General features: G+C 41.0%; 49 protein-coding genes (1 of these 49 only partly in view). 19 read left to right on the forward strand and 30 right to left on the reverse strand.

Annotation, left to right across the window (positions count from 1 at the left end; translation table 11 throughout):
* Both BP74_RS13680 and BP74_RS13685 read left to right on the forward strand, forming a co-directional pair.
* Window positions 1–270, forward strand: a 270-nt coding sequence (locus BP74_RS13680; protein ID WP_496374911.1) for a hypothetical protein, incomplete at its 5' end; no start/stop codon positions are given.
* Window positions 271–1065: 795 nt separating this feature from the next.
* Window positions 1066–2814: a glycoside hydrolase family 13 protein gene (locus BP74_RS13685; RefSeq protein ID WP_496374912.1), complete on the forward strand. Its 1749-nt coding sequence runs from the start codon at window positions 1066–1068 to the stop codon at window positions 2812–2814.
* 124 nt (window positions 2815–2938) lie between these two features.
* On the opposite strand, the gene BP74_RS13690 is transcribed toward BP74_RS13685, so the two are convergent.
* Window positions 2939–3271 carry a four-helix bundle copper-binding protein gene (locus BP74_RS13690; protein WP_496374913.1) on the reverse strand — a complete coding sequence of 111 codons (333 nt, stop codon included), beginning with the start codon at window positions 3269–3271 and terminating at the stop codon, window positions 2939–2941.
* 89 nt (window positions 3272–3360) lie between these two features.
* Here BP74_RS13690 and BP74_RS13695 point away from each other — a divergent pair, with 89 nt between their 5' ends.
* Complete coding sequence (locus BP74_RS13695; RefSeq protein ID WP_496374914.1) at window positions 3361–4404, forward strand: 2Fe-2S iron-sulfur cluster-binding protein; 1044 nt, start codon at window positions 3361–3363, stop codon at window positions 4402–4404.
* Here the strand turns inward: BP74_RS13695 and BP74_RS13700 are convergent.
* From BP74_RS13700 to BP74_RS13720, 5 genes are all read right to left on the reverse strand, one after another.
* Window positions 4401–4808, reverse strand: coding sequence for a VOC family protein (locus BP74_RS13700; protein WP_496374915.1), 408 nt, complete (start codon window positions 4806–4808; stop codon window positions 4401–4403). The genes BP74_RS13695 and BP74_RS13700 overlap by 4 nt on opposite strands.
* 53 nt (window positions 4809–4861) lie before the next feature.
* The gene (locus BP74_RS13705; protein ID WP_496374916.1) at window positions 4862–5707 is read right to left on the reverse strand and encodes a type 1 glutamine amidotransferase; all 846 of its coding nucleotides are present in this window, start codon (window positions 5705–5707) and stop codon (window positions 4862–4864) included.
* 134 nt (window positions 5708–5841) lie between these two features.
* Window positions 5842–6516: an SGNH/GDSL hydrolase family protein gene (locus tag BP74_RS13710; RefSeq protein ID WP_496374917.1), complete on the reverse strand. Its 675-nt coding sequence runs from the start codon at window positions 6514–6516 to the stop codon at window positions 5842–5844.
* A 2-nt stretch (window positions 6517–6518) separates the two neighbouring features.
* Window positions 6519–8162, reverse strand: a complete 1644-nt coding sequence (locus BP74_RS13715) for an amidohydrolase (protein WP_496374918.1) — start codon at window positions 8160–8162, stop codon at window positions 6519–6521.
* A gap of 69 nt (window positions 8163–8231) precedes the next feature.
* Window positions 8232–9878 (reverse strand): amidase, encoded by a 1647-nt coding sequence (locus BP74_RS13720; protein WP_496374919.1) that lies wholly within the window; start codon window positions 9876–9878, stop codon window positions 8232–8234.
* Window positions 9879–9941: 63 nt separating this feature from the next.
* On the opposite strand from BP74_RS13720, the gene BP74_RS13725 reads away from it, so the two are divergent.
* Entirely contained in the window at window positions 9942–10979 is a 1038-nt protein-coding gene (locus BP74_RS13725; protein WP_496374920.1) for a proline iminopeptidase-family hydrolase, read from the forward strand.
* On the opposite strand, the gene BP74_RS13730 is transcribed toward BP74_RS13725, so the two are convergent.
* From BP74_RS13730 to BP74_RS13740, 3 genes are all read right to left on the reverse strand, one after another.
* Window positions 10976–11236 carry a hypothetical protein gene (locus tag BP74_RS13730; RefSeq protein ID WP_496374921.1) on the reverse strand — a complete coding sequence of 87 codons (261 nt, stop codon included), beginning with the start codon at window positions 11234–11236 and terminating at the stop codon, window positions 10976–10978. The genes BP74_RS13725 and BP74_RS13730 overlap by 4 nt on opposite strands.
* A gap of 131 nt (window positions 11237–11367) precedes the next feature.
* A complete protein-coding gene (locus BP74_RS13735) occupies window positions 11368–12477 on the reverse strand; it encodes a carboxylate-amine ligase (protein WP_496374922.1) in 1110 nt (369 codons plus the stop codon).
* Window positions 12478–12546: 69 nt separating this feature from the next.
* On the reverse strand, window positions 12547–13500 hold the full coding sequence (locus BP74_RS13740; RefSeq protein WP_496374923.1) for an ATP-grasp domain-containing protein: 954 nt from the start codon (window positions 13498–13500) through the stop codon (window positions 12547–12549).
* Between the two features lie 127 nt (window positions 13501–13627).
* Between BP74_RS13740 and BP74_RS13745 the strand changes: the two genes are divergently transcribed.
* The gene (locus BP74_RS13745; protein WP_496374924.1) at window positions 13628–14440 is read left to right on the forward strand and encodes an alpha/beta hydrolase; all 813 of its coding nucleotides are present in this window, start codon (window positions 13628–13630) and stop codon (window positions 14438–14440) included.
* A 61-nt stretch (window positions 14441–14501) separates the two neighbouring features.
* Here the strand turns inward: BP74_RS13745 and BP74_RS13750 are convergent, their stop codons facing one another.
* Complete coding sequence (locus BP74_RS13750; RefSeq protein WP_496374925.1) at window positions 14502–17774, reverse strand: TonB-dependent receptor; 3273 nt, start codon at window positions 17772–17774, stop codon at window positions 14502–14504.
* A gap of 178 nt (window positions 17775–17952) precedes the next feature.
* Between BP74_RS13750 and BP74_RS13755 the strand changes: the two genes are divergently transcribed.
* The gene (locus BP74_RS13755; protein WP_496374926.1) at window positions 17953–19149 is read left to right on the forward strand and encodes a bifunctional 3,4-dihydroxy-2-butanone-4-phosphate synthase/GTP cyclohydrolase II; all 1197 of its coding nucleotides are present in this window, start codon (window positions 17953–17955) and stop codon (window positions 19147–19149) included.
* Window positions 19150–19180: 31 nt separating this feature from the next.
* Here the strand turns inward: BP74_RS13755 and BP74_RS13760 are convergent, their stop codons facing one another.
* A complete protein-coding gene (locus BP74_RS13760; RefSeq protein ID WP_496374927.1) occupies window positions 19181–23935 on the reverse strand; it encodes a translocation/assembly module TamB domain-containing protein in 4755 nt (1584 codons plus the stop codon).
* 324 nt (window positions 23936–24259) lie between these two features.
* On the opposite strand from BP74_RS13760, the gene mdh reads away from it, so the two are divergent.
* A complete protein-coding gene (gene mdh / locus BP74_RS13765; protein WP_496374928.1) occupies window positions 24260–25189 on the forward strand; it encodes a malate dehydrogenase in 930 nt (309 codons plus the stop codon).
* Between the two features lie 117 nt (window positions 25190–25306).
* On the opposite strand, the gene BP74_RS13770 is transcribed toward mdh, so the two are convergent.
* Complete coding sequence (locus BP74_RS13770) at window positions 25307–27904, reverse strand: S8 family serine peptidase (RefSeq protein ID WP_496374929.1); 2598 nt, start codon at window positions 27902–27904, stop codon at window positions 25307–25309.
* 185 nt (window positions 27905–28089) lie between these two features.
* On the opposite strand from BP74_RS13770, the gene BP74_RS13775 reads away from it, so the two are divergent.
* Window positions 28090–28908: a M57 family metalloprotease gene (locus BP74_RS13775; RefSeq protein ID WP_496374930.1), complete on the forward strand. Its 819-nt coding sequence runs from the start codon at window positions 28090–28092 to the stop codon at window positions 28906–28908.
* A gap of 45 nt (window positions 28909–28953) precedes the next feature.
* Entirely contained in the window at window positions 28954–29775 is an 822-nt protein-coding gene (locus BP74_RS13780) for a M57 family metalloprotease (protein ID WP_496374931.1), read from the forward strand.
* Between the two features lie 70 nt (window positions 29776–29845).
* On the opposite strand, the gene BP74_RS13785 is transcribed toward BP74_RS13780, so the two are convergent.
* Window positions 29846–30796, reverse strand: a complete 951-nt coding sequence (locus BP74_RS13785) for a class I SAM-dependent methyltransferase (RefSeq protein ID WP_496374932.1) — start codon at window positions 30794–30796, stop codon at window positions 29846–29848.
* 56 nt (window positions 30797–30852) lie between these two features.
* Here BP74_RS13785 and BP74_RS13790 point away from each other — a divergent pair, with 56 nt between their 5' ends.
* Window positions 30853–32229 (forward strand): exonuclease domain-containing protein, encoded by a 1377-nt coding sequence (locus BP74_RS13790; protein WP_496374933.1) that lies wholly within the window; start codon window positions 30853–30855, stop codon window positions 32227–32229.
* Between the two features lie 140 nt (window positions 32230–32369).
* Window positions 32370–33245, forward strand: coding sequence for a M57 family metalloprotease (locus BP74_RS13795; protein ID WP_496374934.1), 876 nt, complete (start codon window positions 32370–32372; stop codon window positions 33243–33245).
* A 47-nt stretch (window positions 33246–33292) separates the two neighbouring features.
* Here the strand turns inward: BP74_RS13795 and BP74_RS13800 are convergent, their stop codons facing one another.
* Window positions 33293–33727, reverse strand: a complete 435-nt coding sequence (locus BP74_RS13800; RefSeq protein ID WP_496374935.1) for an acyl-CoA thioesterase — start codon at window positions 33725–33727, stop codon at window positions 33293–33295.
* Window positions 33728–33730: 3 nt separating this feature from the next.
* Window positions 33731–34924, reverse strand: coding sequence for an MDR family MFS transporter (locus BP74_RS13805; protein WP_496374936.1), 1194 nt, complete (start codon window positions 34922–34924; stop codon window positions 33731–33733).
* Between the two features lie 71 nt (window positions 34925–34995).
* Between BP74_RS13805 and bamJ the strand changes: the two genes are divergently transcribed.
* Window positions 34996–35694 (forward strand): BamJ family beta-barrel-assembly machinery protein, encoded by a 699-nt coding sequence (bamJ, locus tag BP74_RS13810; protein WP_496374937.1) that lies wholly within the window; start codon window positions 34996–34998, stop codon window positions 35692–35694.
* A 246-nt stretch (window positions 35695–35940) separates the two neighbouring features.
* Here the strand turns inward: bamJ and BP74_RS13815 are convergent, their stop codons facing one another.
* From BP74_RS13815 to BP74_RS13830, 4 genes are all read right to left on the reverse strand, one after another.
* Window positions 35941–37437, reverse strand: a complete 1497-nt coding sequence (locus tag BP74_RS13815) for a T9SS type A sorting domain-containing protein (protein ID WP_496374938.1) — start codon at window positions 37435–37437, stop codon at window positions 35941–35943.
* A gap of 311 nt (window positions 37438–37748) precedes the next feature.
* Window positions 37749–38930, reverse strand: coding sequence for a T9SS type A sorting domain-containing protein (locus BP74_RS13820; RefSeq protein ID WP_496374939.1), 1182 nt, complete (start codon window positions 38928–38930; stop codon window positions 37749–37751).
* Between the two features lie 123 nt (window positions 38931–39053).
* The gene (gene cmk, locus BP74_RS13825; protein ID WP_496374940.1) at window positions 39054–39743 is read right to left on the reverse strand and encodes a (d)CMP kinase; all 690 of its coding nucleotides are present in this window, start codon (window positions 39741–39743) and stop codon (window positions 39054–39056) included.
* Between the two features lie 173 nt (window positions 39744–39916).
* Entirely contained in the window at window positions 39917–42445 is a 2529-nt protein-coding gene (locus BP74_RS13830) for an ATP-dependent Clp protease ATP-binding subunit (protein WP_496374941.1), read from the reverse strand.
* An 84-nt stretch (window positions 42446–42529) separates the two neighbouring features.
* On the opposite strand from BP74_RS13830, the gene BP74_RS13835 reads away from it, so the two are divergent.
* From BP74_RS13835 to BP74_RS13845, 3 genes are read left to right on the forward strand one after another with little or no spacing between them, the layout of a single operon-like run.
* Complete coding sequence (locus tag BP74_RS13835) at window positions 42530–42916, forward strand: STAS domain-containing protein (protein WP_496374942.1); 387 nt, start codon at window positions 42530–42532, stop codon at window positions 42914–42916.
* Between the two features lie 48 nt (window positions 42917–42964).
* Entirely contained in the window at window positions 42965–43843 is an 879-nt protein-coding gene (locus BP74_RS13840; RefSeq protein ID WP_496374943.1) for a fructosamine kinase family protein, read from the forward strand.
* Window positions 43844–43878: 35 nt separating this feature from the next.
* Window positions 43879–44784: a ribonuclease Z gene (locus tag BP74_RS13845; protein ID WP_496374944.1), complete on the forward strand. Its 906-nt coding sequence runs from the start codon at window positions 43879–43881 to the stop codon at window positions 44782–44784.
* A 19-nt stretch (window positions 44785–44803) separates the two neighbouring features.
* Here BP74_RS13845 and BP74_RS13850 read toward each other — a convergent pair whose 3' ends face one another.
* The 5 genes from BP74_RS13850 to BP74_RS13870 form a co-directional block, all read right to left on the reverse strand.
* The gene (locus tag BP74_RS13850; RefSeq protein WP_496374945.1) at window positions 44804–45943 is read right to left on the reverse strand and encodes an alpha/beta hydrolase; all 1140 of its coding nucleotides are present in this window, start codon (window positions 45941–45943) and stop codon (window positions 44804–44806) included.
* A gap of 4 nt (window positions 45944–45947) precedes the next feature.
* The gene (gene dapA, locus BP74_RS13855; RefSeq protein ID WP_496374946.1) at window positions 45948–46835 is read right to left on the reverse strand and encodes a 4-hydroxy-tetrahydrodipicolinate synthase; all 888 of its coding nucleotides are present in this window, start codon (window positions 46833–46835) and stop codon (window positions 45948–45950) included.
* 26 nt (window positions 46836–46861) lie between these two features.
* Entirely contained in the window at window positions 46862–47872 is a 1011-nt protein-coding gene (locus tag BP74_RS13860; RefSeq protein ID WP_496374947.1) for an acetyl-CoA carboxylase carboxyltransferase subunit alpha, read from the reverse strand.
* Window positions 47873–47995: 123 nt separating this feature from the next.
* The gene (locus tag BP74_RS13865) at window positions 47996–48496 is read right to left on the reverse strand and encodes a TlpA family protein disulfide reductase (protein WP_496374948.1); all 501 of its coding nucleotides are present in this window, start codon (window positions 48494–48496) and stop codon (window positions 47996–47998) included.
* 45 nt (window positions 48497–48541) lie between these two features.
* Window positions 48542–51130, reverse strand: a complete 2589-nt coding sequence (locus BP74_RS13870) for a BamA/TamA family outer membrane protein (RefSeq protein ID WP_496374949.1) — start codon at window positions 51128–51130, stop codon at window positions 48542–48544.
* A gap of 147 nt (window positions 51131–51277) precedes the next feature.
* On the opposite strand from BP74_RS13870, the gene efp reads away from it, so the two are divergent.
* The 3 genes from efp (at window position 51278) to accC (ending at window position 53991) form a co-directional block, all read left to right on the forward strand.
* Window positions 51278–51844, forward strand: a complete 567-nt coding sequence (gene efp, locus BP74_RS13875) for an elongation factor P (RefSeq protein ID WP_496374950.1) — start codon at window positions 51278–51280, stop codon at window positions 51842–51844.
* Window positions 51845–52086: 242 nt separating this feature from the next.
* Window positions 52087–52581 carry an acetyl-CoA carboxylase biotin carboxyl carrier protein gene (gene accB / locus BP74_RS13880; protein ID WP_496374951.1) on the forward strand — a complete coding sequence of 165 codons (495 nt, stop codon included), beginning with the start codon at window positions 52087–52089 and terminating at the stop codon, window positions 52579–52581.
* A gap of 72 nt (window positions 52582–52653) precedes the next feature.
* Window positions 52654–53991, forward strand: coding sequence for an acetyl-CoA carboxylase biotin carboxylase subunit (gene accC, locus BP74_RS13885; RefSeq protein WP_496374952.1), 1338 nt, complete (start codon window positions 52654–52656; stop codon window positions 53989–53991).
* A gap of 52 nt (window positions 53992–54043) precedes the next feature.
* Here the strand turns inward: accC and BP74_RS13890 are convergent, their stop codons facing one another.
* From BP74_RS13890 to BP74_RS13900, 3 genes are all read right to left on the reverse strand, one after another.
* Window positions 54044–54571 carry a DUF1542 domain-containing protein gene (locus BP74_RS13890; protein ID WP_496374953.1) on the reverse strand — a complete coding sequence of 176 codons (528 nt, stop codon included), beginning with the start codon at window positions 54569–54571 and terminating at the stop codon, window positions 54044–54046.
* Window positions 54572–54774: 203 nt separating this feature from the next.
* A complete protein-coding gene (locus BP74_RS13895) occupies window positions 54775–54984 on the reverse strand; it encodes a hypothetical protein (RefSeq protein WP_496374954.1) in 210 nt (69 codons plus the stop codon).
* Complete coding sequence (locus BP74_RS13900) at window positions 54981–55418, reverse strand: MarR family winged helix-turn-helix transcriptional regulator (RefSeq protein ID WP_496374955.1); 438 nt, start codon at window positions 55416–55418, stop codon at window positions 54981–54983. Before BP74_RS13900 ends, BP74_RS13895 begins: the two co-directional genes overlap by 4 nt.
* A gap of 102 nt (window positions 55419–55520) precedes the next feature.
* Here BP74_RS13900 and BP74_RS13905 point away from each other — a divergent pair, with 102 nt between their 5' ends.
* Window positions 55521–56351 carry a sterol desaturase family protein gene (locus tag BP74_RS13905; protein ID WP_496374956.1) on the forward strand — a complete coding sequence of 277 codons (831 nt, stop codon included), beginning with the start codon at window positions 55521–55523 and terminating at the stop codon, window positions 56349–56351.
* Window positions 56352–56358: 7 nt separating this feature from the next.
* Here BP74_RS13905 and BP74_RS13910 read toward each other — a convergent pair whose 3' ends face one another.
* The 3 genes in view from BP74_RS13910 to BP74_RS13920 are tightly spaced (at most 55 nt apart) and all read right to left on the reverse strand, a layout consistent with a single transcriptional unit that may run on beyond the window.
* Window positions 56359–56964: a hypothetical protein gene (locus BP74_RS13910; protein WP_496374957.1), complete on the reverse strand. Its 606-nt coding sequence runs from the start codon at window positions 56962–56964 to the stop codon at window positions 56359–56361.
* A 6-nt stretch (window positions 56965–56970) separates the two neighbouring features.
* Window positions 56971–57468, reverse strand: a complete 498-nt coding sequence (locus BP74_RS13915) for a pyridoxamine 5'-phosphate oxidase family protein (protein ID WP_496374958.1) — start codon at window positions 57466–57468, stop codon at window positions 56971–56973.
* Window positions 57469–57523: 55 nt separating this feature from the next.
* Window positions 57524–57671 carry the 3' end of an App1 family protein phosphatidate phosphatase gene (locus tag BP74_RS13920; RefSeq protein WP_496374959.1) on the reverse strand. Its footprint extends 920 nt past the window's final position, so 148 of the gene's 1068 nt are visible here — the last part of the coding sequence; its start codon lies off the right edge, out of view; its stop codon occupies window positions 57524–57526.

Here is a 57671-nt window from a genome sequence, read left to right on the forward strand (position 1 = left end):
CAAAAGCGTACTTCCTTAACCAATGAGCAGTTTACCCTTTTGCTCTCTTCCTTTGAACAGGAGCTGGCAGGAAGGCTGAAAGAGCCAAAGCCCGAAAAGGTAAAGAAGCTAAAGAACAAGCTAGAGATAACAGTGAAAGCACCCCTGAGCGCAGAAGACACCGAGTACTTACAATATTACATGGATGATTATGACTGGACCATCAGGTTTCAGGGAGATTTTCCAGCTGATTACCAGGTACCATTCTTTCTCCTTAAGCATGCTGCTTAAGGAAGTTTGTAGTTTGTAATTTGTAGTTTGTAGTTCTTTAGGTCAAACAGAACTATTATTTGCGGTTATTCTAAAGATCAAACAATTGCTTTAGGTTGGATAGTATCATTGCTTGCACAACTGATGGTACCCTTAACCCACAAGGCGTACCTATGGCACGCTATGGAATCTTATTCATTTTGGCTACCGACAAGATGTCCCGATGGCACATAGTTTAGGACATACCATTTCATTTGAATACCAATTATAAGAGGATTAAAATATTCCGATTTAATCAATTTATAGGCGCACAGGGCATAAAACAGCTTTGCCTCTTCATGTTCCATAGGAACATTTTATGGGTAGAAAATAACAATGAAAATGCAACAGCGTGCCGTAGGTACGCCTTGTGGGTTGATTTATAGTTTTTTGTTTCTGGTCCGTTAGGTGTGAAGTGAACTATTAGGTGCAGGCATGCTTTATTGGTCTTCATCTTTGCGGTCCTTTGCGAACATCTTGGCGTTCTTTGCGTTACTGGGTATCGCAAAGTCCGCAGAGAGAGAAGCCACGCAAAGAATACGCAAAGAGCTCGTGGTTAACCACAATAATTGATTTCTTGTTTAGGTTGAAGGTGTGTTATTATTGCTATGGCCTCATAGGTTTTTACCACAGATGCTTTGTTTAACGGTTTTTTTATTCATAAATAGGAATGCATAAACCATAGCCTGTCCCTGTCAACTTTTCAACTTATTAAAGCGTCAACTTTGTAAATTTACTTTAGACTTATTCCTCATCATACTGCTAAATAAAGGTCTTATGAGATCAATTCTGAATGGCTTGTTTACAATCGTTATACTTACTATTTTTTGTACATCAGGCATAGCCCAGGGAAATAACAGTGCTCAACAGGATGAAAGAAAATGGTGGAAGGAAGCCATCGTATACCAGGTATATCCACGAAGTTTTATGGATAGCGATGGAGATGGGATAGGAGATCTCAAAGGCATCATTTCAAAGCTTGATTATATCAAAAGCCTGGGGGTAAATGCGGTGTGGCTGAATCCTATTTATAGTTCTCCCAATGATGATAATGGCTACGATGTCAGTGATTACAGAAACATCATGAAAGACTTTGGAACAATGGCAGATTTTGATGCCCTGTTAAAAGGAATGCATGACAGGGGTATAAAATTGGTAATGGACCTTGTAGTGAATCACAGCAGTGATGAACATGAATGGTTTAAACAAAGCCGGAGTTCCAGGAGCAATCCTTACCGTAATTATTACCATTGGTGGAATGCCGAAAACGGAAAGCCACCCTACCGGTATAGCCTGTTCGATATCAATCATGATGCATGGATGTATGATTCGCTGACCAACGCCTATTACCTGCATTATTTTTCAAGAAAACAGCCAGACCTGAATTGGGAAAATCCTAAACTGCGCAGCGAGGTATACGATATCATGAAGTTTTGGGCAGACAAAGGGATTGATGGTTTCCGGCTGGATGCTTTCCAGTTTGCTGCCAAGGACACCACTTTCCCAACATTTCCCAAAGGATTTGAAAAGAATTTTATTCTCTATTATGCCATGCAGGGCAATCTTCATGGCTATCTGCAGGAGATGAACAAAGAAGTATTAAGCAAGTATGATGTGATGAGCGTGGCGGAAGGAGCGGGCAATTCTTTCGAAGATGCACATAACCTTGTTGATGCTGATCGTCATGAATTGAATATGGCCTATGCTTTTGAAGGTGTGGACATAGCTAAGCCGGAGGGATATAGCCTGTTGCATTTCAAAGAAGTTTTCAGCCGGTGGGATAGTGCCTTTTCCAGTGGCGGATGGCTGTCCATTTTCCTGGCCAATCATGACCAGGCAAGACTTGTAAGCCGCTTTGGTAATGATGATCCAAAATTCAGAGAAGCTTCTGCCAAAATGCTGGCAACATTTATAATGACCATGAGAGGAACTCCCTATTATTACAATGGTGATGAGTTGGGAATGACCAACGCAGGTTTTTCTTCCATCAATGATTACCGGGATATGCCTGCATTGAATGAGTACAAGCACCAGAAAAATATTGGTGGTGACATAAATAAGTTTATGAAGTTCACTAAAGCTACCAGCCGTGATAATAGCCGTACTCCATTTCAGTGGGACAATACAAAGAATGCAGGATTTAGCAAGGGAACGCCCTGGATAAAAGTAAATCCCAATTATACCAGCATCAATGCGGCAGCACAGGAAAAAGATCCCAATAGCTGCCTGAATTATTTTAGAAGCTTATTGAAACTGCGCACCTCCCATATTCCTGTGCTCGTTTATGGAAAATATACCTTGCTGGATAAAAACAATCCCCATGTTTATACTTATATAAGGGAAAATGCGGGAGAAAAATTATTGGTACTCCTGAACTTTTCTGCTTCCAATGCCCAGGCTGTAATACCTCGTTTGCCAGTGACCCCTGCATTGTTATTGTCAAATTATAAGCAGCCTGCGCAGTTTGACAAGGATCTTACAAAGATCATATTGAAAGCTTACGAGGGGGTTATTTATAAATTATGATCCGCGATTAAGTTAGGCAATTTTGTGGAGTAGGATGCATTTTTAAAGAAGACATAGCAGGTATTGAGGTTAACTGATAAACTAATTTCGAGTAATACCTGCTATTGATTGTATTGGGGTTTTTCTAGTTCATTTTTCTGCATTCCTCTGCACATTTTTTGCAGGCTTCAGCACATTCCTTGCAATGTTCTGTATGGTGTTTACTACATTCTGCTGCACATTTATCACATAGATCTGCGCATATCCCGCACATGTCTTTTGCTTTTTCACTTCCCAGGCTCATTAACTGGGCCGCTGCATAACAGGCTGCGGCACATTCCATATCCAGTTGAATGCAGCCGGCCATCATTTTGACGTCCTGTTCCTGTGTGCAGGATGAAGCGCAATGGTTGCAGATAGCTGCGCACCGAAGACAGGCTTCAATACATGTTTTATAAGTATGGTACCCCTGCATCATTGATTTATTTTGTAGGTAATATGTATCAAGAACCTTACCATTTAGACAGCTTTGTATGTATAAATGAAAAACACTAATCTTGTGATGAGGTGAAAGCAACCGGAACAATACAATTGATCATTGAAGAGATCATTGCTGTCGGCAAGGGTGTAAAGTTTTTTTATTTCACAAGGGAGAGTAGCAAGGCCATCCAATATAAACCCGGGCAATACCTGACATTTATTTTAAGTGAAGATCAATCAGAAATAAGAAGATCCTATTCTTTGTGCTCAACGCCTGGGATAGATGAACGTTTATGCATTGGAGTGAAAAGAATAGATAATGGAACATTTTCCCGTTATCTCTATGATGAGGTGAAGGTTGGTGACAAATTATGGACTGTAGGACCTGGTGGTGTATTTGTATTGCCTGGTGATGTCCATAAATTCAGGCAAATATATTTTTTTGCTGCCGGAAGCGGCATCGTTCCCATTTATTCATTGTTGAAAGCCTGCCTGTACCATTACACTGAACTTCAAATTATTCTTATCTATAGCAATAGTTCACCTGCAACTGCCATGTTCCTGCAGGAATTAAAACAGTTGCAAATAGAATTTCCGGGGCGATTGCTAATCGAGTTCCTGTTCAGCAATTCTCAAAACCTGCTGAGGGCAAGGCTTCACCCGGACCTGCTAAGAAGTATTGTACATGAACATTCCAAAGGGAATGAACCCGGTTCTCTTTATTATATATGTGGACCTGAAGCGTACATGCGCCTGTGCATTTTTACTTTACGGGCAATGGATGTTCCTGCAGACCTGATAAAAAAGGAAATATTTCATACCTATAAGACCGTTAGAAAAATTGACCCACCGGATAAGGCAACTTATGAAGTAACAATTGTTGCAGGTCCTGTGATACATAAGATCAGGGAGGAATACCCGTTTAGCATTTTGCAGTCAGCCCGCAAGGCTGGATTGTCATTACCATATAGTTGTGATGCTGGCCGATGTGGTAATTGCCTGGCTAAGTGTACAAGCGGTAAAGTGTGGATGTCTTACAATGAAGTATTGACGGACAGGGAACTATCAGAAGGGTTTATACTCACCTGCACAGGGCATGCTATAGGCGGTGATGTTTCCATAATCATTTAGACTAAGTTACCAGGAGGTAATGGCTCTATAAGATCCCATAGGTTACCGTATAGATCTTCAAATACTAACACTGTCCCGTAAGGCTCTGTGAGCGGTCCCCTGTGGATCTTTATATTTTGTTTCACCAGGTTCTCAAAGTCTCTTTGAATATTGTCTGTGTACAGAAAAAGAAAGACACGTCCTCCTGTTTGATTCCCGATCCTGCTTTTCTGTTCCTCGTTGCCAGCTTTGGCTAACAACAAGCTGCAGCCGGTTGAACCTGTTGGTTTTACCACCACCCATCTTTTTGTTTCACTGAGTGGAGTGTCTTCAACCAGGATAAAGTTTAGTTTCCGGGTGAAAAATTCAATGGCTTCATCATAATCATTTACCAGCAAAGAGAGTTGGGCAATTGATTGTTGCATGGTATGAAGATACTTTGAGACAAAATAGGAGAGGAAAATTCGTTGATAGCAGATCAGCTTTCTACTAATTGCTGCTGAAGATGCCTGGCTGCTTCATTAAAAAAGTTTGGCAGCAGGTGTGCGTAGGTCCACATAATCTTTTCAGGATCATTTAAATGTTCAACCATGCTTTGCCATTTTTCAAAACCATAGTTTTCTACTTCCGTTTTCTTTTTTTCTTCTGTTTGCAGGTACATGCTCATGCCTTCTGCATCCGCCTCCGGATGAAACTGGGTTCCTACCATATATTCATTAAAACGTACACCCATGATAGCCTGTGCATATGGTACATGCGGGCGGTATTTTTCAATGCAGAGTATTTCAGCACCGATCATTTTCAGTTTGTTGAAATCGGGTAGGGTAACCTGCCAGTCGCGGCTGTCTACTACATAGAATGGATCGTTCAACCCTGCAAACACCGGATCTTTTTGCCCTTCCAGGGTAACATGCACCGGGAATACGCCAAAAGCAGTTGATTTTCTTTTGCTGATGTCGCCTATACCATGATAGCGACTAACCAGCTGGAAGGAATGACAGATAAAGAAGACGAATTTTTTATTGGAATTTCCGGGCTCGTTGTTCCACGCTTCCACCTGGTCCAGCCAATTGAAATAGCCCGTGTCCCATGCCAGACCTTCACTTTCAAGTGGACTTCCGGGGCCGCCACTTGAAATATATATATCATAAGAAAGATCAGGAAACTCCTGTTTAAGGCGCACTTCAAACTCATCACAAATAATATCATTATTGCTTTGCTGACCCCATTGTTTAATGATCTCTCTTAAACACCTCATCCCCTGGTTGGGCTGGCCCTCATATAAGTCTAAAATGGCGATCCTCAATGTGCTTCCTTTTTTCATGGGCGGCAAACTTAGTCATTTGAGTCTAAAGGAAGTGCAAATCCTTTGCCACAGGGCTTATGGCCTTACCTGTTAATAAGAAAAGGTCCTTATCTATAGAGAACAAGGACCTTTTAAACTATTGGGAGTACAATCTACCTGATAAAACCTTTCTGTAGGGCATCAAGCATTTTACCTGCAACAAAACTATTGCCTGTCGCATTCAAATGAACACCATCAGTAGTAAGAATACCCCTGTCCTTGTTTTCGGGATTATTGGTTTTCAGGTAGTCCATAAAATCTTTTCTAAGGTCAACAAGCGTACAGTTGTTTTTAGCTGCCAGGTTCCTGATGATGTTGGAATACCTGTTCAGGTCACCGTCCATCTCATTGCTGCAATCTGACCTTTCACCAATGGCTGCAGGTGTGGTAAGAAGTACAGTAATATTGCGTTCTTTGAACTTTTTAATGAGCGCAGTATAGAATTTTTCAAACTTATCAGGATCAGTGCCAGTCTGTGCCAGCTTTTTATGCCACACATCATTTACTCCTACCCAGATCACTACCGCATCTGGTTTTTTCGAAAGCACATCATCTTCCAGCCTCAGGTAGAGATCATACACTTTGTTACCGCCTATTCCCGCACCTATCAAATCATAATTCTTATCAAGGTTCTTTTCTTTGAATAACTGTCCCAGTTTGGTTATATAACCTTCAGGTTGCACACCCATTTCGGTGATCGAATCTCCGAAGAATACGATCTTCTTTTTTGTTTGCATGGTAAAGCTGCAGATAATAGCGGTAAGGGTAAATAATAGAGCGAATTTCATTTTCATGGTTTCTGATTTTTAGAATAAACGGTCTCACCACCAACAATGGTAGTAAGCACTGAAGTTGTTAATACATCGCTGGCATTTATACGCATAAGGTCTTTATCAAGGAAAATAAGGTCTGCCCATTTTCCTTTTTCCAAAGAACCTTTTTCTTTTTCTTCAAAATTGGCTTTTGCCGCCCATATGGTCATGCCTTTAATGGCCTGCTGTCGGGTTAAGGCATTTTCCATTTGAAAGCCTCCTTTTGGAAATTGATTGGCATCTATACGAAAAACAGCGGCATAAAAAGTTTTAAAAGGAGAGATGTCTTCAACGGGAAAATCGGTTCCCAATGGTATCCATCCATTTTCATTCAACAATTGCCTGAAAGCGTAGGCACCTTTCACCCGGTCATTACCCAGCCGATCTGCCGCCCAATACATATCAGAGGTGGCATGCGTAGGCTGAACCGATGGAATGATAGTGTATTGACCAAATAGATGAAAGTCGGCCTGGTTTATCACCTGAGCATGTTCGATACGCCAGCGGCGATCATTCTTTCCCTTAAGGTATTTGGCATAAATATTCAAAATGGTCCTGTTGCCTGAATCTCCAATGGCATGTGTGCACATTTGAAATCCATGCTGCGAGATGATGTTGGCTACTGAATCAAAATGTTGCTGGCTGCTTAGCAGGAAGCCTGACCAACCTGGTTTATCAGTATATGGTTGTAACAGGGCGGCTCCTCTTGAACCCAGTGCTCCGTCTGCATATACCTTGAAAGCGCTTACATTCAGGCGGCCGGTTTTGATTCTCCCGTTTTTAAAAAGGAAATTATAATTAGCCGGGTCATCACTCAACATGGCATAGATGCGCATTTTCAATTCCCTGGCTTTTTGCAGGCTGTCAATCAATAAGGCAGCCCGGTAATCAATGCCACAATCATCTATGGTGGTCAATCCCACAGCAAAGCAATTGCGCTGTGCCGCCATCAAGGCTGTCCTGATTTGCTCAATGGATGGTGATGGTATCCTTGAAGACACCAGGTCAACAGCATTATCAACTAATATACCGGTTAATTCACCGTTCTTTACTTCTACCTGCCCACCTGAAAGGGTTTGACCAGGAGTGATGCCAGCCATTTCCAAAGCCTTTTTATTGACAATAGCTGCATGGCCATCAATCCTGCTTAAAATAACAGGCCTGTCAGGAAATAAAAGGTCCAGCTTTTCCCGGGTAGGAAATTCTTTCACCTTCCAATCGTTCTGATCCCAGCCACGGCCAATTATCCAGCCTTCTTTGTGCTCCTGTGCAAAAGCCTGTAATTTATTCAGTATCTCTTCCCAACTGGATGTGCCTACAAGGTTTGCTGTTTGAAGCCCTAAGCCATAGTTGAAAAAATGGGCATGTGCATCTATGAACCCCGGGTAGATGAATGTTCCACCTGCATCCTTTTTTTCGCGGGCATTGTATTTCTTTAATAGTTGCCGGGTGGAACCGGTTTCTACAACTTTTCCTTTATCAATAGCAATGGCGGATTGAATGGAAAAGTTTTTATCTACTGTATAAATTGTCGCATTGCAGATCAGAAGATCTACTTTTTTCTTTTGTGCGGATGATGCATGAAAGCTAAAAACTAACAGGATGAAGAAGCCATATTTCATACGCTAAAATAAGGTGGATTTAAGCTATCGTTTTTTTATGTCACATGGGGTAAAAAATACCGCCAGTTGTTACAGGAATTTTTTGGGATGTTTTTTATTATGTTCAGTTTTATCCTGGTAGGCTTTGGCAGCTTCTAAAATAGATGCCTCGTCGTAGAGTTTGCCAACGAGGGTAATGCTGAGAGGTAAACCTTTTTGGTTAAATCCCATGGGCATGCAGACAACAGGATTGCCGGTAAGATTGGTTATGGACAACTGGTTCCCTGCAAAACTGGGTACGATAAGCACATCATACGGCTGCATGAATGCCTGCATTTTATTGCAAAGAATTGAGCGGTACCGGTTGGCATTGATGTATTCCACTGCGGGTATCAGTCGTGCAGACCGAAAGGAGTTAGGCCAGAAGTCCTTATCCTGCCTTTCAATGAGCTCGTCCCTGTTGGTGCGGGTCAATTCATCAAAGGCAGCAGCTGATTCTGCATTTAATATAATGCTTACCAGGTTTGCAGGATAGATGGTTGAATCAGGAAAGGTTACTGCCTGCAGGTTCACACCCATATTTTTAAATATGTCCAGGACTTTCCACTCAGGCGCATCCTTTGGCAATTTCTTAAAGTAGTTTTCTGCATAGGCCACTTTTAATTTTCTAACATCTCTTAAAGCATTGTAATTAAATGCATGATCGACGGCACTGGCATCTTTTCCATCTGTGCCTTTCATATAGTAATAGACGATGGCATCATCCTCCGCACTTCTGCAAATCGGGCCTGCCTTATCAAGGCTCCAGCAGAGCACCATGGCACCACTTCTGCTAACGGTGCCAAATGTAGGCCGAAGTCCTGTGGCCCCACAGCGGGTAGATGGTGATACAATGGAACCCAATGTTTCGGTGCCTATGGTAAATGGCAGTAAGCCAGCAGCAACAGATGCGGCAGAACCAGCCGATGAACCGCTGGATCCCTGTGCCAAATTCCAGGGATTTTTGGTTTCACCGCCAAACCATTTGTTGTTATAGGCAAGGGCTCCCAGAGAAAGCTTAGCACACAGCACGGCGCCGGCTTCTTTCAGTTTTGTATAAACATAAGAGTCTTCATCTATCACCTGGTCCTTATACGGTGTAGAGCCCCAGGTAGTTTTATATCCTTTCACTGCAAACAGGTCCTTGATACCATAGGGTATGCCGTGAAGTGGTCCCCTGTAGTTACCGCTTTGTATTTCTGCATCCGCCTGTCTTGCCTGCTTCATCGCAAGGTCCTTAGTTAAGGTGATCACACTTTGTAAGGTGTCACCCCATTTTTCCAGGCGGGCAATAAAGAATTGTGTAAGTTCAACAGAACTGATCTTCCTGTTTTTTATAAGTGATGCCAATTGAGAGATAGAATAGTAGGCAAGGTCATTTCTGTTGGCAGGAAGTGCAGTATTGGCAGGAATGTTCCAGTTGATCTTTTGTTGGGTAGCTGTTACTTTAAAGCCTGCAGGTGCCGGGTTAAACGCAAAAGGAAAAGGCAGGTCATTCTTCGGCAGGTCTTTATGCATCTCAGTATAAATGCTTTTGTAATAGGCAATATTCTCCAGCATGGAGTCTGCTTCAGCACCAGTGAACTCCAGGTCATATAAAGAACCGGTCTTTTGTAATAACAGAATCGAATCCGGCTTACTTTGGGAAAATACAGAGCTACTGCAAAGTAGTGTAACCAGTGCAATGAAATATTTCATGAGTTGTTTTGAGGTATTTAAAGTAAGGCAAAAAAAGCTATCTTTTGTGTCTAAACTGTTCCAATGATAAGGTCGATTTTCATTTTTACAATACTTATACTTTTAGCTTCCTGTGATATGAAGGTAAAGGTGGACGATGGCAGTGAACAAAAGATCACGGTAGATAAATATTTCAATTACGGTGATACGGGAGTGTTAGCCGCCGGCATACATATGATCCCTGTGACCACCCCGGTGGGAAATTTTAAAGTATGGACGAAGCGCATAGGCAATAATCCCCGCATTATGATCCTGTTATTACATGGAGGACCTGCCATGACACATGAATACATGGAGTGCTTTGAAAGCTTCTTTCCTAAAGAGGGTTTTGAATTTTATGAATATGATCAATTAGGTTCTTACTATTCCGACCAGCCCACAGACAGCAGTTTGTGGACCATACCGAGGTTTGTTGAAGAAGTGGAGCAGGTGCGAAAAGCAATAGGAGCGGATCAAAAGAATTTTTATGTGCTGGGCAATTCATGGGGAGGCATACTGGCAATGGAGTATGCTTTAAAATACCAGTCCAATATGAAGGGCCTCATCGTTTCGAATATGGTTGCCAGTGCTCCTGAGTATGGAAAGTATGCGGATGAAATACTCGCTCCCCAAATAAAGCCTGGAGTTTTGACGGAGATCCGTGATTTGGAAAGAAGAAAAGACTTTGATAATCCCCGTTATATGGAATTATTGATTCCTAATTTTTACCATGAGCATTTATGCCGCCTGCAGGAATGGCCTGATCCTTTGCAGCGCTCATTAAAACATGTAAATCCTGTAATCTATACTATGATGCAGGGCCCATCGGAATTTGGCATAAGCGGCAGGCTTGCCCAATGGGATATAAAGGCACAATTGAAAAATATTACAGTTCCCACCTTAATGATCGGTGCTAAATATGACACAATGGACCCTAAGGCTATGGAAGAACAAAGCAAGATGGTAAAGAACGGCAGTTATTTGTATTGTCCCAATGGTAGTCATTTGGCTATGTGGGATGACCAAAAGGTCTATATGGATGGTGTGATCAAATGGATCAAAAAGATAGATGCCGGGAACTAAACTTCCGGTATTTGGATATGTTGTGACACAGCTGCCAGGATCTCCTTCATCAGGGGGCTTGTTTCATTGGAGGATGCATGTTGAAAAATGAAATGGTTGGCCGAAGTGGAAATGATCTTATTGCCTGGGAGCATCTGCAATAATTCCTCATCAAAATTTAATGTGTACTCTGTAAAAAATGGTGTTGTTCTGACGGTTACAATGGCATTGCGCATTGTGTTATTATAACTAAAGTATATATTAAATACCCTGGCCATACCCGATTTGCCGAGATTGATGGAAGAGAAAATTAGTTTCTTTGAAAGAGTAGTTATACACGTCCGGTCATATCTAAGTTACAAAAAGCAATTAGTATTTAAAACTTTATTTCGTGTAATAATATAATATTTTAAATTCCATAAAGGAATTGTGAGTTGATATATTCTGTTACGCGCTCAAGGCTTTTTGTTTGTTCATAAATGGCCAATTGCCTGTCAGCACCGGTTCCATTCTCCAGCATTTTATGAACATAGGATATCTTATCCCTTGATCCAAGGTGGTCCACTACATCATCTACAAAGTCAAGTAATTCATAAATGAGCACCCGTGTATTGATCTCTTCTTCTTTTCCAAAATCGATAAGGTAACCATCAATACCATAGCGGCTGGCTCTCCATTTATTTTCATTGATCAGCGCCCTGGAATATTGAATGAAATTCATATTCTGGGAACGAAGCTTATAGATCTTGGCACAAATAGCCTGGAAAAGGGCAGCAATCGCAATGGTCTCATTGACTGTCATGGGCACATCGCAGATGCGGAATTCTACTGTATTGAAGAAAGGGTGAACCCTGAGGTCCCACCAGATCTTTTTTGCGTTGTCGATACAGTTTGTCTTCATCAGCAGCTTCACATAATTGTCATAGGCTTCAATACTTTCAAAAGGCTCGGGAATACCAGTACGGGGAAATTTATCAAACACCTTGGTGCGAAAGGATTTATAACCAGTCAAACGTCCTTCCCAGAAAGGAGAGTTGGTACTCAGGGCATATATATGCGGAAGGAAGTAGCGGGTGGAGTTGGCAATATGGTTGGCCATTTCGCGGGTTTCCATACCTACATGTACGTGCAAACCGAAAATCAGGTTGCTTCGTGCCGCTTCCTGCAATTCATTGACTATTTCATTATACCTGATATGGTCTGTTATCAACTGGCTTTCCCAGTGACTGAAAGGATGGGTGCCTGAGGCTCCAATCTGGAAGCCAAGTGTCCCTGCTATTTCAGATATGGTTTTTCGTAGAGTGGATACATCCTGGAAAGCTTCATCAACATCACGGCAGATATCTGTGCCTACTTCAACCACTGCCTGGTGCATTTCAGCCTTTACCTTGTCTTTAATTATTTTTTGACCTTCATGAACGATCTTTTGTTCATGGCTTTTCAATTCTTTAGTAACAGGATCCAGCACCATGTATTCTTCCTCTACGCCAAGCGTGAAGTTCTTATAGTTGAGTAACATTCAGATAGTTCGTTTTGATGATAACTTTTAGGTTAATGGGAATCAGCAATTTTGATTGGTAAGAAAAAACTATAGTAACGGAACGCCTGTTGCACTTCGTTTGAGGTATTCACCCCATGTCAGGTTACTTTGACCGTCTTTTTGTGCAATGGCTCTTTCAATGGCATAATTAGCTGCCGTTTCCACCACCCATTCAAAGTTTTCTTCTCCAACACTGGTTCTTTCCGCATCAGGTGCAGGGTTTCCAAAATCAATGGCATAGGGAATACCATCTTTCACTGCCAGTTCCACCGTATTAAAATCATAGCCCAGGTAGTGATTGATGCGAAGCACTATATCTTCCATTAGCCTGAGTCTTTCGGGGGAAGGTGTAAAGTCTGCCTGGTAGCGCAGGTGGTGCGGGTTACGGGGCTCATAAGGCATGATCCTGACATGCTTTCCACCTATGCAATAACAGCGGTAATATTCTTCGAAAACAATTTCTTCCTGGAGTAACATCACCAGTTGTTCTGTCTCTCCATGCTTCTGGTAAAATTCCTCTTTATCATGAAGTTTATATACACTCTTCCATCCGCCGCCGGCATACGGTTTCATATACGCGGGAAAACCAACATAGGCAAATATTTCGTCCCAGGCCAGGGGATAGGCAAGGTTGGAAAAAGATTCCGGCTTGGTATCAGTGGGCAGGTCATAAGAAGGGAGTATAACAGTTTTAGGCACTGGTACGCCAACCTGCGTCATAAGACAGTTATTGAAGTATTTATCATCTGCACTCCACCAGAATGGATTATTGATCACGGCTGTACCTGTCAATGCTTCATTCTTTAATATAGCCCTGTAAAAAGGTACATCCTGGGAGATCCTGTCAATGATCACAGCATAGCCTGAATTCAATCCCTGGGCTGATTTGTCAATGCGTACCGGTTCTGCAACTATATTTTCTATTCCCTTGCTGTTTACTCTTTCAATGAATGCCATTGGGAAGCTGCGTTCCTGGCCAAACAAAATTCCAATCTTTTTCATAAATGGTTGTTGGTGTTAAGGATCTAAAGAATTTAAAGTACAATTTAATTCACTATGGCAAAAAAGAAAATTCACAAGTAAAATACTTTGAGGTGTTAGCTTTTTGTAAAGCCCTATTTTTGACCGGATGCTAACAGTGGAATTATCGAATATTTGGGTGGAGCAACGAGCCATTGCTTCACAATACCTTCGGCGATACGTAATCATAGACCTGTACCTGCCCAATAACATTGCGAACCCTTCCGAAATGAGCCTGCTGCTTATCAATGATGGACAGGACCTGGAAGAAATGAAATTTGCAGCATTGTATAACAGCCTCCTGGAATCAGACCAGGTGCAGCCGCTTTTATGTGTGGGGATACATGCAGGGAAACACAGGAAAATGGAATATGGTACGGCAGATGTGCCGGACTACGTAGGCAGGGGCGCATGGGCCAAAGCCTACCAGCAATTTATACTGGAGGAACTGATCCCGTTCATTCATACCGAATATGCCATAGAAAGTTTCAGGCAAAAAGGGTTTTGTGGTTTTTCGCTTGGCGGTCTTTCTGCCATTGACACAGTATGGCACCATTCTGATGTATTTACTATTGCCGGTGTATTCTCGGGTTCTTTATGGTGGCGCTCCACTGCACTTGATGACAATTATAATGATGACACTGACCGTATCATGCATTTCAAGATCAGCAAAGGAGAATATTTCCCGGGTCTGCGCTTTTATTTTACCACAGGATCGCTGGATGAAACAGCCGACAGGAATAATAATGGCATTATTGATTCAATAGATGATACACTGGCTTTGATAGATGAACTACAAAAGCATGGATACAACACGGAATATGATATCAGGTATGTGAACTATGAAGACGGTAAACATGATGTAGCAACCTGGGGAAAGGCAATGCCCGCATTCCTGTTATGGGGATGGAGCAAGGTATAAATGAAAATAAGAAAGTCCTGTTTTTCAACAGGACTTTCTTATTAAATGTGATGCGTTCTTATTAGAAGTTAACTCTTAAACCGATCTGGCTTATCCATCTTGCACTCAATCCAGGAACAGAGCTTGTGCTCAGACCCCATGGATCACCATTTTGAGGGCTAAACCTGTATTGAGGAGTAAGATCAGTTGCAGATTTATAACCCGCAAACTGTATCAGTGAATACTGGTCAAAGTTCAGGAAGTATGTTCTTCCCCAATTCCTGTTCAACATGTTGGTGAAATTGGAAACGTTATAGCTTAATTGAACTGTATAAGTTTTGCTTCCCACCTTCAGGTTGAAATCCTGTTGCAGTTGCAGATCTAATATATGAGTGAACGGAAGCCTGTCTGCATTGCGCTCAGCAAACTGTCCCCTGTTCTTGCTCAGGTACTTATTCTTCTGGATATAAGACTCCAGCATTTGCTTTTGTTGATCAGAAGTGTAAGTAACACCACCTGGGGTAGTATTGCTCAGGAAGGTCATTGTCTGAACTTCTGCTGCCGTAGGAATGTAAATCAGGTCACCAAAAGCAGAAGGACCATTATCCCCGATCATACTGTTGGAGTAGATGTAGCTAAAGGGTGCGCCCTGCTGACCATTGTACACCAGGCTGACCGTAGTAGCCAGTTTATTGTTGGCATAACTGAACTTCTTGGAAACATACGCACTGATGCGATGTCCTAAATCAAAGTCAGAAGTGGAACGAACAACAAAGTTTCTACCATTCACAGTTTCCATGGTATTCCACTGCGAATTATTCTGGGAACTGGTAGTTTCATTGTTTACTACAGAATTACCATATACATAGTTGGCATTGAACGCCCATCCTTTACGGAAGGCTTTGTCTATACTAACTGTAAAGTTGTAGGAATATCCTTTTTCTCCCGGGTTGTTATACAACAGGTAGATACCAGTATATGGATTCTTGCCGTCAAAACGCAGGGGGATAGGTGTTGGGTTCCTGCTGAAAGTGTATACATTTCTTGAACCTGGACCTACAGATTTCAAAGTAGGAGGCAGGAAGTTCACATTCTGGTAATAGATCTCCTGGAGGTTTTTAGTATAAAGGCCTTCTACAGAAAAGGTCCAGCCATCACCGAATCTTTTATCAACACCAAGGGATGTACGGAATACCTGTGGAAGCTTGAATTCTTTTGACATCAGGTCAATCTGACCTTTGGCATTGGCAAGGCTGATACCGAAATCAGAAGAATTGTATTGATTGGTTACATCAGGACGGAAAAAGTTTCCAGGTATAGATGCAATTTGTGCCGCTGTTGGATCGATACCACCCAGGCTGACACCATTATTATTATATACACCGCCAGGCCATACCAATGGCATGCGTCCTGTGAAAATACCTAAGCCACCGCGTACAGTAATATTTTCATCAGGCAGGCGGTAGGTAAATCCTGCTCTTGGTGAAACGGACCAGGGAACATTGCTGATCTGGCCTGAGCGGGCACCCTTAAGATCATAATATTGAGAGATCTTTCCAAGAGCTGAATCGTTCAGGAAATTATCAGTAAGAGGGTCTGTTAAGAATTTGGTTTTGTCTAAACGGATACCAAAGTTCAGGGTCAACTGGTCATTTACCCTTAATTCGTCATTTACAAAAAATGCAAGGTTCAGGTATTTGAACTTAGCAGCAGATGCTGTTGAATTTTCGTCTTTGTTATCAAGTAAAGAGAAGGTCCTTTGATAACGTGTAGGATCATTACCAGCAATGAAGTCGTTCAATGTAGCATAAGTATAGGTACCGAAGTTATCACGGATGAAAACATTCTTGGCATCACTATACAGGTTGTCCGTACCAATGTTGAACTGGTGCCTGCCTACTGTAAATCTGAAAGCATCATAGAACGTCCAGTTCTTTTGTGCTAACAGGTTTCCTGTAGAGAAGTTCTCCGTTCCGAAAACATACCTGCCGGAACCATCGTTGATCGTTACCCTTGGAAAGGGTTTTCCAATAGGATCACGGTTATCTATAACATTCGTATAGGTTACCAATGCACGGTTGGAAGCGCCATTTTTCAGGTTGCTTTTTAACTCGCCGGTTGCTGTGTGTGAAGTAGTAGGGAACACATACCCGTTATTATAAAAATTAATAGCGGTAGTGCTGCTTGCAGATGTGTTGAAGCGTTCCCCATCATTATACCTGTAGCTCAAAGAAACTTTATTATTGGAATTGGCATTCCAGTCAAGTTTGGCAGTAATACGTTTGGCATTCACCGTTTCAGGGTTGTCCAGGTAGGATCCGGGATCATAAGAATAAGTAGATCCTAAGAAGTTGATCAGCTTATTGATCGAGTCCACATTGCCATTACCCCTGTACGTACTAATATCAAAAGGCTGAGGCCTGATCTCTTTTTGAGTTTCACCCAATAAGAAGAAAAATAATTTGTTTTTGATGATTGGACCACCGACCCTGAAACCATATAGCTGGTTTTTAAAATTGGCCAATTTGGTTCTTTGCTCTTTAGCAACATTTCCGGGCGTTTTACCTGCCAGGTCCTGGTTCCTGTAATAACCCCAGGCTGATCCTGATAAGGTATTTGTTCCTGAACGGGTAGTAGCATTAATGCCACCACCAGTGAATCCGCCGATAGAAGCATCATAAGGAGAAACAACCACCTGCATCTGGTCAATGGCATCAATAGATATAGGGTTGATATTTGCCTGTCCACCATTTGTTCCAGAAGCTGCCAAACCGAAAACATCATTGTTTATGGCACCATCAATATAAAAGGCATTGAAACGGTTGTTCTGACCAGCTATTGAAATACCAGCTCCGTCGGTGGTTACCTTGGCCTGTGGTGTATATTTCAAATAATCATTCAGGTTGCGGTTTACTGTGGGTATGCCGCTAATTTTATCTCTTCCGATGGAAGTTTCCGTTCCACCCCTGCCGCTGCTGGCTGCTCTCCTGGCTGCAATTACCACTTCCGTAAGATTGCCGGTATTGTCTGCCAGGGCAACATTGAAGTTGGATTTTTGTCCAAGGGACAGGTAAACTTCGTCTCTTTTCTCATCTGAAAATCCAACAAATGAAAAAGTAATTGTATATGGGCCGCCAGGCTGCATATTACTGATATTAAATACACCGCCGGTACGGGAGATAACACGGTACACTGTTCCGGTAGGATTATGTGTAGCAGTAATGGTGGCACCAACCAAAGGTTCATTATTTGAGCCTTTGACAATACCCCCGATACTACTGTTAGTTTCCTGCGCAAATGTAAAATGCCCCATGGCTAGGGCACATACAAGCAGAGTCAAGATTCTCTTTAGCATATTATATTTTGTTTTCGGGTGCAAAGAAAGGGAATTAACGAACAATAGTTATTGACAAATATTAACAATTTGTTACCCCAATAAAGAGCGCCTAACCCGCTAAAATGCTGCATTTCCTTAAAATGACAAAACTCTGTTTACAAGCCCTGCATAGTTGCTACTTTTGTAAAAAAATCACATGCTGAACACGATAGAAAGTGCCATTGAGGATTTGAAAGCGGGGAAACTGGTAATTGTGGTGGACGATGAGGACAGGGAGAATGAGGGGGATTTTATAACGGCTTCAAGGAATGTAACCCCCGAGGTTATCAATTTCATGAGTAAATATGGAAGAGGATTGATATGTGTGCCCATGCTGGAAGACCGTTGTAACGAATTGGGACTGGAATTAATGGTCAATAATAATACTGCCCTTCATGAAACGGCATTCACTGTATCTGTAGATCTGTTGGGTCATGGCTGCACCACGGGTATTTCGGCACATGACAGGGCTAAGACGGTACAAGCGCTCATTGACCCTGCAACAAAACCAGAAGACCTGGGCAAGCCTGGTCATATTTTCCCTCTGAGGGCAAAGAAAGGTGGGGTATTGAGAAGGGCAGGACATACGGAAGCGACGGTAGACCTGGCAAGGCTGGCCGGATTTGAGCCTTCGGGTGTATTGGTGGAGATCATGAATGATGATGGATCCATGGCCCGTCTGCCTGAATTGATGGAAATAGCAAAGAAGTTTGACTTTAAGATCATCTCTATAAAAGACCTGATAGAATACCGCATCAAGCGGGATTCACTGATAGACGAGATAGTGCGGGTAGATATGCCTACCCAATATGGCCATTTTAAGCTTGTAGCTTTCCAGGAAAAGAACAGCAGTAATGAACACCTGGCATTGATCAAAGGATCCTGGCAACCGGAAGAACCGGTTATGGTGCGGATGCACTCCTCCTGTTTTACAGGTGATATCCTGGCCTCTTTACGTTGCGATTGCGGTGAACAACTACACCAGGCCATGCAAATGGTGGAAGCTGAAGGCAAGGGTGCTATTATATATATGAACCAGGAAGGAAGAGGTATTGGTTTGCTCAACAAACTAAAAGCCTACCGTCTGCAGGAACAGGGTATGGATACCGTGGAGGCCAACCTGCACCTGGGTTTTCAAACCGATCAGAGGGATTATGGTGTTGGCGCCCAGATCTTAAGGCACCTTGGAATTACCAAGCTAAGGTTGATATCCAATAACCCTAAAAAAAGAGTAGGATTGATAGGTTATGGCCTGGAGATCGTAGAAAACCTGCCTATTAAAGTGGAACCAAACCCTCATAACCAGAAATACCTGCAGACAAAGAAAGATAAGATGGGGCATGAGATCCTGTAATAGCTGAACTAAGCCGATAAAAGATAGGACATTATTGTTGTTGGGTAGAATCCTTTACCAGGTTATCGTTTTGCGGCGGATTATTGGCGCTTTTTAATTTGCCCCTGCTTTTTTTCTTTTTCTGGTTTCCGTTAAACACATCTCCAACGGCATCAAATTCTTTTCCATAGGAGATGCTGGCACCATAGCGTCGTGTTTGAAGGTTTCCTGCAGTGGAAGTTGCCGTAAGAAAGTCCGCATTCTCGCGGTAAAAGAAAGTGGCTCTTACAGAACCCGATTTATTGAGCAGCAGTTCAATCGTAACATCAGGGAACAGCCGAATACTTTGCTGGAAATCGGATTGAATAGGTACATCAAATGTTCCACCGACAGTAAAGTTCAGGCGGCCTTCAAATAATGACTTTCCTACAGTTACGTTCACATCTCCCTGGTTAATGCGCAGTAAGCCTCTCTGGTCAGGATTGATCAGATTCCTGTTATACAGGGAGCCGGTAAAATTCAATGTCAATTTGTTTTGCTGTAGCACTTTCCCCAACAATTCATTGATACGGCGGTTGACCTCTCCAAATAGTAATCCTGAAATGGTACTGGATATGGCTTCTCCAAAAGGATTGGCATTGGCACGCTGGTCTTCAAAGGGAGCGAAGCTGTTGAAAACGATCAGGTAGGTTACCTGTTTGTTCAGTTCATTGGGATTCTTTTCTATCTGCTGAATGCCAAACGCTACGCCCGGATCTCGATAGATCAGGCTATTACTCGGGAACTCCAGCTTAAAACTAAAATTGGGTTGAAACAGTTCCCCTGAAAGGTTCGCAACCACGTTTACATCATCCCTGAAGCCTGCCAGGCTCTTTGTCTGGCTGCTGGATAAGGAAAGAATGGTATTGGCCAGTGGTGCAAAGCTTACATTTTCAGCTGTATATACTGCATCCAGGTTGATAGTTGCTTTATACGGATCTCCACTCCACTCTATATAATTATTAGCGCCCTTGCGCAATACAAACGGCTTTTTGAAAAAGGATTGGAAAGTGAAGAGGTAATTGCCTTCATCAATATTATACCGGCCATTGATCGTCAATGGATCCGTTGTGCCAGAATGAATGGTCAGGATGCCTGACCCTTTACCCTTGATTATATCACCTGTCAGTTCATCCAGGATCACTTCCATGTTCACCATTGGATTGGCTGTAAGGGTGATATCATATTTCAGGTTGGAAGCAGAACCACTCAGAGATGAGGGGTTCATTTCCGTACCATATTTCTTTTCCACCATAAAGGCGGCCTGGCTGCTATGACGGGAAGTGGAAGGGGGAAGTGTGATATAAGAGCTGTCTGTTTCAGATGCTTTTACTTCTATCACCATCTGCATGTCCTTCTGTGGCCCTACCAATACAAAGGTGCCGGAACCCATTGCCCTTCCGTAAAACAACTGGTTATCGTTAAATGTAGTATTCAGCAATTCCATTTGGCGGGACTGGGTTTGCACCAGCAGGTCAAAATACAGGTCGGCAAAGGAATGGTGTGTAATATTTCCTTTGAGTACAGCTACATTGCCAAAGCGGTCCCGCAACTTGATCCCATTTAAATCGATCTCGTTCTTTTTCAACTCTATTTCGGTATCGTCCACTTTATAGGTGACCTGTGTGAAGTTCACTTTGAAGCTGGCATCTTTCAGGCGGGCCTTGGCCAGGTAATCACGGTCGCTTCCTTCGCCTACAATATCCACATCCCCGGTAATAAATCCCTGCAGGTCTGAAAACAATAAGCCAATAAAACGCTCGAGGTATTTTAACTGGAAGTTTTTGGGGTGAAGGGATATCCTGTCACGGAATGTATTGGCAGAATCTTTCAGATCCATTGCCAGGTCAAAGTCTATATGATGGTCGGGGTCAATGTTATTACCCTTACCTGTCAGCATTCCTGTTTTGTTATTGTATAAAGCGGCAGCCTGCACCTGCCCGATGGAATCATTGTCAAATCGCAATTCATCCGTATGGATGTTTGCCATTACATTAAACTTATTCTGCGGATCTTCTACGACGATGTCTCCATGTAATAATCCTTCCAGCCTGTTGTGAGGAGTGATAAAGGGAGAGATATCACCAAGATTCAGGTTGCGCAGGCTAATGTGCAGATCATTCCAGTTGCCAATGGCTGAAGGCTGTGTACCTATCTGTACTTCCTGGTTGGATTCCTTTAATAGCAACTGACCCTGGACAATGGTGTTCCTTCTGAAGTTCAATTCACCTCCCTGCTCGATAGACCAGTTCTTTCCATTCAATACAAATGAAGAGGGTTTAAACAGCACCGACAATCCATCGCTGAAGGTTTTTATCTGTGCAGAAATATCTGCCTGGTTAATGGTCTGGTTGGCGAGTGTATTAACGGTTACTTCCGACACATCATTTTGTGCTTCGATGGTAAACGTGGTTTGAGGGAACATTAAGGTCTCACTGACCACTGCATTATTTACCTGGCCTGTCAATGTCAGCTTTTGGAAGTTGCCGGTTCCTTTCAACTGCACATCCGAGAAATTGAATTGGCGGTAAGCAAAAAAAGGAATGTCAGCATCTACGTCCATTGTATTGGCTGCAGTGTTCAATGCCCCGGTTATATGACTGTTATTAAAGCCTGTAAGGCTTGTATCGATCAATTGTATGTAATCTTCCACAACACCCGTGGTAATATCAAATGTGAAAGCCTGTGGTTTGATATTTTTTGGAGCCTTTATATAGGAGGGATAGTAACGGCTTAAGAAAACCGTGAAAGCAGCAGGGAGGCTATTTAGATCAAAGTTGCCTGTAATGACAGCGTCAAACTCATTGGAATTTAAACGAAGCGTTTTCACACCATCTGAATAATGAGAAGAAACGACAAGCGAGTCAAAACTTAGCCTTTTACCATTATTTAATAGCGTGGCATTAGTGATCCTGGCATTCCCCAGCAAATTGGATAGTGAATTGCCCTGCAGGTTCAGGTCAAATGCGCCACTGAGCTGCACATCCTGCTTGGATAGGTTTAATGCTTTTAAATTGATGTTGGTGATATTCGCCTTTGCATCAAAAACTGGTGTTTTACCTGAGAGATCAATCAGTCCATTAAGGCTTAGGTCGGCATTTGGATCCTTAATCACAAAATTGCCGTTGAATTTGCGGTTGCTTAAAACGCCCTTTGCTATGATATTGTTATAGGTATAACCTCCGAATCCAAAGCGGTGAATATTGCCATCCACCTTCATATCGAGGGTGTTCCAGTCAAATCCTGAACCATTCACCGTTCCATGAAAATCGACTATGCCTAGCTGGGAACTGTTTAAAAACCGGCCCAGTTCAAAACCACCGGTCGAGACCTTTCCTGTATATACAGGGTCTCCTTTGGAAGGGAACTTCATGTTCAGGTCTGTCGTTAATGTTCCAAGTGCGGTGCTGATAGTTCCGTACGTGACGAAATTATTGATAAACCCTGTGTAGGAACCGGCAAAGTGCAGGTAGCCTAAGGCACGCAGGTTAGGGGAGGTAATATGCTTTAAAGCAGGGATGAAATTAACAGCATCGGCATAAGTGGTTCTCAGGTCGCTGGCCTCCACATTGATCAGGGTTTCATTGATCTTAGGGAGGCCTACCAGGCTCACATTTCCATTGATATAGGTTTTATCTCCTGCCCACAATTCCAGGTCACGGCCATTCAGGGCGTCTACTGATCCCTGTACCTTTCCATTGATCCTGATAACGCGGTTCCAGTCTTTTACATCCGGGGCAAAAAAAGCGATATCATCACTGGCCAGGGATGCCTTGCTAAAATTGGCTTCCATGATCACATCATGCACAAAATTCTTCATCCCCTTTTTGAAGTTCATGGAAAAATAATTTCCCAGTATGCTCTTATTGGTTCGCAGGTCCAGGTTCTCAAAAACCATGGCCCCGGGTTCAAAGCGGGTATCTGCCTTTAATCTTCTTACAATAAGGCCGCTGCGTTCCCTGGCTGAAATGTCGGCCCTTCCTCTTATAGTATCATTGGCCCAACCCACATTTTTGAAACTCCCTGTAATGCTGCTGAAATCCATATGCTCTCCATCAAAAACACCTGGAGGCGCCAGCTTGCTTTCATTGTCAGATTTGAACCTGCCATTGGTGATGTTGACATTACTCAATAATAAAGTCCATTCAGGAGGAGCGGAGCTTTTTTTACTGCTGGTGTCTTTATCAGGAGGCTTAAGCCCTTTATAGGAAAAGGTGGAAAAGTAGGGATCTACCAGGTCCAGCTTTGAAATATCAAGTGTTTTACCCGTAAGCGTGATCTGCCTGGCATCCATGTCCAGTGACTTCACCTTTATCACCATATCATTTCCTGTCCATGCATCTTTCTGAACAAAAGAGACATTATCCAACTCCACTTTTTTAAGGTCAAACTGAATGCCTGAACTTTTTTTGGTACTGGTATCGGATGAAGCAAAGTATTTTCCAAGGAAGTTGTAGTTCCAGACAGAATCTTTCCGGTTGAAATTCACTATGGCATTGGAAAGGCCAATATATTGCAGTTCCGCTTTGTCCTTAAAAAAGAACCAGTCGGTAATAAGAACCTTTACCGTTCCGGCATACATCAGGGTGTCCTTGTTCTGGTCCTGTATAAAAACTCCTTGGAGGTCCATTTTGTCAAAAAAATGGAAACGAACATGGCTGATGCTTATATGTGTTTTAAGGTCGCGGGAAAGCTTTTGGGTAACCTGCCGGGTAAGCCAGTTCTGTCCCCAATCGGTTTGTAACAGGCCAATGACCAGTACGATCACTAATACAATAGCGAGCAGGACCCGGCTGAATATTTTGGCAAACTTTCTCAGGGAAGAATTTTTAATAAGTGTAAAAGTAGCTAATCAGTAAGTTAAGACCAATTTGAACGCTTTTGGTTGTACCAAATAAATGTGAAATGAGGATGAAAGGCGAATCCAATATTTATTTATGACCTGTATCAGCAAATTTTTAGGAGCAGTAAATGATCTTCGTCCATGCGTGGATGAAACCGGCTGACTGCCTTTTAACTTACTAGTGAATAATTCAATCGGCCTATCTTCGCAGCGCAAATAATTTTTCTCACACATAAATTTTAATCATCAATGAAAGTTACAGTTGTAGGCGCAGGAGCTGTTGGAGCTACCACGGCCGATAACATTGCCCGTAGAGAACTGTGTGAAGAGCTGGTTTTACTGGATATTAAGGAAGGACTTGCTGAGGGAAAAGCTCTTGATATGACACAAACTGCTGCCTTACTTGGTTTTGATACCAAGATCATAGGTAGCACCAATGACTACTCAAAAACAAAAGGTTCCGATGTAGTGGTTATCACATCTGGTCTTCCACGTAAGCCAGGCATGACCCGTGAGGAGTTGATCGGTACCAATGCCAACATTGTTAAAGGGGTAACGCAAAATATTTTACAATACTCACCCGATGCTATTATCGTTGTTATCAGCAATCCTATGGATACGATGACCTACCTGACCTTACAGTCAAGTGGTGTTGCTAAAAATAAGATCATAGGAATGGGTGGCATATTGGACAGTGCCCGTTTTAAATGCTATTTAAGCATGGCCCTGAACTGTTCTCCCAATGACCTGAATGCAATTGTAATCGGCGGTCATGGAGATACAACCATGATCCCACTGATCCGCTATGCTACATGGAATAGTGTACCTGTGACTGAGTTTTTGAGTGCAGAACAACAACAAAAGATAGTTGCTGATACAATGGTTGGCGGCGCTACGCTTACCAAGCTGATCGGTACTTCTGCATGGTATGCTCCAGGTGCTGCTGGTGCTGCATTGGTGGAAAGCATTGTAAGAGATGAGAAAAAATTATTCTCCTGCTGCGTAGCACTGGATGGTGAATATGGCCAGAAGGATATCTGTTTGGGTGTGCCGGTGGTATTAGGTAAGAATGGATGGGAGAAGATCCTGGATTATAAATTGAATGGCGATGAGCAGGCAGCTTTTAATAAGAGCGCCGACGCTGTACGCAATATGAATGATGTATTGAAGACGCTTTAAAATACAAATTCGCAACATCTCACAGGACCGTCACTAAAGAAATTTGATGACGGTCTTTTTTTGTCCTGTCTGACATCAGTATTGTAACTGATTTCTTGAGGGTTAGTTGTTATTCCTTTAATAAACGATCAGCTTTTGATGATAGACTTTGCTGTCTTCAGAGATGATCCGGATGACATACATGCCAGCTTTTAATTGCATGGCGGGTAAAGGCTCGATCATATTTTCCACCCATACTTCGTTTATCATTCGTCCATTCATGTCATATACCATTACGGTATACTTACCGGGTTCACCAGTTACCATCTTTATGGGCTGCATGGCCCTTGCAGGATTGGGATAGATCAACACTGGGTTCCCGGGCAGGTAATACACATTGTCTACAGGGCTGGTGATGGATTGTCCATTGGCCAGTTGAATGACTACCCGGTAGTAATTGGCCCCCTGGATCAACAGGCTGTCTGTGAAACTCATTGTTAATGAACCGGGTGAAGTAATTGTATGGATCGTCTGGAAACCTGTAGGTGTTTGTTGCTGGAATAAAATAGCAGTAACATCATACAGGGAACCCAGTTCGGCAGACAGGTATGCATGGTTGTTGTCAACCAGGTAAGTATAAAAAGTGCGCAGGTAACAATCAACTCCTTGTGTGGTATAATTCAGGGTATAGCTGCGCAAGCCTGTTTTATTTCCCACAACAGGAGCCACGGCATAAAAAAGTGAAGGGTGATCGGCTTTGTGAAATATGATGGATGTATCTGATGTGAATTGAACCGGTTCCAAATACTTGTTTCCCAATGTATATACTTCATATTGAGAAACCGGTAGCTTATTCCAGGATAATAAAAAGGAATCAGGGCAATTAAACCCAACCTTTAATGACAGAGGTTTGGAGATGACAAAGCTATCAGTGATGAAACTGTGGTTGGATGAAGGCATCAGGAATCTTAATTGTGCCTCTGACATGGTATTAGGAGCATTCCATTTAAAATATTGCTGGCTGGCTGGCACAGTGGCAACTGGTTTCCACGAAATGCCGTCAGTTGTATATTCAATGGCTCCTGTTTCTGTGCTGTTGCTTTGCCACCTGATGGTAGCAACGTTACCGCTATTAATTATTACAGATCGGGTGGGGTAGGTCCATACAAAAGAAGCAACCGTATCTGCCTGCCAGGCAATGGCAAAATCCTGGCTTGAGGTCTTTATACTAGTGCCAGTTACTTCAAGTGTATAAAGGCCAGGTTGGGGATCATCAACTGTTACCTGCTCCACCACGTTAAGGGTATCTCTTTTCCTGGTGGCTGGCTGCAACAAAGCGTTTTTATCAGCAGTACTATTCAGCACCCATGGTTCCCATTGTGTCGAGTTGTCCTGGTAAGTAAGTTTCAGGTCAAGGTCATTCACAAGCGCTTTGATCGCATTGACTTCTGCTGCAGTATCGCTCCAGGCAAGTGTGACTTTTACCTGCTTTATGTTTGCAGGAATATTGATTTGAAAAGTACGCTTTTCTCCCTGCGCTACTTTCCCTTGCAAATATGCATTTTGAGTTATGGCTCGCAGTGCATTATACGCGTTCAGGCTACCATAGCCTGAACTGAAATCAGGGCCCTTAGCGCCGATATCATCAGCACTATTTAAAAGAACGGCTTTTACCAGTGCTGCTGCAGGAAGGGAGTCGTGGTGTGCTAATTTATAAGCCTGTTGTATCAATGCAGCTGTACCTGATGTTAAAGCGGCTGCACCTGAACTTCCATCTTCACCATAGGCAACGAGCTCGGGTTTTATCCTGCCGTCATATGCAGGACCTTTAGAACTTAGAGGCATTACATTATTAAAAGAATCTGTTGACCCTACCGTGATAATGTTTTTTGCCATTTTAAAACTCCCGGTGAGATTGGCAAAGCCTTCTATACCTGTATAAGTACCAGAGGTGGATGCAGCATTGCCTGAGTTGCCGGCAGAAAATACATGCAGTATGGAAGGATTTTTATTTACGCTAATGTCGTAAGCCTTGGTATCGGCGCCATAATAGTTTTCAATGCCAGTGCCATAAGAATGATTTTGAACAGAGATATGGTACTGTTTATAAACTTCATCTGCATCTGGTAGCAAGCTGGCAAAACTGGAAGAAGTAAGGTTAGCTGCCGGTGCAGCTCCAATGGCATATAAAGAAGAATTGGCACCGCCCGCCACGATAGTAGCCATAATAGAAGCATGAGATGACTGGGTGGCAGCACCAACACCACTATTAAAATAGCGGCCTTTCCAATCTATATCAAGCGAATCCAATTGCTGTTCCTTGATAGAAATATTGATGTTGTTTCCATTGATGCCAGGATATTGATCATGAGCCAGCAGTATTTTATTCAGCGAAAGATCAAAAGCGCCTGTTGTTAGTTCTTCTTTTGGCTTTCTCAGCAAATCTGCAAATTCAACCTTGTTAACTTCAAGGAAGGTTTTTATTTGATCTATTGGAAGTCGAAGAATGATTGTTCCTGATGAAGTATGTAAGCCTAGAAGACGTGTATTTTTATTGGCATTTTTTAACTGTTCACTATTCTGAACGGTACATACTATATCTATACTGTCGGACTGTTTTGCAGATAAGGTTTTCCTGAGAGAAGGGGATAGTTTAGTGAATAAGGTATCCTTTACCTGGGCAGTAGCCCATATGGAAATGATAAAGGTTAGAATGAGTAAAACAGGCTTTTTCATATGTGCATCACAATATTACTGCCTTAGGGGTATTAAATTGATTTATAGTCGATTAGTGTTTATACTTAGTACAATTTCTATTTTAAACTAAACTGCAACAAGGTTGCCTTAATTTATTTTAACAGTTTTTAACAATTAGTAATTTAAGCCATCGATTGCTTTTACACACACTAAACCTTGAACATATGAAAAAGACCTTATTGCCTATTGCAGCAGCCATGCTTGTTGCCTTTTCCATCGTAGCTTGTAAAAAGGATGTCAAAGTAACCAGTCAAAATCCAGAAGTTTCGCAGGATGCATTAACAAAGATCAAGGCGCTTGGATTCGGAACTTCGGATGTCAGGAAAGTTGAAGAAGGTTACCTCGTGGAAGGAGATATTATTTTGACAGACGAAAACCTGGATTATTCACCATCTATGGGAATATTGAGAGTAGGTAATTCGGAACAGTATAGAACCACAAATCTTGTAACTAAACTTCCAAGGACAATTACGGTTACAACAACAGGACTTTCTCAGCCTTATATTGATGGCACTATTCAAACGGTTAACAGGTATAATGCAGAAAACCTCCAGCTTAAGTTTGAATATATTCCTTCTGGAAGAGCAGATATAACCATAGTTGGATTTAACCAGGGCCCTTCCGGTGGTTATATTACTTTAGGCTCTTCTGGTTTTCCAACAAGAAGGGGTGATCCATATAGCCAGGTAAAAATGAATACAAATCAATATGCTTATGGAAGTAATCCCGATCCTAAGTATGTAGGTGCAGTAATCCAGCACGAAATAGGTCATTGTATAGGTTTCCGTCACACAGATTATATGGACAGAAGTTATAGCTGTGGTGGCGCAAAATCAAATGAAGGCGCCAGTAATGTAGGTGCTGTGCTTATTCCTGGCACACCAGCAGGCCCTGATCCTAATTCCTGGATGCTGGCATGCTCCAATGGCGGCGATAGAACTTTTAATAATAATGATAAATCCGCATTAGCTTTTTTATATTAATCCAACTCTTTTCTTCACAATTAAACTAAAAGAAAACACACACACATGAAAAAAATCGTGATGCCCTTTGCAGTAGTTTGTATTACTGCCATGACCTTTGTTGCGTGTAAGAAAGACGCAAAAACATCTGTTGAAACTGATGCCGTGCCTCAATCTATCCTGGCCAAGATCCAAAGCCAGGGTTTTAGTACCGATGCCGTAAAGAAAGTAGATAATGGTTACCTGGTGGAAGGTGATATTATTCTAACGGATGAAAACCTGAACAGCAAATCCACTTCTCCTACTTTGTTGATCGCACAGGAAGAACAGTACCGGACTACAAACTTAGTAACAGGTTTGCCACGAACTGTAACCGTTTCAGTTCATAATTTGCCAACTGTTTATATTCAGGCAACACAAGAAGCTATTAATCGTTACAATGCTCTACCTAATAAGCGATTAACATTCCAGTATGTTTCAACAGGTACTGGGAACATAGACATTTTTGGCTTTGATCAGGGCCCTTCAGGTGGTTATATCACTTTAGGCAGTTCGGGATTCCCAACTTCGACAGGAGATCCTTTTAACCAAATTAAAATGAATACTAATCCACAGGCCTATGGAACAAATCCTAATTTGTTATATGTAGCTTCAGTGATTCAGCATGAAATGGGCCATTGCATTGGCTTCCGTCATACTGACTATATGAATCGTGCTTATAGCTGCGGTGGTAGTCATACAAATGAAGGCAGTGCAGGAGTTGGTGCTATTTTAATCCCTGGAACTCCTTCTAAAGCAGATGCTCAATCATTCATGTTGGCCTGTTCTAATGGGGGCGATCGCACATTTAATGCAAATGATAAAGTCGCAATGGATTATTTGTATTAAAAATTCAGTAATTTACCGTTTTACAATACGCACATGAGAAAAATAAACCGTCCGTACCCCGGACGGTTTTTTATTTGGAAATCCTGAAGCATTGCCTTTTTAATTTGCCAGCGAAGTCAAATGGCGTAGTAGCTTTGGTAATGTCCCTGATAGACGTAGCGTTGATACTTTTTTCTTCCAGTTGAAACCTGGTAAAATTTGTACTGAAAAACAAAATGCCTCCCTGGTCTAATATGCGCATGCAATCATTGATCAGTTCCACATGGTCTCTTTGAATATCAAGGAAGTCTTCCATTCTTTTGCTGTTACTAAAGGTGGGAGGGTCCATCACCACAAGGTCAAAGCTTTTTTCCGGAAGAGTTTTTAAATATTGCTTCACATCTGCATGTACCATTTCGTGTTTTTCATAGCCAGGGAAATTCAATTTCATATTTCTATTGGTCCATTCAAGGTAGGTTTTGGAAAGATCAACTGAAACCACAGAAGATGCATTACCCGCTGCTGCGTAAACGGAAAAGGAACCGGTATAACAAAAAAGGTTTAATAGTTTTTTTCCAGCGGATAATTCCCGCACCATGCGCCTGGTAATTCGGTGGTCGAGGAAAAGCCCTGTATCCAGGTAATCACTCAGGTTGACTATAAAGCTCAGGCCTCCTTCTTTGACTATAAATTCCGTCTTCCGGGTATCTACTTTCTGGTATTGACCCAGGCGGCTTTCCTTTCTTTGCCTGAGTTTCAGAAATATATCGTCGACCGGAACCTGTACGATTGCAGATATAATTTCTTTGCATTCTTCCCACCACTGCTCATGTTCTTCTTCCGTTAGCTCGTGCCTTCTTTTGTATTCAGATACATAAACTTGGGTTTCATAAATCTCTATCAGTAGCGGAAATTCAGGCAGGTCATGATCATAGATCCTGTAACAACCGATACCCTGCCGCTTTGCCTGTTTGCTCAGGTGGCGGTAAACTTTTTCCAGCCGGTTTTTAAACATTAAATATTTGCCAAAAGGTTGTTGCATTGCTAAATATTTTAGAACTTCGATGCCCCTCCAATTCCCAAAAATACTCTAAGGCGATGTATGCGATAGTAGATATTGAAACAACGGGTGGCTATGCAGCTGCAAATGGCATTATTGAAATATCTATAAAGATTTTTGATGGTGCTGTTATTACGGAGGAATTTGAAACGCTTATCAATCCTGACCAGGCCATTCCGAAATATATCCAGGCTTTTACCGGCATTACCAATGAAATGGTACAGGATGCCCCGAGGTTTGAGGAGGTAGCTGAAAAGGTATTTACCTGTTTGCAGGGAAATATTTTTGTAGCGCATAATGTCAATTTTGATTATTCTTTTATCAAAAGCCATCTTGATTTCTATGGCTATACTTTCACTGCTAAGAAATTATGTACCGTAAGACTGGCCCGGCAGATATTTCCTGGTTTTCCATCATACAGCCTTGGAAATCTTTGTCATTCCCTGGGCATTGAATTGATGAACCGTCATAGGGCCGGGGGTGATGCTTCAGCAACAGTTGTATTATTTCAAAAATTGCTGGCGAATGACGCTAAGGATCATATTAAGACGAGTCTGAACCGTGATTCTAAAGAACAGGTGTTGCCACCCAATGTGCCCAGGTCTGATTTTGATATCCTGCCCAGGACCCCCGGGGTTTATTATTTCCATGATCAAAAAGGAAAGGTGATCTATGTGGGTAAAGCCAAAAACATTCGAACAAGGGTCAATAGTCATTTTAGCAATAATTCTGATAGCAGGCAAAAGCAGAACTTTTTACGAAACACCTATTCAATAAGCTTTCAATCTACCGCTACCGAATTGATGGCAGCCATTTTAGAATCCACGGAAATAAAAAGATTGTGGCCGGTATTCAATACCTCTCAAAAAAGACAGGAAGAAGTATATGGCATCTTTGTTTATGAGGATCAAAATGGATATATGCGCCTTGCCATTGAAAAGCGGCGAAAAAATGCAAACCCGGTCTGTACTTTCCATTTTAAGGTGGATGGTCATGGTGTGCTGAGAAAACTGATGAAAGAATTTTCACTCTGCCCGAAATTGTGTTTTATGCAAACTTCCAATGACCAGTGCGTGGGTATTGTGGAAGAACATTGTTTTGGTGCCTGCGAGAAAACTGAACCTTTTGAGACATATAATCAAAGGGTGTTAAAAGCCATAGCATCTTTGACGCAACGACCTTCCTATGTGGTGTTGGATAAGGGTTTATCTGACCAGGAATTATCCTGTATCATGGTAGTGCAGGGAAGCTTTTTTGGTATGGGTTATTTGCCTAAAAATATTACGGATATAAACCGGAAGGCAATAGAGGAATATATTCAGCCTTATAAAGAGAACAGTTTTATCCGTAACCTTCTTAACTCTTTCTTTAGCAACAATCCTGATAATGTTCGGTTGTTAACTGACCATTCCTGATTCCATCCTACTATGCATTTGACGCAGATCAATAAACACAGTTTGGCTAAAGATATCAACGGGTAGATAACCTGTTTTGCCGGGTATTAACATCGTTTTTTCCACCTGGAAAATATTTTCGCACCCTAAACAATCATTCTATGTCAAACACCATTTTTTCACGCCTGAAGGCGACTTTAGGTATTTCACTATTTGCAGTAATTCTACTGACACAATCCTGTAAGAAAGCAGATGTTCAAAAAGATGAGCCTACTGTAAGTGCTGAACGTATTGAAACACTCAGATCTTCAGTAGCTGCTTCTACAGGCGCCCCATTAACCGCAGTGCAATACAACGCCGCGAACAAAAGCTTCACTGTAGCAAGTGATGCAATGATCTCATTGGAAGATGCCCTGAAACGTTTTCCTGAGACCACAGATGTTAAACCATCTTCGAGTGGTACTGACCAACGTGTGTACACCTATACGGTTTCCCGTACCAATGCTTCAAATATTGCATTCTATGTGGACGGAACGGTTCCTGCAGTTTGGATATCTGCGCTGGACCAGGCCATCGCTAACTGGAATAGTACCAACAGCCTTGTATTTATGAAGCGGGTAACCTCAGGAACCACCACGACCACAACCGGTGGAAATGGTAAAGGAAAGAAGGGAGGTACCACTACCACTACTAATACTACTACTACACCTACCTATAATGTGTTGGTTACAACAACCTATGATGCCAATACCAGCATGATTGCGCAGGCCTATTATCCTGAATATACAGGAACGGCAGGAAAGCAGGTGACCATTAATACCTACTATAATTCATTGAGTACGGCTCAAAAGATCTTTGCCATGACACACGAGTTGGGTCACACTATTGGATTGACACATACTGACCAGACTTATGGAAACCTGATACCAGGTACGCCTGAAGTGGATGCAAATTCAGTAATGAATTCTTTTGTTTTATCATGGGTAGGTTTTACGCCCTATGACATCACTGCAGTGACCACGGTCTATCCTAAATAATTATCCCTTGAAAAATCAAAAGCTACCTGGCGCCGGGTAGCTTTTTTTTATTGCCATTCGAATGTATCTGCTTTGGGCATTTGACTGAATACTTCAATGACCTGTTTTGGTGGAGACATTAACTTTCTTTCTGTCACATTCATCCAGGCTCCATCAACAGTGATGACGGCGCAAAGAGTTCCACCGTTCTTTAGAATTTGATGCTGAATGCTCCATCTTGAATAATCCTTTCGTGAACGGGTTAAGTTCAGATTCATACTAACCACATCTCCCAGTTTGATCTCCTTCCTGAATACACATTCTTCCCTAAATAAAATGGGACCAAATTGCAATTGTTGCATCACCTGCGCTGTAAGCCCGTACTCATTTAAAAACTCCACCCTGCAGAATGCACCCCAATCATAATATACTGAATGGCGTAAATGAAAATTAGGGTCCAGGTCTGACCAACGTATCTGGATGACGCGGTTAAATTCGCTCATGTATTATATGTTTTTTTTCAATGAATAGAATCCAATCGCTGCAAATAAACAAAGTATAAGATTGAATATCCACAATATATTGAAGCCTGCTTTAGAAGCGATTTGCGAGGCAATAGTAGGTGCAAGCACCATGGCGAAGGAAAATGACATGGTATATAAGGCTGCATATTGTCCCCTGGTCCGGGCACTACTACGATTGACCCAGAAGTTATTCATAAAAGGGAAGAGCAACATTTCTCCAAATGTTACGATGATCATGCCTGCGATGGTGATAGAAATAGTAAATGAAATATTAAGCAGGACAAAGGAGATGCCTATCAATAATGCCCCCGCTGTCATGTATAAAACCGCATTGCGCCTGTTTTCTAATTTGTAAACCAGCACCATTTCCACCATTGCTATAATTAATCCATTCATGGCTAGAATCCAGCCAATCTGTGCTTCATTTAAATGTAGCTGCTCTTTATAATATACTGGTAAAATGCTGAAAAGCTGGAAAAAGCAGATGCCTACAAGGAAAATATAGAACATCCCTTTCAAAAAAATCTTATCCTTATAGGCGGAATTAGCAGGTGTGGTGTCATGAGCATGATCTTTTTGTGAATGATTATTTCTTATAGGAAGAAAAACGAAGTATAATAGGACAGATGCCAGGATACAGGTTATGCCATCCGCCCAGAATAATAGTGAATAATTGATTGAGGCAAGTATGCCTCCAATTGCTGGCCCAACAGCCCAACCAAGGTTGATGGCGAGCCTGTTGAGCGAGTAACACCTGGTGCGGTTGGATTCATTGCTATAGGCTGCAATGGCGGCTGAATTTGCAGGCCTGAATGCTTCTCCTAAGCTAGCCAGGATAAAAATGAATATAGCAAACTGCAGGAAGGTTTTCATTTGTCCAAGGCCAATAAAAAGAATTCCATTTAAAAAAAGACTGGTCACCTGTACATAAAAATGTCCAAACCTGTCTGTCAGAATGCCTCCTATATAACCTCCCAGTATAGCGCCTGATCCAAAGGCAGCCATTACATAACCTGCCTGGGCCAGGGTGAAACCATTGTGTGTTAAATAAACAGTTAAAAAGGGGATGACCATGGTACCGCTCCTGTTAATGAAGATGACCAGGGCAAGCCACCACATTGGCTTTGATAAGCCACTGTAAGCATTCCGGTATAATTGTATGGAGGCCTGGAGCATTTGCTAAATTAATTTATCATTTACATCCATTGAGTTCCATTCCTTTATTTTTGTCGCTTAACAACAGAAACATGAAAAAATATTTCGTTGCTGCTTTTGCCCTGGGCACCCTGGCTGTGCAGGCGCAAAAGACAACATCCAAAAAAACTACCCCTGTGAACGCAACCCGTTCAACTACTGTTTTAAAGAATTTGAATGATTCCGTGAGCTACGCTATTGGAATGAGTGTGGCCAGCTTTTATTCCCAACAAGGAATAAAGAACCTTAATACTACCATGGTCTCAAAAGCCATCAATGATGTATTTGGAAAGAAGAATGCCTTGCTAACAGAAGAAGAAGCACAGTTAGCTGTAATGCGTTTTCTAAACCCGAATGTATTTAAGACCATCGAAGCAGGTGAAAAATTCCTGGCGCAAAATAAGAACAAGCCAGGAGTGAAGACAACCGCATCGGGTTTGCAATATGAAGTGATCAAGGAAGGCAATGGCAAAAAACCGCTAGCTACAGATACGGTAGAAGTCAACTATGCGGGAACACTGATAGATGGAACCGAATTTGACAATTCTTATAAAAGAGGTTCTTCCATTTCATTTGCTTTGAATGGGGTCATAAGGGGATGGACTGAAGCCTTACAGCTAATGCCTGTAGGTTCAAAATACAAGCTGTATATTCCTTATAAACTGGCCTATGGTATGAATGATATGGGCCATATACCTGGTGGTTCTGTATTGATATTTGAAGTGGAGCTACTGAACATAAAAGGTAAATAACTAACCTTCAGTATAAAAAAGTAAGGGATGATCAAAAGATCATCCCTTTTTTTGAGCTAACCGACCTTAAACTATCGCTTCTTTATAATTAATTCTATTGATTCTCCTAACAAAGGGCACGGGCCAGTTATAATAAACAATGATAGGGTAGGATGGTGTAAAGGTTAGACTATTGTAAATGATTGGAATAATTTGAAGTATTACCATCAAAGGCTGAAAGACTTTGATAGTAATAACCAGTTGTATTTATTGAACAATGAATTTATCAACCGTGCTTTCTCCGCTTACTTTATCCATTACTCTTGCCATGTACTGACCGCGGGGTAAACCGGAAACCTGCTGGTTGCCTCTTACTGCATTGAATTGTTTTACAATGCGACCTGCATTATCAATGATATGTATATCATAAGATGAAGTAGCATCAGCTAGAATGATAGATACATTGCCATTGGAGGCTGCAGGATTGGGGTAAACCAATGCATTTCCTGCCTGGCTGACACTGCTCAATGACCTGACATCGCTGTACCTGGATCTGCCATCTATATCAACCTGCTGGATCCTGTATTGTACTACCCCTTTGAAATTGAATACATCATTCACTGAATAATTCAGGTCAGAGGTGCTGTTGCCGTTTTGTGCTTTAGAAGCGACAAACATTATATTGGTCCATTGGCCATTATAAAAGCGCTGAATATAGAAGCCCTTGTTGTTGATCTCTGTGGAAGTGGTCCATTTCAACGTGTTGGCAGCATTAGCCCTGGAAGCGGTGAATGATTTGAAGTTTACGGGGAGGATTTGTGAGCATTCATTTTTATTAATGCTGGCGATGCTGTAAGCAGTGCCGTTAACCGGAGTGTATGTTGCTACAATCCAATAATGCGTTGAAGCCTCGGCCGGATTATTATAACCTGTAAATAAAGTAGAGTTAGTGGCAACAAATGGAGAGCCGGAAGAAATTGAAATAGATTGTGTTCCACCAATGGTTACAGGTATATCTAAGGTAGGATCATATACAGCTTGTCCTGAATTATTCATAGTATTGTCATCTTTACGAATCTCATAAGTAACTGATATAGAATTTGCAGTGTCAGTTAAAATGCTAAAACTTAAAGCGCTGTTTTGACCTTTACTTGGACATAATTTAAGGGGGCCAGTTATTGATAGCCTGGGGTCACCAATATTCAGACTTCTTCTTGGAAATGAACAAGATGTTTTGGTATTACTGCCAAGAGAACTAGACTGTGTAGACCAAACATCTGCTATAATCGGGGGAACTGTACAAGTTGGTAAGGCTAACGTTACTTTATTAAATAAGTAGGTAAAAATTGTATTTGCCCCACTACCTGAGCTTGTTACAACAGGATTATTAGCTGTTGCCATTTTAACTGGTGGAGCCGGGTCAAAGGGGTAACTTGTAAGAATTACCGGTGGCGTAGTAGAATTATTAACTCCAAGAGTTCCAAGTGTGGTAGATAAAAAAGCTGCTGAAGGCACTGAACTATTTGAATAATTCCAGGGCGTAGCAGGGTAATTATTTGCATCCCAAAAATGAACCCAAAGGCCTTTGTTGCCGTTATTCAGTTGGGCTACAATAACCATATCAAATATTGCCTTGCAAGTCCCATCACCATTTGGAACTTTTTGAAAATTTGATGTTGTAATGTTGATAATTGTACACTGTGCGTTTGACTTGTTAAGGAACGCGCAGGCAATTAATAAAAAGGAGAGTAAATACCTTTTCATAATCATAAGGGTTTAAGATTTAAAAAATAGCTTAATAGCGGTGCTCAATGCGATTGCGATTGGCAGTCCCAGGAAATGGAATTGGTGATTATGAATAGGATGGGAGGATCATAAGCAGTTGCCTGCAATGGTTAGTTAAGCTTGGATATAGTGGTACTTTCCCGAGGATTCTCAGATTAAAGGCTTTGCATTAAATTGTTGAGGACTTGGGTACGGCTTTTCGAGGGAATGGAAGGGATTGTGCTTGTGAGTGTAAAAATAGAAACAATATTGAAAATGTCAAATCTTATTAGAAATATTTTTATTTGTCGTTATTGTACAATGAGTTTTTCACTGGTCAATGTACCAGTTTGATGATCAATAACCCTTACAATATAGTTACCGCGTTTCAGGTCGTTGATCTGTTGCGTGTTATTGTTTACAGACAACCATTGTTGTACTAATTGACCATTAAGATCCACCACTTGTATATCCCTGAGTGAATTGAGCTTTCCTAAAGATACCGTTACCCTTCCATCTACTGAAGGATTAGGATAAAGGACCACTTCCTTATTCTCCAGTGTATTTATTCTTCGTGGAGCACTGTAATAGGATCGTCCATTAACATCAATTTGTTTCAAGCGGTATTCTGCATTATCTCCCAGGAATGTATTGTCACCATATAAATAATCAATTACCTGGTTGTTATTGCCCGAAGGTGACATGGTGGCAACAAATGCTATTGTTGTCCATGGTTTATTTTCTATTCTTCTTTCTATTTCAAACCCCCGCAGGTTTTGTTCTTTAGAAGTTTGCCAGGCTATTTGTACTGATGCTGTATTCTTATGTATCTCAAATTCCCTGAAGAATCCATATTCATTTCTTTCATAGGGTGAACGGGTAAAAATATTGGGATACATGGATTGAAGTGTATTGAACCGAATCGTCACAGGGTTGCCACAGGAATTGGAATAGTTCAGGATGGGCATATTTCTGAAATGTGCTGGAATGTTTTTATTGTCATCAAGACCAAAAGAGGCATCAACCACTGTATTGCTATTCAGTAACAAAACCAGGTGATCGTCTGCATTATTTCGTTGTTGATTGACAGCAGATGCATTGGAATTATATGTAGAGTTGTAATTCTTTAAATAGGCATCTTCATTTTCATTTAAAAAATATTGTCTTACCCTTCCACTTTGCTGCAAACTTTGATAACTATAATTAATGAGATTAATGCCTTCTGCCTGTGTGGTTGACTTCCCCGAGATGGTCAGTACGGCGTTAGGAAGAAGTGATTCATCCGGTAAATTAATTACAGTAAACCCTTTTTCAACAGGAGTATTAAAATAGCTAACGATACTATAGCAAGCCAATGATATGGGAGAGCTATTGTTGTTGGTCAATTCAACATAGGCTGCTCCTGTTTGTGGAGTATATGCTTTTGTCAATATTATTTGGGCATGGAGAAATTGGGTGGCTAATATTAAAATCAGGAGTACATGCTTTTTCATATCTACTGTTTTTTACTTCACTTTGTTCCCGAAGGAAATTTTCAAACTCACTATAGCCATAATTGATGGCTATTCTTTTCAGTAGAGAAGATGGCATTACATGAAAATCAAAAAGAGTTCCAATTATGAAGCATACTGTTCAATATGCTTGTGCGCCCATTTCAAAGCTTTTTGAAATTGTTCCTTTTCGGTAAGATTCGTATTATCCAAAACAATGGCATCCTCTGCCTGGCGGAGTGGACTTACCTCACGATGGGAGTCGATATAATCTCTTAATTCCAGGTTGTTCTTGACCTCTTCAATGGTAACATTCGGATTTTTCTCATAGAGTTCCTGGAATCGCCTTTCAACCCGCACAGCATTATCAGCTGTCATAAAGATCTTGAGTTCGGCATCTGGAAAAACAACAGTTCCAATATCTCGTCCATCCATTACAATTCCCCTGTTCTTTCCCATTTTTTGTTGTTGCGCAACTGCATATTCCCTTACTTCTTTAATGGCAGCCACATCACTAACTTTTTCCGCAACTACCATATCCCTGATCACATACTCTACATTCTCTTCATTCAGGTATATCTCAGACCTTTCACTTTTAGGGTTATAAATAAACTCCAGTGAAATATCCTTTAAAGCATTATGGACTTCTTTTTTATGGGTCCAGTCGATATGATTGCGTAAAAAATATAAGGTAATGGCCCTGTACATGGCGCCACTGTCAACATAGATATAATTCAATGCTTTGGCCAATTGTTTGGCTAAAGTGCTTTTTCCACAGGAAGACCAACCATCTATCGTAATTATTATCTTTTTCATATCAACCAATGCAAAAATGCATGCAATAAATCATACAACAAAAAACTGTTGATAGTAGAGCATTCTAATAAATGAAGTTTTTAATGGTTGGTGGTGATTAGATTTATCTGGGATGATAGTCTGTAAAAAAAGAAATCCCGCCAATGGCGGGATTTGCTATTATTCGATTCTATTTAAGAGGCTTTTGATTCTTCCGTAACACCTTTTTTTAATGAGAAGGTTAGTTTGCCATTCTCTTTATCAAGGTCTGCTTCAAGAACATCTCCAGGCTTGATATTCATATTCAGTATTTCTTCTGCCAGTGGATCTTCCAGGTACTTTTGAATAGCCCTGTGAAGCGGCCTGGCACCAAACTGCTGGTCATAACCCTTATCCGCGATAAATCCTTTTGCGTCTTCGGTCAATTCCAGGCTAAACCCAAGATTGGTAAGGCGTTTCATTACTCCTTTCATCAGGATATCAATGATCTCGAAGATATGATCCTTGGACAGTGAATTAAAGATGATCACATCATCTATCCTGTTAAGGAATTCAGGAGAGAAGGTACGCTTCAATGCTTTTTCAATGACTGCCTTATTAGCTTCATCCTGGTTTTGAACCCTGGAAGCCGTTGCGAAACCAACACCCTCTCCAAAGTCTTTCAACTGGCGAACACCTATATTAGAGGTCATGATGATCAGCGTATTTTTAAAGTCCACCTTTCTACCCAGACCATCTGTCAATTGTCCATCATCCAAAACCTGTAACAGTATATTGTAAATATCAGGATGCGCTTTTTCTATCTCATCCAATAATATGACACTATAAGGTTTGCGACGTACACGCTCAGTCAGCTGTCCACCTTCTTCATATCCTACATATCCCGGAGGCGCACCAATCAAGCGTGACACAGTAAATTTCTCCATGTACTCACTCATATCAATTCTGATGAGAGCATCTTCAGAATCAAACATATGGCGGGCCAGGGCCCTGGCCAATTCTGTTTTACCTACACCTGTAGGACCAAGGAAGATGAATGTACCGATTGGCTTCTTCGGATCTTTCAAACCCACACGGTTACGTTGGATGGCTTTGACTACCTTGCTGATAGCCTCATCCTGTCCAACAACCATGGCTTTCATTTCATCAGCCATCTTACGCAGCTTTTGCGTTTCGGCTTCCACCATGCGCTTAACCGGTATGCCTGTCATCATACTGATCACTTCTGCTATTTCTTCTTCTCCTATAGGATAACGCTTATGCTTGCTTTCTTCTTCCCACTGTGCTTTGGCCTTGTCCAATTCTTCTCCAAGGCGCTTTTCTGTGTCTCTTAGTGCAGCGGCTTCTTCAAATTTTTGACTTTTTACCACCCTGTTCTTTTCAACCTTTATATCTTCTATTTTCTTTTCAAGGTCAAGGATATTTTGAGGCACATTGATATTCTTTAAGTGAACACGTGCGCCAACCTCGTCCATTACATCTATGGCTTTGTCTGGTAATAAACGGTCCGTAATGTACCTGTCGCTTAGTTTAACGCAGGCGTCAATGGCTTCCTGGTCATAATTGACATTATGGTAATCCTCGTATTTTGACTTGATATTATTCAGGATCAGGATGGTATCATCCACACTTGGCGGATCGATCATTACCTTCTGGAAACGACGGTCAAGGGCACCATCTTTTTCAATGTACATTCTATACTCATCCAGGGTAGAAGCACCAATACATTGAAGTTCACCACGTGCAAGAGCAGGTTTGAATATATTAGAGGCATCCAGGGAACCCGAAGCTCCACCTGCACCTACAATAGTATGGATCTCATCAATGAAGAGGATTACGTCACGGTTCTTTTCCAGTTCATTCATGATGGCCTTCATTCTTTCTTCAAACTGACCCCTGTATTTTGTACCGGCTACCAGGGCAGCCAGGTCAAGGGAAATGACCCTTTTATCAAAAAGTACACGGGAAACCTTGCGCTGAACAATTCTAAGGGCTAAACCTTCCACAATGGCAGTTTTACCTACGCCAGGCTCGCCTATAAGAATAGGGTTGTTCTTTTTACGCCTTGATAGGATCTGGGACACCCTTTCGATCTCTTTTTCACGACCAACTATGGGATCCAGTGTCCCTGTTTCAGCCAGCTTGGTAATATCTCTACCAAAATTGTCCAATACAGGTGTCTTGCTTTTAGTAGCACCAGCCTGGCGGGATTTTGACTGGGAGTATTTCTTTTCTTCGTCAAAATCGTCGTCATTTTCTTCCTGGTATTCTGCGCGGGGGTCATTTGATTTCATTACCCCGAGTTCCTGTCTGAATAGATCGTAGTCCACGTCAAATTGATTTAAGATTTGAGTTGCTATGTTTTCTTTGTTCTTTAATATGGAAAGCATTAAATGCTCTGTTTCCACAGTAGGACTTTTAAGTGCCTTTGCTTCAAGAACCGTTACTCTGATCACCTTTTCAGCTTGTTTTGTCAGAGGTAAGCTATTTATGTTAGCAATGTTTTTACCTGTTTTATCCTTTACAGCTAATTCTATTTCTTTACGTAATTCGTATAGGTCAACGTTAAAACTTTTTAATATTCTAACCGCTGTATTATCACCTTCACGAATTAATCCAAGCAATAAATGTTCCGTGCCTATAAAATCATTACCTAACCTTAATGCTTCCTCCCTGCTGAACGATATGATCTCTTTTACTTGTGAGGAAAAATTATTATCCATTTTAATAGTTGTGCTTTATACAATAATAAAAAATATTTTTGAGCAGGGTAAGACGGAAATGTTAAGTCTTTCCGGCTATTATGTATGGAAGTCAAAACTGATACCAAAGAGAAATTTCATGTCATCCGTGTTGAAACTTTGAACTTTACTGCTATAATGGCAGCAGAGTTGAACCGCCAATTACTAGAACTACTTAAAGATAATACAAAGAATGTGGTTGTCAACCTTGATGGTGTAGCCAATATGGAAGAGGAAGCCGCAGAAACCCTCGTAAGGGTTCAGCAAAAGTTTTATGAAGAAGGGGCTTCTTTTGTGGTTTGCTGCCTTCAAAAGAATGTTGAGTCTTTCCTGGACGAAAAGGAGCTTTTGGAAATAATGAACTTTACCCCCACCGAAAGTGAAGCCTACGATATTGTTCAAATGGAAGAAATAGAAAGAGAGCTGTTGAGCGGTGATGATTTTGATCAATAGAAGCAAATCATTCCCTCAGTAAAGTACTCTTTTCAAGAAATTTATCCCATGCTGATTACCCAGTTGGCAAATTTTATTCAGGAATTACTGGTGCCTGGAGGACATCTTTCCAACAAGGTTAAATTTCAGCCAATTGGAGGAGGCTCTATTAATCAAACGTACAGGATTGACCTCCAAAACAATTCTTATTTCTGCAAGATCAATTCTGCTACAAAATTTCCCCAATTATTTGAAAAGGAGTGCCAGGGTTTACAGCTTATTAAAAAACAGGCAGTGATTAAAGTGCCTGAGATCATACATTGTTTCCAATCTTTTGATCAACAGGTTTTGATTCTGGAGTGGATAACCCCCGGAAACAGAGATAAAAGATTTTGGGAAAGATTCGGTAAGCAATTAGCAGCCCTTCATCAAAACAGTTATGACTATTTTGGGTTAGACACAAATAATTATATGGGCAGTGTGGTGCAGTTAAATGAACCATCCAATAACTGGCTAAGTTTCTTTACTGAAAAGCGGTTGCGGCTTTTAATTTCCAGGTGTTTTGATAAAGGGGTACTTACCCCTGCTCATATTGATCTATTTGATCGTTTGATAGTCAAATTGCCAGAGATCTTTGACGCTAAACAAACACCCGTATTGGTTCATGGAGACCTGTGGAGTGGAAATTTTATGTGTAACCAGGCATCAGACCCGGTTTTGATCGATCCTGCTGTCTATTATGGTCACCCTTCTGTAGACCTTGGAATGTCCACATTATTTGGTGGCTTCGATCAAAAGTTTTACGACAGCTATCAATATTATAATCCATTCCCTCTTAATCACAGGGAACAGTGGGAAGTATGTAATCTTTATCCATTGCTTATTCATTTATTATTATTTGGTAGCAGCTATTTGAGGCAAATAGAACAAACTTTACATAAGTATTAATTATTCTGATTATTTTGACGCCCTATCTTTAATTCATGTTGTCTGTAACGATCTTGGGGAATAATTCAGCAGTGCCGGCATTTAATCGTCATCCTACCAGCCAGGTAGTTTCACACGATGGGAATAATTACCTGGTTGATTGCGGGGAAGGGACACAGATTCAAATGATAAAGTATAAGATCCGCAGGGGGAAAATATCTCACATTTTCATTTCTCATTTACATGGTGACCATTATTTTGGACTGGTGGGGTTGTTAAATACTTTTGGACTGCTATCACATAAACAGGATCTGCATGTGTATGGCCCCGCACCTTTGCAACAGATCATTGAAATGCAAATGAGGGTAGCAGACACCATCCTTCCCTATAAACTTTATTTTCATACACTAACTAAAGGAGAGGTATTGGTAGATGATGAAAAAATCAAAATAAGTTGTTTTCCCACAACCCACCGGATAGAATGTTATGGTTTTTTATTCGAGGAAAAAGAGGGAAAAAGAAAATTACTGATTGATAAGGTTAGAAAATTAAATATCCCGGTCAGCTTTTACACCAGTCTTCAAAATGGGCTTGATTATATAACGCCCCGGGGGCAAAGGATCAATAATGATGAAGTGACATCGGCACCGGAGAAGGGTAAGAAATATGCTTTTTGTGCCGACACGAAATATGATGAGAATATCATTCCATTTATCAATGGTGCAGACCTCGTGTATCACGAAACTACTTACCTGGACAATATGCGTGAAAAAGCATTGGAACGCTTTCACGCCACAACTAAACAAGCGGCAGAAATTGCTAAAAAAGCAAATGTCAGGAAGTTGCTCATCGGGCATTTTAGCTCAAAATATAGTACGTTGGAGCAATTTGAAAGTGAAGCAAGAGAAGTCTTTGTCAATACGGAACTGGCTATTGAAGGCAATACCTATGAAGCTCATTAAGCAGGTTTATGCCTACCATTTAATTTTTAACAGTAAGCCATTTATAAAACAAGGGAAATTCAGCCCTCCATGTTGCTTCGTTATGCTTTCCCTGTGCCCGGATCACCGTTTTCATCTTTGCTTTTGAATGTTGCAGCATTTGTTCAAAAACTGATAGCATGTCAGGAACCATTGAGTCGCTTTCCTGTTGCCCTGCAAAAAAGTAAATCTTACCTTTTATTTTCCTGGCCTTGTGAGGATCTATATTCTTTAACTGGGGAGTGATCCAGAAGGCAGGTGAAAAAACACCTGCGCCACCAAACTTTTTAGGGTATTTCATCAGTGCATAGAAGGAAATTAATCCACCCATTGAACTGCCCGCAATAAAGGTATGGCGACCACATTTTTTTGTTCTGTAGTGCTTATTGATAAATGGTCTTAAATTATTTACCAGGAAATCAACATATGCATCTCCTTCGGCCTTCCCATATTTTTCCATGTCATAGGGAGAATATTCATTGATGCGGTGCACAGGATCATTATCAATGGCCACAACAATCATTTCATGTGATTGATTTTCCAACGTGTCAAGCGCTTCATCAACACCCCATTCACCATATCCTGAAGTTGCTTCGTCAAAGACATTCTGACCGTCGTGCATGTATAAAACAGGATATTTTTTCCTGGAGGATGCATAGGAGGAGGGGAGGTATATCCAGACCCTTCGCGTCCGGTTTAGTTGAGGAATAAAAAAAGCGGTATCAATAATTTGAACATTTTTTCCAGCAGTATGGACTCTTTCCTTTTTCGGAAAATGATCTGACCAGTGTTCAATACTTATTTCCAATACGGTATCCCTGTCAACCAGAATCCTCCTGTTTTCCGAAGGGAAAGCATTGTTCCCTGATTCTACCTTATCCCATGAGCCTTTAGTGAATTTGAATTCATAACTCCCGGTTGGTAGTGCAATAGAAAGCGATGGATGGCCGGATACTATTTTAAGCCTGAATTTTTCATCACCTGGGTTCCATCCATTCATGGAACCTGCGAGGTAGATATCATCTGAACTTTTATGATAGGCTGGTACATTGCTAACAATAAAAGTGACTTTATGCTGGGCAAATAATATAAGGTGCGGCAGTAAAAAGAATAAGCAAAATAAGATCCTTCTGATAGTCATTCAATTATTTCAACTTTGGAAGATATTCCTGAATCTGTTTATGAACTCCGGCGCTCAAGGGAACAAGCGGAAGGCGTAAAAAGTTTTCTATTATTCCCATTTCAGAAAGTACGGCTTTGACACCTGCTGGATTGTTCTCAGCAAATAAAAGTTCGTACCCCATCAATAATTTGTTGTTTAGCACCCTTGCAGTTGTAAAGTCATCCTGGAGGGCTGCTTCCACCATTGCCGAAAGATCTTTGGGAAAGCAATTGGCAGCTACACTGATAACACCTCTCATACCGCAGGCTATCTGGGCCAGGGCCAGGTTGTCATCCCCACTGACCACAAGGAATTCCTGGGGCTTGTCACGCAATATTTGCATACACTGGTTCATATTGCCGCTTGCTTCTTTAATACCGTGAATATTGTCCACTTCATTTGCCAGGCGGATCGTTGTTTCAGCGGTAATATTACTTCCGGTTCTTCCGGGAACATTATACAATAGAATGGGTTTGGAAGTAGCGTTCGCTATCGCTTTATAATGTTGAAATATTCCTTCCTGGGAAGGCTTGTTATAATATGGGCTTGCCGATAGAACTGCAATAGCATTTTCAAGCGGATAAGTTTCCAGGTCATGTATTATAGACCTTGTATCATTACCCCCAATTCCCACAACTACCGGTACGCGTTCAGAAACCTTTGAGAAAGTAAAGTGAACGATCTCAATCTTTTCCTCCCTGGTCAATGTAGGTGTTTCTCCTGTAGTACCCAGCGTTACAACATAATTTACACCCTCTGTAATTACGTGGTCGATCAGTTTATGCAGGCTGTCATAATCAACAGAGCCATCTTTCTTAAATGGAGTTACCAGCGCTACTCCGGTTCCTTTTAGCAGATCTCTTACTGACATATTCTTAGCGGTAATTTAATTGTTAGTTAGTTAGTTTTTCCCTGGAATTGCCCGGGAGCGTTTTCTGAAACCTCTTGCCAGAAGCCCATTTTACCAAATTTTTCTATGCGTTGATTGATGCGTTCTTCGGGAGAAATTGGTTTTAGCTCCTGCAACACCTTTACCAGGTAATCTTTTAATATTTGGGAAGCTTCCATATAATCCCAATGCGCACCACCTGCAGGTTCCGGAATGATCCCATCAACCAATCCAAAATCTTTCATATTATCTGCAGTAAGTTTTAATTGTTCCGCTGCAATTTCTTTCTTATCCCAGCTTCGCCAAAGAATTGAGCTGCAGCTTTCAGGTGAGATCACCGTATACCAGGTATTTTCCATCATATATACCCTGTCACCTACACCAATTCCTAAAGCACCACCAGACGCACCTTCACCGATAATAACACAGATCACGGGCACTTTTAAGCGTATCATTTCATAAATATTGCGCGCAATAGCCTCACCCTGGCCACGTTCTTCAGCCTCAAGTCCCGGGTAAGCTCCGGGAGTATCGATCAAAGTGATTATAGGTTTATTGAATTTTTCCGCAAGACGCATCAGGCGTAAAGCTTTTCTATAACCTTCAGGATTGGCCATTCCAAAATTCCTGAGTTGCCTTGTTTTGGTATTAATTCCTTTTTGCTGGCCGATAATCATTACCGTTTCGCCTTCCAGCATGGCAAATCCACCTATCATGGCTTTATCATCCTTCACATTCCTGTCGCCAAACAATTCCACGAAGTTGGTGGTCATATTTTGTATATACTTCATGGTATAGGGCCTGTCGGGATGGCGGCTTAACTGCACTTTTTGCCAGGCGCTTAAGTTCTGGGTAACCTCTTTTCTACGTTCCAGTATTTGCTGATCAAGTTTGCTGATCATCTCAGAGTAGTCGATCTTTTTATGTTCAGATGCATGTTTCAACTTCTCTATCTCATCAATCAGATCCTTGATAGGCTTCTCAAAATCAAGAAATTGTCTATTAGCGTTTGAAGGCATAGGTAAAAAGATTGGCGCTAAAATTAAGTAGGAATATGGAAATAAATCTGGAAATTAAACTAACAGGAGATTGAATGTTCAATCAATAACCAGTTGGCTCCATCAATAATTGGATGGGCAAAATTAATTTTGAAAAGATTCAATGATCTTTTCAAAATCCATTGAACCTTCAAATACTTTCAATAATTCTCCCTTTTTATCATATAAGGCATGGTAGGGTAGATTATGAAGTGCATAAAATCCTGGCAATAACAAATAAATGTCCTTGCCAACAATAATGTTTGGCTGGTCTTTTAATTTATAGTGGGACACAAATTCATTCATTTGCCACAATGGATGAAAGGTTACCATAAGAATTTGCACATTTTTTAGTTGTTCCTTATGTGCCAGTATTTCTTCTGTTTCATGTTGGCAATGGCTGCAATCAGGACTAAAGATCATTACCAACACCTGTTTATTACCAGGAATATCTTTTTTTGTATATAAAGTAGTGCTGTCACTTAGTAATAGCTGCACAGGTGGTAAGGAAGGAAATCTTTTATAAGGCGGTGTGATCGAGTCTACCTGGGCATAGCTACCTAATGTCAAAAACACAAAAAACAAATTCAGAAACCAGTATTTCATAAAGAGTTTTAATACAAATTGGATTTGCAAACATATAGCTATATATCAAAGAAACTTTCCAAGCCTGATATTTGTTCGGGTTGTTTCTTCTGAAATACCATAGGTTACAGCAATTGAAATCTTATTGAATGGTGAAAGAATAATGCCTCCTCCATAACCATGATGCCATTTTGTGGAAGTTTCACCAGGTTGCCATACACGCCCCTGGTCATAAAAACCTACTAGTCCCATTTTCCCGCTAAACCAATACCCTTTCACTTCTGGCAGCCAACGGAGTTCATTTTGATTAAAAAAAACCGATCTGCCATAAAACCGGTATCTCCAGAAACCCCTGAGAGTATAATATCCCCCAAGGGTATTATACTGGTAGGTCTCAGGATCGCCGGAAAGAGTGGAGGCTCCGGATTTGATAGATATAGAAAAAGGTTTGAACAGTGGCAAATAAATATTCAGTGCAGAGCCAAGTTTTGCAACAGAATGACCTGGTTCACTTACATTCTTTGTATAGGAACCTGTTAGTTTAAAATTTACGCCCTTTGTTGGAATGATCTTATCATTTGTTTGAGTAAATGAATAACTCAATTGACTGCCTGCAAAATGATTGTAGTTAAAGGCAGATGGATGTATATAACCCTGTTCTTTGGATGTAAAATGGCCTTTATCATCAATTACCTTCACACCATTATAAAGAAAATCCAGCCGGATGTTATGATGGGTAAGAAATACCTGGTCTATTCCAAAAGAGGCATATATATCTTTTAACCGCAAATAATGGTATTCGATATCATCTGACCGTGGAACCGATTCATTTCCCAGCCCAAAATAATTAAACCGGCGTACTTCATCATATCCGGCACTTACATTAAAATTCCATCTTCCGATCAATTCGCTGAATGTTCCCTCATAATAAGGGTGAAAGGATTTTTCAACCAATGAATAATTTATACCAATGCTATGTTTGGCGCTAAAGCTGCCATCTCTTGCTTTATTCTTGGTAAAACTATAGTCAGCCCCAATATAAAACCTGTAATAATTATTATAGAAAAAACTGGGTTTTAAACCCCGGGAGTTGTATTTAAACACATCATACCTGTATGCATTAATAGAGGGAAACCGGGAAAGATGAACTTTTGTTTCAGCAGAAGCTATAATCCTGTTTCCGGGATTATCATAAAATTTAGTTTTATGTCCCCATCCTTCAACATAAGAAATGTCAAGCATTGAATCTTTTTCGGGTCCACCTCTGACAGTGATCTTTATACCTTTTTTGGCTACTCCCATGACCTGGAAAATATCGTTTCCTCCAACTCCATACAAGCGTATCTCATGTGTCTCTTTATTTAAAAATGTTCTTGAATAGATGGGTGCTCTGCCCTGTTCACCGTCCTTATTGATACGGTAAACATTTACTGATGTAGAATCGTCATTGAGCCTGGTGACTTTGAATAATTCAGATTCTTTAGTTCCCGGGATCTCAATATTCCTGGCAAGGAAAGTATAATATTCTTTTGCATACGCTCCGATATGATCTCTTCGTGACCTGATCTTCCTGGCAATCTCCTTTCCTGATATGTCATATATTTCCTGGGGCATTTGCATGACAGCATTGTCTATCACCTGGTCTGTTATAGCAAGTTGTAATGATAAAGCAGCATCCAACCAGGACTGCAGGGAAAGGCTATTGGTAAATCGCTTATCTATTTCATAAGCGGGATAGTTGTACCATTTTATATTTTTGATTTCTTCTTCGAATGTCTGCAACTCTTTGAATTTTCCGAGCTTGATAATAAGGTTTAATAAAACACCTTCAAATTTTGCAAAGGTCTGGTCACGGTCTTTGGGTACAGGGCTGTAAATTTTGAAGCTTCCACTGTCAAATTTTGCCCAACGCCAGTTGTCTTCGTGACGTCCCCAATCGCCAATCAACATATCAAATAACCTTGTTCTCAAATAAGCCTCCTCGTCCATGACATGGTCATTTTCTTCCAGCACTTTTTCCATCATTTTTTCGGTACTCACTATGTCTTCAGGCTTCCCAAAGCTTGCATTATCCACCTGCGTTTCATCTGGTCTTTCCTCCAGCAGGCAAAGCATGTTGGCAAAGATTTGATTGTATTCCCCCAAACGTTCGCTATGCGGAACTATGTAATAATGTGGGTTAGTATGAAATACGTCTGCTGCCTGTGCCAGTGTAGGAACAGCTAAAGCCGCATAAGGGTGATTGGTGGCAATTTGATCATTAGCCAGTTTTTCAACGAAAGTTCCCTGGACTATTTGTGGCAGAGCCCCCAAATAGGTTTTATTGACACTTCGCAGAACCCAATTTTTCCCACTGGCATCTACCAGTCTTAATGATTTGGTTTGCCGGCCACCACCTTCTTTAACAGGTGTTAAGCCTCCATAAGCAGAATCAAGGTTCAAGACAGGAACACTGATTACAGTGGTCCATTCTTTTCGGTAATCTTTGCCCCACAACCATTGATGGAATAAATTTCTTTCATACTCCGCTCCGGCAATAACTTTTTTATAATTGGGTGTGACTAAGTCAATTATTGTAGAATACTGACCAAAGCCGTTTATGTTGTTTAACAATAATACGCTGATAAGGAAGGAATAAGTTAACGGTTTATACATTTTAAAAGCCCTAAAGCACTTGGTACACATTAAAACAGCTCTTTAAATCTGTAGGATTAAAAAATAGTGCCATTTGATGTGTAATCGTTATCGAGCCTATTTCCTTACTTTTGCCGCCTCTAAAAGTATTTAAATCATAATTTATTTATGGCATCTACAGCAGATATCAGCAGGGGTTTAATTATTAAACTTGAAGGCAGTCTTTACAAAGTAGTGGAATTTGGTGAAAATAAAACTGCCCGTGCAGCCGCAAAAGTGTGGGCCAAACTTACAGGAGTGGACAATAACCGGAGTATAGAAAAGACATGGAATAGTGGAGATACGATTTATCCTGTCCGTGTGGAAAGGAAAGAGTACCAGTTCTTATATAAAGATGATACAGGGTATAATTTTATGGATAATGAGACCTTTGAACAGGTAGCTGTTGCTGAGAATCTTATTGATGCTCCCCAGTTCCTGAGAGATGGTGATGCAGTTTCTGTATTATTTAATACTGAGACCGAAACTCCAATGAGTGTTGAATTGCCTGAAAAAGTGGTGGTCCGGGTTACTTACAGCGAGCCTGGATTAAGGGGTGATACTGCTACAAGGACTCTAAAACCAGCTACCGTAGAAACAGGGGCAACTGTGATGGTTCCTTTGTTTGTAAATGAAGGGGAATTGATCCGCGTAAATACCAAAAGCGGTGAATATGTAGAGCGTGTAAAAGAGTAACTCAAGAATCTAACAATAAGACAGGAATTTTGAATAATCGCATGTCTTCTGACAATTATATATGGAAAGTCCTGGTAAAACAGGACTTTTCTATTTTAAAATATATTAATAACTCATTGCAAATCAAATTCAAATAGGCATCCTTGTGATTTGAATAGGAATAATCCTTTGAAAAGACATTATCATTCAGATATCCTATCTTAGCCGCCTGTTTTAACCAAAATCAAATTAAATTGAAACAAATGGATTTCAAGCAAATTCAGGAGTTGATCAATATGGTCAACGATTCGAATATTGGTGAAGTATCGATTGAACAGAAAGAATTTAAAATAACAATCCGGCAAAAAGAAGAGCAAATAACCCAATTGGTTACCGCTTCTTCAACAATGAATTACCCTTCATTGCCCCAGCAAAATCAACCAATGCCGCTGGGTAATTCAAATCCAGCACCTGCCTCCACTCAACAAAGCCCGGCAACTGCAAACAACCCGGCCAATACAGTAACCATAAAAAGTCCAATGATAGGTACTTTTTACCGCAGACCTTCTCCTGATAAACCCATTTTTGTAGAAATTGGCGACGAGGTAACTCCGGGTAAAGTAGTATGCATTATAGAGGCTATGAAACTCTTTAATGAGATTGAAAGTGAAGTTAAAGGCAAGATCGTGAAAATCCTTGTGGAGGATGCTTCTCCTGTTGAATACGATCAACCTCTTTTCCTTGTTGAACCCAGCTAATTTGGAAATCAGACCTTATGTCAAATAGTCGTTACGGTCATTTCTACATTTCCAAATTCAAATACATATAACGTGTTTAAAAAAATACTAATTGCCAACCGTGGAGAAATAGCTCTTCGTGTCATCCGTACATGCAGGGAGATGGGTATTAAAACGGTTGCCGTTTATTCTACTGCGGACAGGGACAGTTTACATGTAAAATTTGCAGATGAAGCAGTTTGTATAGGAAAGCCTCAAAGCAGTGATTCCTATTTAAACATCCCACACATCATGGCAGCAGTTGAAATCACCAATGCCGATGCTGTTCATCCGGGATATGGATTCCTGGCTGAAAATGCCAAATTTTCCCAGATCTGTGCTGATCATGGAATTAAATTTATTGGGCCAACAGCCGAAATGATCAACAGGATGGGAGATAAGATCTCCGCAAAAGAAACAATGATCAAAGCGGGGGTTCCTGTTATTCCAGGAAGTGATGGATTATTATCCAGTCTTGAAGAAGCCAGGGGGCTAGCAAAGGATATGGGTTATCCTGTTATCTTAAAGGCCACTGCAGGTGGTGGAGGTAAGGGAATGCGTATTGTTTGGGAAGACAGCGAGATGGAAAGGGCTTACAATACTGCGAAAGCAGAAGCAGGTGCCGCATTTAAAAATGATGGTATCTATATGGAAAAGTTCGTGGAAGAGCCAAGGCATATAGAGATCCAGGTTGCAGGTGACCGGTATGGAACTGTTTGTCACCTCAGTGAAAGGGACTGCTCCATTCAACGCCGGCATCAAAAGCTGGTAGAAGAATCGCCTTCTCCTTTTATGACCCCTGAACTTCGTTTTCAAATGGGAGAAGCAGCCAAGAAGGCTGCAAGCGCCATTAATTACGAAAGTGTTGGAACCATAGAGTTCCTGGTTGATAAGCATCGCAATTTCTATTTCATGGAGATGAACACCCGTATCCAGGTGGAACATTGCGTGACTGAAGAAGTTATCAACTATGACCTCATAAAAGAACAGATAAAGATTGCAATGGGCGAAAGGATCTCTGGCAGGGATTACGAACCCCAGCTACACGCCATTGAATGTCGTATCAATGCTGAAGATCCTTATAATGACTTCAGGCCTTCCCCCGGGAAAATCACAGTGTTGCATCAACCTGGAGGGCATGGGGTACGCGTTGACAGCCATGTATATGCCGGTTATGTAATTCCACCTTATTATGATTCAATGATCGGCAAACTGATCACCGTTGCAAGGACAAGGGAAGAAGCCATCGATACCATGTATCGTGCTCTAAGCGAATATGTAATTGAAGGGATAAAGACAACCATACCATTTCACCTGCAATTGATGCAGGATGATAGATTCAGGTCTGGTGATTTTAATACTAAATTCCTTGAAGGATTTAAACTTCATTAAATAAAAAAGCCCGGCATTAGCCGGGTTTTTTATTACAATATATTTTTAATCATTAATCTTTAAACTTTCCTTTTCCACCATTTTTGTGAGGGTTTCCTTTTCCTTTTTCCCATCCTAAATGCTTTCCATTATCATGACGGCCTTCATACTGGTCATCATTGTCATCATTATCATATTTCTTACCTTTTTTCCTGGAATAATTGCCGCTTTGCCCATTAATCTCCCGGATGCGTCTGGCACGGTCATTCTCCAGTTGACGTATGGCCCTGTCCTTTTCTACCTGAGTCAGGTAAGGATTATTCCTGATAGACTGGATCTTGGAGTCATACTCACGGTTGACCTGGTCTATCTGGGCCTGGCGTGAACCGGAAGGGTAGTTGCCGGGATAAGTATTTGGATAATTACCACCATTATTGCCGCCACCAAGGATCACATCTCTTGGATTTGATGTATTAGGCGTATTCTTCGAAGTATTTTTAGGTTGGCCTAAAATAACACGGCGTGCTTCATCCCTGGAAGTCTGTGCCTGGACGGAGGCCAGTGCTCCTACTGCAATCAAAAGGGTAAGTAATTTTTTCATATTGAGCGATTTAATGTACAATATGACTCGAAAAAAAGTGCCAGGTGAAATTGGAATTGACAAGAATTTGTTAAAGAAAGGATGGATCCGCTTAATATGTAGAACGGGGATGGATTTTACATTCGTATAAACCAGGAAATGATCAAGGTTGCTTTACAAAGTCCAATCCGATTTTTATTGAAATCAGGTATTTGCCAAAAACATTAAAAACGCAATAGTGAATTGGTAAATATAAAATCTGTTAGTTCAGCAGGGGCTTCCAGTACAGGACTGCTATTTGACCTGGCTTTCAATTTCATGAAGCACTTTGAATATTGATTTTTATCACAAGCTTTTGAACTTATGCCAGTAAAGACCATTAAAAAGCAAATGGCTATCAATAACAGCAATGATTTTGTAATAACTTGTCTCATAAAACTTTTTTACAGTTATCAATGATATTATTCAAAGTTTCCTTCATACGGATCAGTTCTTTTTCTGTAATACCCTGAAGTGCTATAGCCCTGTTTCGTTCAACCACCCCGGTAATTTTGGTTATCAATTTCCTGCCTTCGGCCGTTAGTTCAAGGGTAAATCTTCGCCTGTCTGTATTATGCGCTTCCCTTATTAATAAACCCTTTTTGATAAGCAGGTCAATAATCCTGGTGACACTGGCAGTATCCTTAAAAACTTTCCCGGCTATCTCCAGTTGGGTAATGTCCGGTTTTTCATAAAGGGCATTTAAAACCAGCCACTGATCAATAGTAATGTCGAAACCCTGTTCAAAAAACCTTTTCTGAGCAAATTGCCTGTACGTTTTAATTGTTTTATCCAAAGAGTAGAAAATCACCCGGTCCAGTCTTTCCATATTTCAATGCTAAGATAATGAGATTTATCAATTATTGATATATCAATTAAATATTTTAACAAATCGGGTACTATAATTGTTAACTTTTACCAGCAGATCACAATGAGAATACCTGATTTTACTTCACCCATTTGGTTTTTGACCGCAACACTTATTCTATTCCTCGTCATCATAGGTAGGTATTTCCTGGTGGCTGGAATATTTTACAGTGTTTTTTACTGGTGGTCTCCTCAAAAGTGGAGTTCAAGAAAGATCAACCATAGGGCATATAAAAAAGGACAATTTAAAAAAGAGGTAGCCTGGAGCTGTATTACTGCATTTATTTTTTCCTTGTCAGGATCCTTAACGCTTATCCTTTGGCAGAAAGGCTATACCAGGATATATATGAATTGGAGTGATTACCCTCTTTGGTGGATCCCGGTTAGCCTATTCACCTCCCTAATCCTTCATGAAAGTTATTACTACTGGTTACATAGGTGGATGCACCATCCTAAAGTATTTAGGGTAGTGCATAAAGTGCATCATGATAGTAATATCACTTCACCCTGGACTGCCTTTTCATTCCACCCTTACGAAGGTATATTCCAGGCTGTGTTTCTACCTGCCGTATTATTGTTTTTGCCACTACACCTATATGTATTGATCTTTCAATTGACGATTATGACGCTTAGCAGCGTTATCAATCACCTTGATATTGAGATTTACCCTGCCAATTTTTATAAACATCCCATTGGTAAATGGCTGATTGGTGCATCACATCATTCTTTGCACCATAAGCAATTCAAATTTAATTATGGACTCTATTTTACTTTTTGGGATAAATGGAAAGGAACGGAAAGTCCTTCTTACGTTAGCCTTTTTGAAGAAAAAACAATGATGGAGCATTTACCTGCAAATGATGAATCAATTGCAATTAGCAAAATAAATTCATAAACGAATTTTATGCTTTACTCACCAGCCCATTCACCAGGCTTTTCCATTGAATTTTAGAAAAACCAGTAATGGCCCCTGCTGCAATAGCAGTGTTTCTTATTTTATCAATTTGTGTTTCTGTGTTTGTATTAGGCTTTTCATTCCTTCCATATACGCCAGCAATCACTTTCTTCCCTTCTCTTTTAACCATGAAAGTGGAAGTAGTGTCTTCACTGAAAAAATGGGCCACATCTGTTTTTTCATTTAGTGGATTTGTCGCAGGCCTGACCCTGATAGCTGCCCATTGCGATTTTTGATCATCATGCTCTTCGATAGCTTCTATCTGAACCCAGTCAAAACCTTCGCCCGTAACAGAACCTGGACCAGGAATATCAATTTTAAAATGGTCACCTTTTCGTGCCTTTCTATCAACAGCTTGCCCTGCATCATCCGTTAATTGAAAGGAAGCAGTAGCTTTTCCTGAGATATCCTGCCAGTTATTGATATCCAGAAGTCTTTGAAGCACTTTCTTATAAAAAGCTTCCGCTTCCTTTTCAGTATCTAATTCTTCAGAACTTTCAGTATTTGTCTGAATGCCCGTATGATTAGGAGGGATAATATTATTTTGCTTCATGGATGGTTATACTTTTAATTTGCCTTCTGCTCCGTCCGCTAACTTTTTGCCGGTTACAACAGATGCAGCCATTTTTAAAAAAGCTACCATCTTTCCTGTTTCAGCATCCCAGTAGTAAATATTTTCAGGAACTACTTTTAGCAATGCAAGGTTTGGATCATCTGCTCCATTTGGAAACCATGCTTTCACAATAGTTTTCCATTTATCCTTTATCAGTTTTCTATCTGTCTGAACAGTTGCTTTTCCCCAAACATCCACATAGCTTTCCTTTCCCGGATGCGCATATACAAGATGAACTGTCTTTTCAATACTTACCTCTTCCACCTTGATGGACCTGATGTCGGTAAAGAACCACAGCGTGCCATCGTCTTCCACTTCAATAGTTGCCATTGGCCTGGTATGTTCATCCTTCTGGTTATTGGTTATGAACATACACACATTGATATCATTGATTAGCTTTTTAAATTTTTTAGCGGCTTCGTCATTGTGAAGGTTTTTTTCCATAACTCGATATTTAAATAGTGATGCTTTAAAAAATATGCCATTGTAATCTCATGGATCAATGATCCTGAATTTCCACGGAAGCTTGTTTTCCAGGAATCAGGCCCAGCTTCCTGGAGTGCATGATGGCCTCTGAACTATGCTTGAAAAAACAACAGGGAACTCCTGCGGCTTCTATCTTATACAATACATCATTTACTTTTTGT

Source organism: Flavisolibacter ginsengiterrae DSM 18136, assembly GCF_059568575.1.

Coding starts and splice junctions, on each gene's coding strand:
- BP74_RS13905 (WP_496374956.1), top strand. CDS start 55,521: ATGAGAATACCTGATTTTACTTCACCCATTTGGTTTTTGACCGCAACA.
- BP74_RS13785 (WP_496374932.1), bottom strand. CDS start 30,796: ATGCAACAACCTTTTGGCAAATATTTAATGTTTAAAAACCGGCTGGAA.
- BP74_RS13735 (WP_496374922.1), bottom strand. CDS start 12,477: ATGTTACTCAACTATAAGAACTTCACGCTTGGCGTAGAGGAAGAATAC.
- BP74_RS13800 (WP_496374935.1), bottom strand. CDS start 33,727: ATGAGCGAATTTAACCGCGTCATCCAGATACGTTGGTCAGACCTGGAC.
- BP74_RS13780 (WP_496374931.1), top strand. CDS start 28,954: ATGAAAAAAATCGTGATGCCCTTTGCAGTAGTTTGTATTACTGCCATG.
- BP74_RS13890 (WP_496374953.1), bottom strand. CDS start 54,571: ATGAAAAAATTACTTACCCTTTTGATTGCAGTAGGAGCACTGGCCTCC.
- cmk (WP_496374940.1), bottom strand. CDS start 39,743: ATGAAAAAGATAATAATTACGATAGATGGTTGGTCTTCCTGTGGAAAA.
- BP74_RS13910 (WP_496374957.1), bottom strand. CDS start 56,964: ATGAAGCAAAATAATATTATCCCTCCTAATCATACGGGCATTCAGACA.
- accB (WP_496374951.1), top strand. CDS start 52,087: ATGGATTTCAAGCAAATTCAGGAGTTGATCAATATGGTCAACGATTCG.
- BP74_RS13830 (WP_496374941.1), bottom strand. CDS start 42,445: ATGGATAATAATTTTTCCTCACAAGTAAAAGAGATCATATCGTTCAGC.
- BP74_RS13750 (WP_496374925.1), bottom strand. CDS start 17,774: ATGCTAAAGAGAATCTTGACTCTGCTTGTATGTGCCCTAGCCATGGGG.
- BP74_RS13870 (WP_496374949.1), bottom strand. CDS start 51,130: ATGTATAAACCGTTAACTTATTCCTTCCTTATCAGCGTATTATTGTTA.
- BP74_RS13740 (WP_496374923.1), bottom strand. CDS start 13,500: ATGAAAAAGATTGGAATTTTGTTTGGCCAGGAACGCAGCTTCCCAATG.
- BP74_RS13745 (WP_496374924.1), top strand. CDS start 13,628: ATGCTAACAGTGGAATTATCGAATATTTGGGTGGAGCAACGAGCCATT.
- BP74_RS13915 (WP_496374958.1), bottom strand. CDS start 57,468: ATGGAAAAAAACCTTCACAATGACGAAGCCGCTAAAAAATTTAAAAAG.
- BP74_RS13820 (WP_496374939.1), bottom strand. CDS start 38,930: ATGAAAAAGCATGTACTCCTGATTTTAATATTAGCCACCCAATTTCTC.
- BP74_RS13725 (WP_496374920.1), top strand. CDS start 9,942: ATGATAAGGTCGATTTTCATTTTTACAATACTTATACTTTTAGCTTCC.
- efp (WP_496374950.1), top strand. CDS start 51,278: ATGGCATCTACAGCAGATATCAGCAGGGGTTTAATTATTAAACTTGAA.
- BP74_RS13895 (WP_496374954.1), bottom strand. CDS start 54,984: ATGAGACAAGTTATTACAAAATCATTGCTGTTATTGATAGCCATTTGC.
- BP74_RS13835 (WP_496374942.1), top strand. CDS start 42,530: ATGGAAGTCAAAACTGATACCAAAGAGAAATTTCATGTCATCCGTGTT.
- BP74_RS13850 (WP_496374945.1), bottom strand. CDS start 45,943: ATGACTATCAGAAGGATCTTATTTTGCTTATTCTTTTTACTGCCGCAC.
- BP74_RS13790 (WP_496374933.1), top strand. CDS start 30,853: ATGTATGCGATAGTAGATATTGAAACAACGGGTGGCTATGCAGCTGCA.
- BP74_RS13840 (WP_496374943.1), top strand. CDS start 42,965: ATGCTGATTACCCAGTTGGCAAATTTTATTCAGGAATTACTGGTGCCT.
- BP74_RS13755 (WP_496374926.1), top strand. CDS start 17,953: ATGCTGAACACGATAGAAAGTGCCATTGAGGATTTGAAAGCGGGGAAA.
- bamJ (WP_496374937.1), top strand. CDS start 34,996: ATGAAAAAATATTTCGTTGCTGCTTTTGCCCTGGGCACCCTGGCTGTG.
- BP74_RS13805 (WP_496374936.1), bottom strand. CDS start 34,924: ATGCTCCAGGCCTCCATACAATTATACCGGAATGCTTACAGTGGCTTA.
- mdh (WP_496374928.1), top strand. CDS start 24,260: ATGAAAGTTACAGTTGTAGGCGCAGGAGCTGTTGGAGCTACCACGGCC.
- BP74_RS13715 (WP_496374918.1), bottom strand. CDS start 8,162: ATGAAATATGGCTTCTTCATCCTGTTAGTTTTTAGCTTTCATGCATCA.
- BP74_RS13860 (WP_496374947.1), bottom strand. CDS start 47,872: ATGCCTTCAAACGCTAATAGACAATTTCTTGATTTTGAGAAGCCTATC.
- BP74_RS13770 (WP_496374929.1), bottom strand. CDS start 27,904: ATGAAAAAGCCTGTTTTACTCATTCTAACCTTTATCATTTCCATATGG.
- dapA (WP_496374946.1), bottom strand. CDS start 46,835: ATGTCAGTAAGAGATCTGCTAAAAGGAACCGGAGTAGCGCTGGTAACT.
- BP74_RS13690 (WP_496374913.1), bottom strand. CDS start 3,271: ATGATGCAGGGGTACCATACTTATAAAACATGTATTGAAGCCTGTCTT.
- BP74_RS13815 (WP_496374938.1), bottom strand. CDS start 37,437: ATGAAAAGGTATTTACTCTCCTTTTTATTAATTGCCTGCGCGTTCCTT.
- BP74_RS13845 (WP_496374944.1), top strand. CDS start 43,879: ATGTTGTCTGTAACGATCTTGGGGAATAATTCAGCAGTGCCGGCATTT.
- BP74_RS13700 (WP_496374915.1), bottom strand. CDS start 4,808: ATGCAACAATCAATTGCCCAACTCTCTTTGCTGGTAAATGATTATGAT.
- BP74_RS13685 (WP_496374912.1), top strand. CDS start 1,066: ATGAGATCAATTCTGAATGGCTTGTTTACAATCGTTATACTTACTATT.
- BP74_RS13705 (WP_496374916.1), bottom strand. CDS start 5,707: ATGAAAAAAGGAAGCACATTGAGGATCGCCATTTTAGACTTATATGAG.
- BP74_RS13795 (WP_496374934.1), top strand. CDS start 32,370: ATGTCAAACACCATTTTTTCACGCCTGAAGGCGACTTTAGGTATTTCA.
- BP74_RS13900 (WP_496374955.1), bottom strand. CDS start 55,418: ATGGAAAGACTGGACCGGGTGATTTTCTACTCTTTGGATAAAACAATT.
- BP74_RS13865 (WP_496374948.1), bottom strand. CDS start 48,496: ATGAAATACTGGTTTCTGAATTTGTTTTTTGTGTTTTTGACATTAGGT.
- BP74_RS13720 (WP_496374919.1), bottom strand. CDS start 9,878: ATGAAATATTTCATTGCACTGGTTACACTACTTTGCAGTAGCTCTGTA.
- BP74_RS13710 (WP_496374917.1), bottom strand. CDS start 6,516: ATGAAATTCGCTCTATTATTTACCCTTACCGCTATTATCTGCAGCTTT.
- BP74_RS13730 (WP_496374921.1), bottom strand. CDS start 11,236: ATGGCCAGGGTATTTAATATATACTTTAGTTATAATAACACAATGCGC.
- BP74_RS13775 (WP_496374930.1), top strand. CDS start 28,090: ATGAAAAAGACCTTATTGCCTATTGCAGCAGCCATGCTTGTTGCCTTT.